The sequence below is a fragment of the Brevundimonas balnearis genome (assembly GCF_042434805.1).
Classification (GTDB): Bacteria; Pseudomonadota; Alphaproteobacteria; order Caulobacterales; family Caulobacteraceae; genus Brevundimonas; species Brevundimonas balnearis.
Window position 1 is genome coordinate 160778 of sequence record NZ_JBHLSW010000003.1, and the last position, 54023, is coordinate 214800.

The 54023-nt window shown below is 69.5% G+C and carries 58 protein-coding genes and 2 tRNA genes; 26 read left to right on the top strand and 34 right to left on the bottom strand.

What is annotated here, in order from left to right; genetic code table 11:
* Window positions 1–58: 58 nt before the first annotated feature.
* Window positions 59–1132 (bottom strand): glycerophosphodiester phosphodiesterase family protein, encoded by a 1074-nt coding sequence (locus ACFFGE_RS01840; protein WP_376833738.1) that lies wholly within the window; start codon window positions 1130–1132, stop codon window positions 59–61.
* 29 nt (window positions 1133–1161) lie between these two features.
* On the bottom strand, window positions 1162–3741 hold the full coding sequence (gene topA / locus ACFFGE_RS01845) for a type I DNA topoisomerase (RefSeq protein ID WP_376833740.1): 2580 nt from the start codon (window positions 3739–3741) through the stop codon (window positions 1162–1164).
* Between the two features lie 157 nt (window positions 3742–3898).
* On the opposite strand from topA, the gene ACFFGE_RS01850 reads away from it, so the two are divergent.
* Window positions 3899–4084, top strand: a complete 186-nt coding sequence (locus ACFFGE_RS01850; protein ID WP_376833742.1) for a hypothetical protein — start codon at window positions 3899–3901, stop codon at window positions 4082–4084.
* 4 nt (window positions 4085–4088) lie between these two features.
* Here the strand turns inward: ACFFGE_RS01850 and ACFFGE_RS01855 are convergent, their stop codons facing one another.
* From ACFFGE_RS01855 to crcB, 3 genes are read right to left on the bottom strand one after another with little or no spacing between them, the layout of a single operon-like run.
* Window positions 4089–4748 (bottom strand): HAD-IA family hydrolase, encoded by a 660-nt coding sequence (locus ACFFGE_RS01855; RefSeq protein ID WP_376833744.1) that lies wholly within the window; start codon window positions 4746–4748, stop codon window positions 4089–4091.
* A complete protein-coding gene (locus ACFFGE_RS01860) occupies window positions 4745–5737 on the bottom strand; it encodes an RluA family pseudouridine synthase (protein WP_376833746.1) in 993 nt (330 codons plus the stop codon). Before ACFFGE_RS01860 ends, ACFFGE_RS01855 begins: the two co-directional genes overlap by 4 nt.
* The gene (gene crcB / locus ACFFGE_RS01865) at window positions 5734–6126 is read right to left on the bottom strand and encodes a fluoride efflux transporter CrcB (RefSeq protein ID WP_376833748.1); all 393 of its coding nucleotides are present in this window, start codon (window positions 6124–6126) and stop codon (window positions 5734–5736) included. The genes ACFFGE_RS01860 and crcB overlap by 4 nt, the downstream gene beginning before the upstream one ends.
* A gap of 44 nt (window positions 6127–6170) precedes the next feature.
* On the opposite strand from crcB, the gene ACFFGE_RS01870 reads away from it, so the two are divergent.
* Both ACFFGE_RS01870 and ACFFGE_RS01875 read left to right on the top strand, forming a co-directional pair.
* Window positions 6171–6611: a DUF2214 family protein gene (locus ACFFGE_RS01870; protein ID WP_376833750.1), complete on the top strand. Its 441-nt coding sequence runs from the start codon at window positions 6171–6173 to the stop codon at window positions 6609–6611.
* A 114-nt stretch (window positions 6612–6725) separates the two neighbouring features.
* Window positions 6726–7886: a hypothetical protein gene (locus ACFFGE_RS01875; RefSeq protein ID WP_376833752.1), complete on the top strand. Its 1161-nt coding sequence runs from the start codon at window positions 6726–6728 to the stop codon at window positions 7884–7886.
* 46 nt (window positions 7887–7932) lie between these two features.
* Here ACFFGE_RS01875 and ACFFGE_RS01880 read toward each other — a convergent pair whose 3' ends face one another.
* Window positions 7933–8664 carry an energy transducer TonB family protein gene (locus tag ACFFGE_RS01880; protein ID WP_376833754.1) on the bottom strand — a complete coding sequence of 244 codons (732 nt, stop codon included), beginning with the start codon at window positions 8662–8664 and terminating at the stop codon, window positions 7933–7935.
* Window positions 8665–8800: 136 nt separating this feature from the next.
* On the opposite strand from ACFFGE_RS01880, the gene ACFFGE_RS01885 reads away from it, so the two are divergent.
* Window positions 8801–9586: a transglycosylase SLT domain-containing protein gene (locus ACFFGE_RS01885; RefSeq protein WP_376833756.1), complete on the top strand. Its 786-nt coding sequence runs from the start codon at window positions 8801–8803 to the stop codon at window positions 9584–9586.
* Between the two features lie 53 nt (window positions 9587–9639).
* Window positions 9640–10779, top strand: coding sequence for a SpbR family protein (spbR, locus tag ACFFGE_RS01890; RefSeq protein WP_376833758.1), 1140 nt, complete (start codon window positions 9640–9642; stop codon window positions 10777–10779).
* 32 nt (window positions 10780–10811) lie between these two features.
* On the opposite strand, the gene ACFFGE_RS01895 is transcribed toward spbR, so the two are convergent.
* From ACFFGE_RS01895 to ACFFGE_RS01905, 3 genes are all read right to left on the bottom strand, one after another.
* Window positions 10812–11276 carry an Hpt domain-containing protein gene (locus tag ACFFGE_RS01895; protein ID WP_376833760.1) on the bottom strand — a complete coding sequence of 155 codons (465 nt, stop codon included), beginning with the start codon at window positions 11274–11276 and terminating at the stop codon, window positions 10812–10814.
* A 64-nt stretch (window positions 11277–11340) separates the two neighbouring features.
* Window positions 11341–12120, bottom strand: a complete 780-nt coding sequence (locus ACFFGE_RS01900) for an NAD kinase (RefSeq protein WP_376833761.1) — start codon at window positions 12118–12120, stop codon at window positions 11341–11343.
* A 45-nt stretch (window positions 12121–12165) separates the two neighbouring features.
* Complete coding sequence (locus tag ACFFGE_RS01905) at window positions 12166–13281, bottom strand: DUF2336 domain-containing protein (RefSeq protein ID WP_376833763.1); 1116 nt, start codon at window positions 13279–13281, stop codon at window positions 12166–12168.
* Window positions 13282–13407: 126 nt separating this feature from the next.
* Between ACFFGE_RS01905 and ACFFGE_RS01910 the strand changes: the two genes are divergently transcribed.
* The 4 genes from ACFFGE_RS01910 to ACFFGE_RS01925 all read left to right on the top strand — a co-directional run bounded on the left by ACFFGE_RS01910 (window position 13408) and on the right by ACFFGE_RS01925 (window position 19398).
* On the top strand, window positions 13408–14172 hold the full coding sequence (locus tag ACFFGE_RS01910) for a class II aldolase/adducin family protein (protein WP_376833765.1): 765 nt from the start codon (window positions 13408–13410) through the stop codon (window positions 14170–14172).
* A complete protein-coding gene (locus tag ACFFGE_RS01915; protein WP_376833767.1) occupies window positions 14169–14948 on the top strand; it encodes a hypothetical protein in 780 nt (259 codons plus the stop codon). Before ACFFGE_RS01910 ends, ACFFGE_RS01915 begins: the two co-directional genes overlap by 4 nt.
* 113 nt (window positions 14949–15061) lie before the next feature.
* Window positions 15062–16168, top strand: coding sequence for an efflux RND transporter periplasmic adaptor subunit (locus ACFFGE_RS01920; RefSeq protein WP_376833769.1), 1107 nt, complete (start codon window positions 15062–15064; stop codon window positions 16166–16168).
* 2 nt (window positions 16169–16170) lie between these two features.
* On the top strand, window positions 16171–19398 hold the full coding sequence (locus tag ACFFGE_RS01925) for an efflux RND transporter permease subunit (RefSeq protein WP_376835184.1): 3228 nt from the start codon (window positions 16171–16173) through the stop codon (window positions 19396–19398).
* A gap of 5 nt (window positions 19399–19403) precedes the next feature.
* Here the strand turns inward: ACFFGE_RS01925 and ACFFGE_RS01930 are convergent, their stop codons facing one another.
* Window positions 19404–19910 carry a c-type cytochrome gene (locus ACFFGE_RS01930; RefSeq protein ID WP_376833772.1) on the bottom strand — a complete coding sequence of 169 codons (507 nt, stop codon included), beginning with the start codon at window positions 19908–19910 and terminating at the stop codon, window positions 19404–19406.
* Window positions 19911–19994: 84 nt separating this feature from the next.
* On the opposite strand from ACFFGE_RS01930, the gene ACFFGE_RS01935 reads away from it, so the two are divergent.
* Both ACFFGE_RS01935 and ACFFGE_RS01940 read left to right on the top strand, forming a co-directional pair.
* Window positions 19995–20429: an HIT family protein gene (locus ACFFGE_RS01935; RefSeq protein WP_376833775.1), complete on the top strand. Its 435-nt coding sequence runs from the start codon at window positions 19995–19997 to the stop codon at window positions 20427–20429.
* A gap of 46 nt (window positions 20430–20475) precedes the next feature.
* Window positions 20476–20551: transfer RNA gene (locus ACFFGE_RS01940), tRNA-Thr, on the top strand.
* Between the two features lie 88 nt (window positions 20552–20639).
* Here the strand turns inward: ACFFGE_RS01940 and ACFFGE_RS01945 are convergent.
* From ACFFGE_RS01945 to ACFFGE_RS01965, 5 genes are read right to left on the bottom strand one after another with little or no spacing between them, the layout of a single operon-like run.
* Window positions 20640–21437, bottom strand: a complete 798-nt coding sequence (locus ACFFGE_RS01945; RefSeq protein WP_376833777.1) for an MBL fold metallo-hydrolase — start codon at window positions 21435–21437, stop codon at window positions 20640–20642.
* Entirely contained in the window at window positions 21434–22213 is a 780-nt protein-coding gene (locus ACFFGE_RS01950) for a TatD family hydrolase (RefSeq protein WP_376833779.1), read from the bottom strand. Before ACFFGE_RS01950 ends, ACFFGE_RS01945 begins: the two co-directional genes overlap by 4 nt.
* The gene (locus ACFFGE_RS01955; RefSeq protein ID WP_376833781.1) at window positions 22207–23181 is read right to left on the bottom strand and encodes a DNA polymerase III subunit delta'; all 975 of its coding nucleotides are present in this window, start codon (window positions 23179–23181) and stop codon (window positions 22207–22209) included. The genes ACFFGE_RS01950 and ACFFGE_RS01955 overlap by 7 nt, the downstream gene beginning before the upstream one ends.
* A complete protein-coding gene (gene tmk, locus ACFFGE_RS01960) occupies window positions 23178–23804 on the bottom strand; it encodes a dTMP kinase (protein ID WP_376833783.1) in 627 nt (208 codons plus the stop codon). Before tmk ends, ACFFGE_RS01955 begins: the two co-directional genes overlap by 4 nt.
* 42 nt (window positions 23805–23846) lie before the next feature.
* A complete protein-coding gene (locus ACFFGE_RS01965; protein ID WP_376833785.1) occupies window positions 23847–24584 on the bottom strand; it encodes a septal ring lytic transglycosylase RlpA family protein in 738 nt (245 codons plus the stop codon).
* Between the two features lie 87 nt (window positions 24585–24671).
* On the opposite strand from ACFFGE_RS01965, the gene ACFFGE_RS01970 reads away from it, so the two are divergent.
* Window positions 24672–24761 (top strand) — tRNA-Ser (locus ACFFGE_RS01970).
* Window positions 24762–24765: 4 nt separating this feature from the next.
* Here ACFFGE_RS01970 and cysS read toward each other — a convergent pair.
* Window positions 24766–26160: a cysteine--tRNA ligase gene (gene cysS, locus ACFFGE_RS01975; RefSeq protein WP_376833787.1), complete on the bottom strand. Its 1395-nt coding sequence runs from the start codon at window positions 26158–26160 to the stop codon at window positions 24766–24768.
* 163 nt (window positions 26161–26323) lie between these two features.
* Between cysS and folE the strand changes: the two genes are divergently transcribed.
* From folE to ACFFGE_RS02005, 6 genes are all read left to right on the top strand, one after another.
* The gene (gene folE, locus ACFFGE_RS01980; RefSeq protein WP_376833789.1) at window positions 26324–26938 is read left to right on the top strand and encodes a GTP cyclohydrolase I FolE; all 615 of its coding nucleotides are present in this window, start codon (window positions 26324–26326) and stop codon (window positions 26936–26938) included.
* Between the two features lie 141 nt (window positions 26939–27079).
* Window positions 27080–27514 (top strand): biopolymer transporter ExbD, encoded by a 435-nt coding sequence (locus ACFFGE_RS01985; RefSeq protein ID WP_376833791.1) that lies wholly within the window; start codon window positions 27080–27082, stop codon window positions 27512–27514.
* Between the two features lie 120 nt (window positions 27515–27634).
* Entirely contained in the window at window positions 27635–28486 is an 852-nt protein-coding gene (locus ACFFGE_RS01990; RefSeq protein ID WP_376833793.1) for an alpha/beta hydrolase family protein, read from the top strand.
* Between the two features lie 49 nt (window positions 28487–28535).
* A complete protein-coding gene (locus tag ACFFGE_RS01995; RefSeq protein ID WP_376833795.1) occupies window positions 28536–29375 on the top strand; it encodes an aldo/keto reductase in 840 nt (279 codons plus the stop codon).
* Window positions 29372–29617, top strand: a complete 246-nt coding sequence (locus tag ACFFGE_RS02000; protein WP_376833797.1) for a helix-turn-helix domain-containing protein — start codon at window positions 29372–29374, stop codon at window positions 29615–29617. The genes ACFFGE_RS01995 and ACFFGE_RS02000 overlap by 4 nt, the downstream gene beginning before the upstream one ends.
* A 41-nt stretch (window positions 29618–29658) precedes the next feature.
* Window positions 29659–31188 carry a UbiD family decarboxylase gene (locus ACFFGE_RS02005; RefSeq protein ID WP_376833799.1) on the top strand — a complete coding sequence of 510 codons (1530 nt, stop codon included), beginning with the start codon at window positions 29659–29661 and terminating at the stop codon, window positions 31186–31188.
* 33 nt (window positions 31189–31221) lie between these two features.
* On the opposite strand, the gene ACFFGE_RS02010 is transcribed toward ACFFGE_RS02005, so the two are convergent.
* Window positions 31222–32007: a hypothetical protein gene (locus ACFFGE_RS02010; RefSeq protein WP_376833801.1), complete on the bottom strand. Its 786-nt coding sequence runs from the start codon at window positions 32005–32007 to the stop codon at window positions 31222–31224.
* 196 nt (window positions 32008–32203) lie between these two features.
* Here ACFFGE_RS02010 and ACFFGE_RS02015 point away from each other — a divergent pair, with 196 nt between their 5' ends.
* Genes ACFFGE_RS02015 through ACFFGE_RS02040 form a run of 6 tightly spaced genes read left to right on the top strand, consistent with a single transcriptional unit; the run spans window position 32204 to window position 36843 of the window.
* Window positions 32204–33976, top strand: coding sequence for a M14 family metallopeptidase (locus ACFFGE_RS02015; protein WP_376833803.1), 1773 nt, complete (start codon window positions 32204–32206; stop codon window positions 33974–33976).
* 39 nt (window positions 33977–34015) lie between these two features.
* Window positions 34016–35371 carry a TldD/PmbA family protein gene (locus tag ACFFGE_RS02020; RefSeq protein ID WP_376833805.1) on the top strand — a complete coding sequence of 452 codons (1356 nt, stop codon included), beginning with the start codon at window positions 34016–34018 and terminating at the stop codon, window positions 35369–35371.
* Entirely contained in the window at window positions 35368–36162 is a 795-nt protein-coding gene (locus tag ACFFGE_RS02025; protein ID WP_376833807.1) for a 3'(2'),5'-bisphosphate nucleotidase CysQ, read from the top strand. The genes ACFFGE_RS02020 and ACFFGE_RS02025 overlap by 4 nt, the downstream gene beginning before the upstream one ends.
* A gap of 28 nt (window positions 36163–36190) precedes the next feature.
* The gene (locus tag ACFFGE_RS02030) at window positions 36191–36427 is read left to right on the top strand and encodes a DUF4170 domain-containing protein (RefSeq protein ID WP_376833809.1); all 237 of its coding nucleotides are present in this window, start codon (window positions 36191–36193) and stop codon (window positions 36425–36427) included.
* A gap of 60 nt (window positions 36428–36487) precedes the next feature.
* Window positions 36488–36655, top strand: a complete 168-nt coding sequence (locus tag ACFFGE_RS02035) for a hypothetical protein (RefSeq protein WP_376833810.1) — start codon at window positions 36488–36490, stop codon at window positions 36653–36655.
* 2 nt (window positions 36656–36657) lie between these two features.
* Window positions 36658–36843 (top strand): hypothetical protein, encoded by a 186-nt coding sequence (locus ACFFGE_RS02040; protein WP_376833812.1) that lies wholly within the window; start codon window positions 36658–36660, stop codon window positions 36841–36843.
* Here ACFFGE_RS02040 and ACFFGE_RS02045 read toward each other — a convergent pair whose 3' ends face one another.
* From ACFFGE_RS02045 to mmsB, 5 genes are all read right to left on the bottom strand, one after another.
* Complete coding sequence (locus tag ACFFGE_RS02045) at window positions 36844–37509, bottom strand: protein tyrosine phosphatase family protein (RefSeq protein ID WP_376833814.1); 666 nt, start codon at window positions 37507–37509, stop codon at window positions 36844–36846.
* Window positions 37506–37694, bottom strand: coding sequence for a DUF6898 family protein (locus ACFFGE_RS02050; RefSeq protein ID WP_376833816.1), 189 nt, complete (start codon window positions 37692–37694; stop codon window positions 37506–37508). The genes ACFFGE_RS02045 and ACFFGE_RS02050 overlap by 4 nt, the downstream gene beginning before the upstream one ends.
* On the bottom strand, window positions 37691–38422 hold the full coding sequence (locus ACFFGE_RS02055; RefSeq protein ID WP_376833818.1) for a class I SAM-dependent methyltransferase: 732 nt from the start codon (window positions 38420–38422) through the stop codon (window positions 37691–37693). Before ACFFGE_RS02055 ends, ACFFGE_RS02050 begins: the two co-directional genes overlap by 4 nt.
* 38 nt (window positions 38423–38460) lie before the next feature.
* Complete coding sequence (gene hemA / locus ACFFGE_RS02060) at window positions 38461–39687, bottom strand: 5-aminolevulinate synthase (RefSeq protein WP_376833820.1); 1227 nt, start codon at window positions 39685–39687, stop codon at window positions 38461–38463.
* 176 nt (window positions 39688–39863) lie between these two features.
* Window positions 39864–40766, bottom strand: coding sequence for a 3-hydroxyisobutyrate dehydrogenase (gene mmsB, locus ACFFGE_RS02065; RefSeq protein WP_376833822.1), 903 nt, complete (start codon window positions 40764–40766; stop codon window positions 39864–39866).
* A gap of 112 nt (window positions 40767–40878) precedes the next feature.
* Between mmsB and ACFFGE_RS02070 the strand changes: the two genes are divergently transcribed.
* Together ACFFGE_RS02070 and ACFFGE_RS02075 are read left to right on the top strand one after the other, a co-directional pair.
* Window positions 40879–41337 carry a RidA family protein gene (locus ACFFGE_RS02070; protein WP_376833824.1) on the top strand — a complete coding sequence of 153 codons (459 nt, stop codon included), beginning with the start codon at window positions 40879–40881 and terminating at the stop codon, window positions 41335–41337.
* Window positions 41334–42476 carry a GNAT family N-acetyltransferase gene (locus tag ACFFGE_RS02075; protein ID WP_376833826.1) on the top strand — a complete coding sequence of 381 codons (1143 nt, stop codon included), beginning with the start codon at window positions 41334–41336 and terminating at the stop codon, window positions 42474–42476. Before ACFFGE_RS02070 ends, ACFFGE_RS02075 begins: the two co-directional genes overlap by 4 nt.
* A 4-nt stretch (window positions 42477–42480) precedes the next feature.
* Here the strand turns inward: ACFFGE_RS02075 and lpdA are convergent, their stop codons facing one another.
* From lpdA to tpiA, 12 genes are all read right to left on the bottom strand, one after another.
* A complete protein-coding gene (gene lpdA, locus ACFFGE_RS02080; RefSeq protein ID WP_376833828.1) occupies window positions 42481–43887 on the bottom strand; it encodes a dihydrolipoyl dehydrogenase in 1407 nt (468 codons plus the stop codon).
* A 10-nt stretch (window positions 43888–43897) separates the two neighbouring features.
* Complete coding sequence (locus ACFFGE_RS02085) at window positions 43898–45199, bottom strand: pyruvate dehydrogenase complex dihydrolipoamide acetyltransferase (protein WP_376833830.1); 1302 nt, start codon at window positions 45197–45199, stop codon at window positions 43898–43900.
* 12 nt (window positions 45200–45211) lie between these two features.
* Window positions 45212–46594: a pyruvate dehydrogenase complex E1 component subunit beta gene (locus tag ACFFGE_RS02090; protein WP_376833832.1), complete on the bottom strand. Its 1383-nt coding sequence runs from the start codon at window positions 46592–46594 to the stop codon at window positions 45212–45214.
* A gap of 2 nt (window positions 46595–46596) precedes the next feature.
* Entirely contained in the window at window positions 46597–47619 is a 1023-nt protein-coding gene (gene pdhA / locus ACFFGE_RS02095; protein WP_376833834.1) for a pyruvate dehydrogenase (acetyl-transferring) E1 component subunit alpha, read from the bottom strand.
* A 104-nt stretch (window positions 47620–47723) separates the two neighbouring features.
* Complete coding sequence (locus tag ACFFGE_RS02100; protein WP_376835186.1) at window positions 47724–48044, bottom strand: FtsB family cell division protein; 321 nt, start codon at window positions 48042–48044, stop codon at window positions 47724–47726.
* A 120-nt stretch (window positions 48045–48164) separates the two neighbouring features.
* Complete coding sequence (gene eno, locus ACFFGE_RS02105; protein WP_376833836.1) at window positions 48165–49445, bottom strand: phosphopyruvate hydratase; 1281 nt, start codon at window positions 49443–49445, stop codon at window positions 48165–48167.
* A gap of 65 nt (window positions 49446–49510) precedes the next feature.
* A complete protein-coding gene (locus ACFFGE_RS02110) occupies window positions 49511–50104 on the bottom strand; it encodes a hypothetical protein (protein ID WP_376833838.1) in 594 nt (197 codons plus the stop codon).
* Window positions 50105–50198: 94 nt separating this feature from the next.
* Window positions 50199–50381, bottom strand: coding sequence for a 50S ribosomal protein L32 (rpmF, locus tag ACFFGE_RS02115; protein ID WP_376833840.1), 183 nt, complete (start codon window positions 50379–50381; stop codon window positions 50199–50201).
* Between the two features lie 113 nt (window positions 50382–50494).
* Window positions 50495–51016, bottom strand: a complete 522-nt coding sequence (locus ACFFGE_RS02120; protein ID WP_376833842.1) for a GNAT family N-acetyltransferase — start codon at window positions 51014–51016, stop codon at window positions 50495–50497.
* Entirely contained in the window at window positions 51013–52665 is a 1653-nt protein-coding gene (gene pyrG / locus ACFFGE_RS02125; RefSeq protein WP_376833844.1) for a CTP synthase, read from the bottom strand. Before pyrG ends, ACFFGE_RS02120 begins: the two co-directional genes overlap by 4 nt.
* 86 nt (window positions 52666–52751) lie before the next feature.
* A complete protein-coding gene (gene secG, locus ACFFGE_RS02130) occupies window positions 52752–53183 on the bottom strand; it encodes a preprotein translocase subunit SecG (RefSeq protein ID WP_376833846.1) in 432 nt (143 codons plus the stop codon).
* Between the two features lie 80 nt (window positions 53184–53263).
* A complete protein-coding gene (gene tpiA, locus ACFFGE_RS02135; protein ID WP_376833848.1) occupies window positions 53264–54010 on the bottom strand; it encodes a triose-phosphate isomerase in 747 nt (248 codons plus the stop codon).
* Window positions 54011–54023 lie beyond the last annotated feature (13 nt).

Here is a 54023-nt window from a genome sequence, read left to right on the forward strand (position 1 = left end):
CCGGGGCCGTGGCGCTAGGCCAGAGTCGCTTGGGCCAGAGTCGCTTGGGCCAGAGTCGTCAGGGACGCGTCGCGACGACGGGCGGGATCAGGTCGGTGAACACGCCGTCCAGCCCCGCCGCCCAGGCCGCAGCGGCGTAGCCCGCCAGATCGCCGGGCGTCGAAGCGTAGGCCGGGCTCGCCGGATCGCCCCGGCGGAAGTCCTCGGGCAGGAACAGGGCCTCGGGCCGGAAGGTCCAGGCGATGACCTTCAGCCCGGCCGCATGCGCCCGGGCCACGAGGTCGGTCGGCGGGCGCAGCCGGTTGTCGGCGCCGCGCGGCAGGACCAGCGTCGCCTCCACGCCGATCGCGTCCGCGTAGCCCGCGACCCGCCGCAGACCTTCGTCCGTGATCATGTCGGCGTAGCTGAGCTCGGGCCGATCCGCCGGCCCGCCGACCGGAGAGATGAGCTGAAGCAGCCGGGTGTCGATGCTGTCGTCGAGGGTCTCCAGGGCGCCGACCTCGAAACACTGCACCAGGATCGGGGCCTCCGCCGAGGTTAGATCGTTGGCCCGGAGCACCTCTACAAGCGCCTGTTCCAGGGGCAGGCCCAGGGCCGCGAAATGGGCCGGATGCTTCAGCTCGGGCGCCACGCCGATCACCCGCCCCGTACGGCGCGTGGCGTCGGCGGCGAGATCGAGCACCTCCTGGAACGTCAGGATCGGCTCCTCCCCGCCAAAGACGGCGCTGGCGGGCCTGAGCGCCGGCAGCCGCTCCCGGGTCCTCAACGTCTTCAGTTCCGCGAGGGTGAAATCCTCGGTGAACCAGCCGGTTACGGCTCGACCTTCGATCGTCGCCGCACGCCGCCGGTCGGCGAACTCGGGGCGTTCGGCCACGTCGGTCGTTTCGGAGATCTCGTTCTCGTGGCGGACCACCAGAACCCCGTCGCGGGTGATCACCAGGTCGGGCTCGATGACGTCGGCGCCCTGCTCGATCGCCAGCAGATAGGCGGCGCGCGTGTGCTCCGGCCGCTCGGCCGAGGCGCCCCTGTGCGCGATGACGAGCCGGTCGGGCAGCGGCTCGGGCGAGGCGGTCTGGGCCACGGCGGGCGCTCCGGCGAGGACGAGCAGCAGGGTCAGGATGAGGCGGATCATTCGCCGACGCTACAGCGGGCGTGTGACGCTCAGCCCTCCTTCGCCGTCGCCTTCTTCTTCGCCGCGGGCTTCTTGGCGGGCGCCTTTTTCGCCGCCTTCTTCGGGGCGGCGCCGGCCTTGGCCGCGATCAGGGGCAGGGCGGCCTCCAGCGTCAGACCGTCCGGATCGACGCCCTTGGGCAGGGTCGCGTTGACCTTGCCCATCTTGACGTAGGGGCCGTAACGGCCGGCCATCACCTGGATCGCCTCGCCGGTCTCGGGGTGGGCGCCCAGCTCCTTCAGCGGCGCGGCGGCTGAACCGCGTCCGGGACGGCCGGCCCGCTTCTCCGCGAGCAGGGCCACCGCCCGGTTCAGCCCGACCTCGAACACCTCCTCGATGTCCGACAGGTTCGCATAGGTCCCCGCGTGCGCGACGAAGGGACCATAGCGGCCGAGACCGGCGGTGATCGGCTTGCCGTCCTCGGGGTGGGCCCCGACCTCGCGCGGCAGGGCCAGCAGGCGCAGCGCCCGCTCCAGGTCGATCGAGGCCGGCGACCATCCCTTGGGCAGTGAGGACCGCTTGGGCTTCTCCTCGCCGGGCGCGGCCATTTCGACGTAGGGCCCGAAGCGCCCGATCTTCAGGTGCACGGTCTCGCCGGACGCCGGATCGACGCCCAGCTCCCGGTCCCCGCCCTCGGCCGCGGCTCCTTCGGCGTCGGGCGCGGAGACGGCGCGAGTGTACTTGCACTCCGGATAGCGGGAACAGCCGATGAAGGCGCCGAAGCGGCTGGTCTTCAGGCTCAGCTGGCCCTGGTGGCACAGGGGGCACTCGCGCGGGTCGGTCCCGTCGCCCTTGTCGGGGAAGATGTGCGGACCAAGCGCCTCGTTCAGGTGATCGAGGATGGCCGTGGTGCGCAGCTCGCCCGCGGCCTGGGTCGCCGCATGGAAGTCGGTCCAGAACTCGCGCAGCAGAGCCTTCCAGTCCAGGTCGCCGGCCGACACCTCGTCCAGCCGCGTCTCCAGGGCGGCGGTGAAGTCGTACTCGACCCACTTCCTGAAGAACTGCTCCAGGAAGGCGGTGACCAGTCGGCCCTTGTCCTCCGGGATGAACCGGTTCTTGTCCATGCGGACATAGGCCCGGTCGCGCAGCGTCGTCAGGATGGAGGCGTAGGTGGAAGGCCGGCCGATGCCGAGCTCCTCCAGCTTCTTGACGAGGGTCGCCTCGGAATAGCGGGGCGGCGGCTCGGTGAAGTGCTGCTCGGTGCGGATCGCCTGAACCTTGGCGGTCGCCCCTTCCTTCAGCGTCGGCAGGCGGCCGTCGTCGTCCTCGTCGTCCTCGCCGCCCTTCGGGCGGTCGTCACGCCCTTCCTCATAGACCGCCATATAGCCGTCGAAGGCCACGACCTGGCCGGTGGCGCGCAGGCCTGTACGGCCGTCCGGGGTCTCGATGTCGACCGTGGTGCGGTCCAGCCGGGCCTGCTCCATCTGGCTGGCGACGGTGCGCTTCCAGATAAGTTCATACAGGCGTTGGAGATCGGTCTCGAGCCGCAGCGAGCCCGGATGCCGGGTCAGGTTGGTCGGCCGGATCGCCTCGTGCGCCTCCTGGGCGTTCTTGGCCTTGGCCTTGTAGTAGCGAGGCTGATCCGGGAGGTAGGCGGGCCCGAAGCGATCGCCGATGACATCGCGGGTCTGGGCCAGGCCCTCGGGACTGATCGCCACCCCGTCGGTCCGCATGTAGGTGATCAGGCCGCCGGTCTCGTCGACCCCCTCGTACAGCTTCTGGGCCGCCTGCATGGTGCGCTGGGCGGTGAAGCCGAGCTTCCTCGCCGCCTCCTGTTGCAGGGTGGAGGTGGTGAAGGGCGGTGGCGGGCTTTTCCTGACGGGCTTCTTCTCGATCGACCGGATCGTGAAGGCGCCGGACTGGATCGCGGCGCGGGCGGCCTGGGCGGTCGCTTCGTTCTGGATATCCAGACGCTGGACCCGCTTGCCCTCGTGCTTGACGAGGCGGGCCGTGAACGGCGGACTGTCGGCGATCAGGTCGGCTTCGACCGACCAGTACTCCTGGGGCCGGAACCGCTCGATCTCCATCTCGCGATCGACGACGATGCGCAGCGCCACCGACTGCACCCGTCCGGCCGAGCGCGCGCCCGGCAGCTTGCGCCAGAGCACCGGCGACAGGGTGAACCCCACCAGATAGTCGAGCGCGCGCCGCGCCAGATAGGCGTCGACCAGCTCCATGTCGATCTGGCGCGGATTGGCCATGGCCTCCAGCACCGCGCCCTTGGTGATGGCGTTGAAGGTGACGCGCTGGACCTCGGCGTCCTTCAGGGCGCGCTTCTTCTGAAGCACTTCGAGCACGTGCCAGCTGATCGCCTCGCCCTCACGATCGGGGTCGGTCGCGAGGATGACGCGGTCCGAGCCCTTGGCCGCCTCGGCGATCTCCGACAGTCGCTTGGAGGCCTTGGCGTCGACCTCCCAGTTCATGGCGAAGTCCTGGTCCGGCAGCACCGAGCCGTCCTTCGACGGCAGGTCGCGGACGTGGCCGTACGACGCCAGGACCTTGTAGTCCGGCCCCAGGTACTTGTTGATGGTCTTGGCCTTGGCGGGGCTCTCGACGATGACGAGGTTCATTTGGGCGGCGTGCGTCCGGGGCGGGTCGGGGAGGGGCGGGAACGTGGTTGGCGCGACGCCGGGTGTCAATCGCGGCGACTGGCCAGCCTCGCCCGAGGGTTGAAATTCGTTCTAAAGTTGTGTCATGGTTAAGTTCTTCAATCAGAAAGGGTCGCGCATGTCCGCATCGCACGCCTTTGATCTAAACGCCGAGGATACGCCCCCCCTGACCCCGGATGACCCCTTTCCCGTGCGCAGCTATATTGGAACCATGGCGTCGGAGCTCGCGCTGATGGCGCGATCCGTGGGCGAGGACGAACTCGCGGACACCCTGGCGCGGGCCGCGCGCCAGGCCGGCGGCTGAACGTCTAGGCGCCCAGCCGCTCCAGCGTCAGCGCCAGGTCGTCGAAGTCCGTCGCGACGTGCCGGGCCCCTTCGGTGAGCATCTCATCGACGGTGTGAAAGCCCCAGGCCACGCCCAGCCCCGTCGCGTCCGCCGCGCGCGCCATGCGCATGTCATGCCCGGTGTCGCCGATCATGACCGTGGTCAACGGGGTGGCGCCGCAGGCCTTCATGGCGGCGATGAGCATGGCCGGGTGCGGCTTTCCCGGCCCGTCCTCGGCGCAGTGGGCCGATATGAACATGTCGCTCCAGCCCGCGCGGGCGAGATTGCGTTCAAGACCCTTCCGGCTCTGCCCGGTGGCGAGGGCCAGGCGCCAGCCGTCGCGATGAAGGCGGCTCAGCAGCTCGGCGGAGCCCGCATAGAGCGGCTCCTCGTGTCCGGCGTCGTACATGCGGCGAAAGCTGGCCTGGAAAGCCGCGACGAAGTCGGCCAGCTCGGCGTCGGTCAGGTCGGGCTCGAGCATCCGCAGGGCCTCGTGAAGGCTCAGGCCCACGATCCGGCGCACCCTGTCGTAGGACGGTTCCGGCAGCCCCAGGGCCCGGGCGGCCTCGGTCGCCGCGCGATGGATCGAAGCGCGGCTGTCGACCAGCGTGCCGTCGATGTCGAAGACGGCGAGCGGTCTCATCGCCGCTTCAGCCCCGCGAACGGATCATCCGGCGCCTCGTCCTCGTGAAAGCCGAAGCGGTCGAAGCCGGTGCGCAGCTCGGGCGAGATCGGGGCCTCGACGATCAGGCGGCCGCCGCCCGGATGATCCAGCTCGATCCGACGCGCGTGCAGCTGCAGCTTCAGCGGGCCGGACAGCTCGGCGGACGTCTCCGAACCATATTTCAGATCGCCCAGGATCGGATGCCCGATGGCGCTCATGTGGGCGCGAAGCTGGTGGGTGCGTCCCGTGAAGGGCCTCAACGCCATCCAGGCCGCCCGGTGCGCGGCGCGGGAGACGGTGGCGTACCCGGTCTCGGCGGCCTCGGCGCCGATCTCCTTGGGATCGGCCGGCCGCATCATCTCGAAGTCGTTGCGGCCGCTTTTCTTCAGGGCCATGTCGATGAGGCCGGTCGTCGGCTTGGGCGCGCCCTCCACGATGGCCCAATAGGTCTTCTTCGCCTGGCGCCGGGCGAAGGCGCCCGCCAGCCGCTTCGCCGCTTCCGGCCCCTTGCCGAGCAACAGCACCCCTGAGGTGTCCCGGTCGAGGCGATGCACCAGGCGCGGCCGCTCCAGCCCCTCGCCCCAGGCCCCGAGCAGACGATCCAGATGGCGCGTCGTCTTCGTGCCGCCCTGCACGGCCAGTCCCGCCGGCTTGTTGAGCGCGATGACGAGCTCGTCCTCGTGCAGGACCAGCGATCTGACGAAGGCGACGTCGCGGTCGCTGAGATCGTCCTTGCGGCGCTCGTCCGGAGCGACCGCGTCCGGCAGCGGCGGCACGCGGATGGCGGCGCCGGCGGTCAGGCGCGCCTCGGGCTTGATGCGCGCCCCGTCGACGCGGATTTGGCCCGACCGGGCGAGCTTCTGGACCTGGATGTGGCTGAGGTGGGGCCAGCGTCGCTTGAACCAGCGGTCCAGCCGGATGCCGTCCTCCGCCTCGGCGACATAGAGGGTCTTCACCTCGCGACTCATGCCGCCGCTCCGAACAGCCGCCGGGCCATCACCAGTCCGGCGAGCAGGGCCGCGACGGACAGCAGGACGGAGGCGGCGACATACCCGGCCGCCATGGTCCAGTCGCGGCGCTCGACCATCGCGACGACCTCCAGGGAGAAGGCGGAGAAGGTGGTGAACCCGCCCAGCACGCCGACCGCCAGGAACAGTCTCAGGCCCTCGTCCCCCGCCGACCTCGCGGCCAGCCAGCCCACCAGGACTCCCATGAGCGCGCCGCCGAGGACGTTGACGGCGAAGGTCGCCCAGGGCCAGGCGGCGCCGGGGATCAGGCGGCCGGCCAGGACGGACGCGCCGTATCTCAGGCTCGCGCCCAGGGCGCCCCCGCTGGCGACGAGCAGAAGACGTGTCATGATCGGGCTTATACCCGCTTCGTCCCCGGTCGAAAGGCGCATCGATGCAGGATCTGGCCCTCGCCGTCGCCCACCATCTGCTGGTGTTCACGCTCGTGGCCACCCTGTTCGCGGAGCGGTCGCTCCTGAGAGCGCCCCGGCTGGACGTTCGAGGTCTCGCGAGGCTGGACGCCATGTACGGCGCGGTCTCGGTGCTGGTGCTGTTGGTCGGCGCCGCGCGCGTCGTCTGGGGCGGGAAGGGGTGGGCCTTCTACGAGGCCAACCCGTTCTTCTGGGCCAAGATCGGGACGTTCGTGCTGATCGGCCTCGCCTCCGTGCCCCCGACGCTCGCCTTCATGAAGTGGTCGCGCGCCGCCAGGACGGACGCCGCCTTCGTCCCCGACGCACGGGTGCTTTCAGGGGTGAAGCGATGGACCCTGGTCGAGCTGGCCCTGTTCGCGCCGCTTCTCGGGTTCGCCGCGGCCATGGCCCGCTGGCCGTTCTGACCGAAACTTCACTTGCCAGCCGTCGAGGTTAACGGCGATAGCTTCGCCTGTCGGGAGAACGCCGTGCGGCGTGGAGCCCGGCTGCCCTAAGCTGGAGTCTGGGAGCGGGTGAGCATGGCGCAGGAAGAGACCCCACAGGCGAACACCGATGCGGCGACCACGCCGGCGGCGCCCGTCGCGCCGCCGCCCGGCGCCGCCGACCTTCCCGACCGCGAGGCGCCGCCGGCCAGGCCCGAGCGCCCGGCCTCCGGGCTGCGCGGTCCCGACGGCATCCTGCGTCCGATCCAGGACAGCGAGTACTTCGCCCTTGACGATGCGTCCGAGGCGATGGTGTCGGCGCACATCGACGAGTACTTCAACCAGCCGCTGGACATCTTTCCCTTCTGGGAGACGGGGCGGAAGCCGGATCGCTTCCACGTCCTGTTCGCGCGTCAGATCGAGGAACGCTTCCCGATCGACAGGGACCTGCGCGCGAACATCCACGACTACGGACGGCGCGTGTTCAGGGCTCTGATGGTGCACATCGGGGTCAAGCGTCTCAATCAGGGGCTGGCGCTGATCGCCTTCGCCCTGCTCGCCACGCTGGGGCCCACCTGGTTCGCGACCTGGACCAACTCCGACCCGATGGGCCTGGGTCTGGCCGTCGTGGCCATGCTGCTCGTCTCCGGACTGTGGTTCGGGATCCAGGCCATCCTTTTCGTCCAGTACCGGTTCCGGCTGGAGAACGACTCCTATGAGCTCTCGCGCGAGATCGTGCAGCGAACCCGTGAGCTGCAGAACCTGTTCACCTCCGCCCGCGCCATGGCCGACCAGGCCGAGACCCAGTACCAGATGGACGGGAAGGGCTGGGGCAAGCGCGCGCTGTATCTGACGCGACTGACGATGTGGATCGGGGCCCGCATGGAGTATCTGGAGAAATACGTCCAGATGGAGCTCTGGCGTGTCCGCCGGGAACGCTACTGGAGCATCTGGCTGGCGCGGTTCCTGACGCCGCTGGTGTTCCTGATCTGGCTGGCCTTGTTCGCCATCGAGGCGCCGCCGGCGAACGAGCTGGCCTTCCGCGGCCTGCAGGCCCTGGCGGTCGTCCTCGGCCTCATCGTCAGCTGGCTGTCCTACGTGCGCTGGCGCACGCCGACGGAAGCGATCCAGGACAAACTGGGCGTCGAAGGCTGGGTCCGCTACGCCTCGCTGGACGTCGACAACGCGGTCGCCGATCAGGTCCGCCGCGACAAGGAACGGCTGGTCGAATACCGCGCCCTCACCCGCGGAAGATGATCTCGGGAAGCGACGCGGAGCCTGACCGACTCCGCGCCGTTGATCCTCACTCCGGGGCGTCGAACCTGAGCGGGATCGACACCTGGGCGCCCGCGACGGGCTGGCCGTCGACCGTCTGGGGGTTCATCACGAAGTAGCGCGACAGCCGCTCGGCCGCGCGACCGAACCCATACCCGGCGGGGGTCTCCTCCGTGACGCGGCACCCCGTCACGGACCCGCTGGCGGTCACCGCGCAGTTCAGGGTCGCCGATCCGCTGACGCCCCGGCTGAGGGCGCCCTCGGGAAAGGCGCGGGCCAGCTGGTCGCCGGTCGGGCGCCGCCGCCAGTCCGGACGGGCGATCACCGGCGCGGGGCGCGGCGTCGCCACCTCGATCGGCGTGCTGACGACCTCAGTACCCGCAGGTTCGGCGACGGCGACGAGGTTGATCGTCGGCCCGGGCGCGGGCGGCGCGTCCGTCGGGGCCGCGGCGATGGTCTCGGTGGGCAGGGTCGGCGGAGCCGGCCGATTGAGGGACGCCGTGGGAGCCGCCTCGGCCGCCGCCGGCTTGGGCGGTTCGACCAGGCGCTTGAGGACCACGACCGTGGGCGTCGGCTCGGGCGGCGCCGGGATCGGCTCGGCCAGTTCGAACCGCTGCGTGTAGAGCACCACGCCGAGGGCGGCGTGCGCCAGCACCGATCCCGAGATGGCGAGCACCATCCATCGCGGCATCGGCTTTCGTCGTTCGGCGTAATCGATCGGACTGACCAGACCGGGACCGCCGGCGGTACGGATCATCATCACGCGTCTCCTCCACAGGTCCGCCGTTGATCGGCGGTCCGGAAAGTGCGCGCTCCAGTTGCGGCAGGATTGCGGCGGTTAACGTCGCGTCAGGCTGGCAAGCATTTGTTAACCATGGTTACCGACCCTCGATCTCATGACGGTCGGTGCGATCAATGGATCCGGCGGCGTCGAGGCCGCCATTCGGCGCGCGGCCTCGACGACGGGCGTGGACTCCGACTTTCTGATTCGCACGGCGCGGCGCGAAAGCAGCCTGAACCCGAACGCCCGGGCGCGCACCTCCAGCGCCGCGGGGCTGTTCCAGTTCATCGAACAGACGTGGCTGGCGACGCTGAAGCAGCACGGCGCCAAGCACGGTTACGGCCAGTACGCCGACCTCATCCATCGGGGCGGCGACGGGCGCTGGCAGGTGCGGGGAGCGGCGCGCAACGTCATCCTCGACCTCCGCTTCGACCCCCAGGCCGCATCGGTGATGGCCGCCGAGTTCACGGCCCAGAACGCCGCCTATCTGCGTGGCCGCACGGGGCGCGAGCCCGGCGCGGGCGAGCTCTACGCCGCCCACTTTCTGGGACCGGCGGGGGCCGCGAGCCTGATGGAGGCGATGGCGACGCGGCCGGGGTCGAGCGCGGTCGCCCTGTTCCCCGACGCGGCCCGCGCCAACCGCTCGATCTTCTATCGTAACGGCCGGTCGGCGACGGTCAGCGAACTGGCGGCCAACCTGTCGCGCATGGCCGGGGACGGCGCGCCGGCCGCCGGGGCGGGGTCATCGCCGCCGCCGCAGGACGCCGAGGCGCTGAAGGCCCAGGCGCTCGCCGCGCGGATGGATCGCTTGCGTCAGGACCAGACTCTGCTGAGCCTGCTGGTCGAGCAGGATGACGGGGGCGCGTTCCGCAAGGCGTTCGGAACCGGCGACGCGGCGTAGTGAACACGTCGTTAAGCATGGCCGCGCCATCCTGAAGTCCAGGAGCATTCGCCATGACCGCCTACCGTTCCAAGCTGACCGACCTGGACATCCGCCGGCTCGTGAAGGCCACCGACGAGGACGAGCGCGCGTCCGCGGCCCATAAGCTCTGCCGGACCATGGAGCTCGCCGATCTTTCGACCGAGGAACGGGCGGCGGCCGAAAAGATTCTGCGCCTGCTCGCCGACGACGCCGCGGAGATGGTCAGACGGGCGATGGCCGTCACCCTTAAGGCGTCCAACCTCATTCCGCGCGACGTGGCGCGCAAGCTCGCCGCCGACGTCGACAGCGTGGCCCTGCCGATCATCGAGTTCTCGCCCGTGTTCAGCGACGCCGACCTGATCGAGATCGTTCGCGCGGGCTCGACCCTTCGGCAGACCGCCGTCGCCGCCCGCCCCAGGGTCTCGCGGGACGTGGCCGAGGCGATCGCGTTCGAGGCGGCCGAGCCGGCCGTGCGCATGCTGGCGTCCAACGACAACGCCGACCTCAGCCGCATCGCCATGGACGCGGCGCTGGATCGGTTCGGCGCCTCGCGCGACGTTTCGACGGCCCTGGCCTATCGCGCGGCGCTTCCGCTCGAAATCAGCGAGCGGCTCATCGGCCTGGTGAGCGACCAGGTCCGCGACCACCTGATCGCGCGTCATTCGGTGTCGCCGGAGACCGTCATCAGGCTGGCGACCGACGCCCGTGAGCGGGCGACGGTCGATCTTCTGGACCAGGCGCGCTCGGCGGAGGACATGCAGGCCTTCTGCGCCCGACTGCGCGCGCGCAACGCCCTGACGCCGTCCCTGCTGCTCCGCGCCCTGGCGACGGGCGCCATGACCTTCTTCGAGCACGGCGTGGCGGAGTTGGCGGGAACGCCGCACGCCAGGGCGTGGCTGATGGTCCATGACGCCGGGCCGCTGGGGCTGCGCGCCATCTATGATCGCGCGGGCCTGCCGCCACGTCTGTTCGCGGCCTTCCGGGCCGGGGTCGACACCTGGCGGGGCCTGCAGGCCGAGGGCGCGCCCCTCGACGCCGAGGCGTTCCAGGAGAAGATGCTGCAGCGTTTCCTCACCCAGCGACCGCAGGCGTCGCGAGACGACGTGTCGTACCTCATGGATCGGCTGGACAAGGTCTCGGCGGTCGATGTCCAGGATCGCACGGCGGCCTGAGCCGCCGAGCCGGCCGTCGGGCCGTCCCTGCCTCAGCCGAGCTGGCTGACGCGTTGCTCCAGCTCTTCGGCCAGGGCGCGCCCGACCGGATGCTCGTCGGACTGGATCTGGTCGCGCACAACCGCCTTGATGGCGTCCACATGGGCGTCGATGAGGGCCACCGGAGCCGACAGGCGTCGCGCGGGATCGTCCAGCATCTTGCACAGCGAGCCCGCCAGGCGCGTCACCAGCGGGTACTGGTAGGTGGTCCCCAGGCCCTTGAGATCATGAGCGCGGAAGTAGAGTTGCTCGGCCGTCTGGGCGTTGAAGCCCTGCGTGCGGATCGCCGTCTGCGCCGCGTCCAGCTTGGTGATCTCGTCCTGCAGCCACTGGCCGAACTGGGCCGACATGGCCTTGAGCGCCTCCTCGGCCTTGGCGATGGCGCTGGCGTCGATGCCCCCGCCGATCTTGGCGCGCAGGGGGTTCGGCGGACGGATCACCTGGGCGGACGAGCTCATGGCGGACTCCTTGGATTCAATGGGGCCACTGTGGCCCGATGCGCCCTAAGAAACCGTTTCGAGGTCAGCCTTCGAACTGTTCGGCCAGCACCCGCTCCTCGAAGGAGCGACCCGCGTCGAACAGCATGGTCAGGGCGATGTCGCGCCGTTCGCGGACCTCGACGACGCGCGCCCGGCGGACTTCGGTGCTGTCCGCCACGGCGCTGACCGGGCGCTTGTCGCCTTCGATGACGTCGAAACGCACCCGGGCGCGATGCGGCAGGAGCGCTCCCCGCCACCGCCTCGGGCGAAAGGCGCTGATCGGCGTCAGGGCCAGAACCTGCGCGTCCAGCGGGATGATCGGCCCGTGCGCCGAGAGGTTGTAGGCGGTCGAGCCGGCGGGCGTGGCGACCATGCAGCCGTCGCAGCTGAGCTCGTCCAGACGCACCCGGTCGTCGACGCTGATCCGTAGCTTGGCGCTCTGCCGGGTCTGGCGCAGCAGGGACACCTCGTTGATGGCGAGCGCCGTCTGGTGCTCTCCGGCCTCTGTCCAGACGTCCATCTGCAGGGGATGGATGATGGCGCGGCCGGCGTTGACGACGCGCTCGATGAGGCCGTCTTCCTGATAGTCGTTCATCAGGAAGCCGACCGAGCCGCGGTTCATCCCGAACACCGGCGCGGGATGGTCCAGCGTCTCGTGAAGCGTCTCGAGCATGAAGCCGTCGCCGCCCAGGGCGACGATGACGTCGGCGTCCTCGCGTGGATGAGACTCATACATGGCCGAAAGCCGGGCCAACGCCTCCTGGGCCTCGGGACGGTCGCTGGCCCTGAAGGCCAGACGGGGAGGGGAAGCGGCGGAGGTCACGCGAAGAACCAACCGCAGGGGCCGGTGCCTGTCAAACGATCAGGATCAGGTCGCGGCGGCGGCCGCGAATCTCGCCTTGAACTCGCGCCGCGCCTGCTCAGGCGACCTGGGGACGCGGGGAACGCGAGGGTCGCCGCCCGCCGGAAGCCCGCCGGTGAGCCGGCGCAGTTCATCGAGCAGCGCGGGAAGAACGGCGCGGTCCATCCCAGCCGCGTTGCACGCGAGCGCGAGCAGTTCGGGCGTGTCGGCCCGTACGGCGGTCCGCACGTGCTGCACCGGGAACCCGCCGAGCGCGGCCAGGGCGTGCTCGAACAGACAGACGTTCTGCTCGCGCAGCGCCCGGATCGCATAGCCGGCCCGGAGTTGCCCGCTCTGCATCAGTTTCGCCACCAGCCGCCGATCCATCTCGTCCCGCTGGGCGGCGGTGAGCTTCGGGGGCTCAGGCTCCGGGTGCGTCACGGCCTGCGTCGCCGCCCTGACGGCCGTGTCCAGTTTCTCCGCGTCGACGTTGAAGCGTTCGCCGATCGCCTGGCGCAGGGCGGCGCCCACCCATTCGTAGAGCTGGGAGGCGAGCTGATTCGACAGGCGGGGGTGGCGGACCAGCGGGGCCCGGAGCGCCGCGACCCGCTTGGAGTGCTCCACGAGCCGCGCCAGGCTGGCCTCGGTGACCTCCGCCGTGCCGTTAGAGGCCAGGGCGGTCAGCACCGCCGGTTCTCCGCGATCGATGATATGATCGACCAGCCGCCCGCTCAGGGCCGGACGACGGGCGACCTCGATCTGATGCTCGAGGGTCGCCTCGATCAGGATCTTCAGAAGCTGATCCTCGCCAAGGAGCGGGTTGGCGGCGATGATGGGGCGGGCGATCTCGATCTCGTCGAGGGCCAGCATGTTGATGAGCGCCACGGGGGCCCAGTCGGCCTCCGCCAGCTGTCTGGCGAGGCTTCTGCGGATATCGCGTTCCGCCTGGCGGACCAGGGTGACGAAGATGTCGGAAAGCAGGTTGGACTGACCGGCCGCCGCACCGGGGCTGGTCCGGCACAGGGTCGTCAGGGCCAGCAGCAGTCGCTCCCGGTCGCTGGGGTTCCGGCTCCGCGCCAGGGCCAGGAGATCGATCTGGCGCTCCGTCGGCTCGGCCGGCTTCAGCGGGACGACTGCGGACACGGGCGGCTCCGGCGCTTGATAACGGCCAAGGTATGATTCCGTTATGGTGAAGGGGTCGTTAAGGCCGCCGACGCTTGACGCGTGCGGACGGCGGCGAGACGTTGAGCCGGTCAAGGAGATGAAGAGATGGCCGACGGCGCCGCCCCCTCATTGAAGTCCCGCGTGTCCGAAGCGGAGTGGCGGACCCGGGTCGATCTCGCCGCGCTCTACCGGCTGGTCGCCCTGCAAGGATGGGACGACATGATCTTCACCCATATCTCCGCGCGGGTTCCGGGGCCGGAGACCCACTTCCTGATCAATCCGTACGGCTTCTACTTCGACGAGATCACCGCCTCGTCGCTGGTGAAGGTCGATCTGGACGGCAACGTGGTCCAGGAAACCACGAACTTCATCAATCCGGCGGGCTTCACCATCCATTCCGCGGTGCATGCCGCGCGCGAGGACGCGCATTTCGTGATCCACCTGCACACCGACGCCGGGGTGGGGGTGGCCGCGCAGAAAAACGGACTCCTGCCGATCAGCCAGAACGCCTGTCTGCTCCAGCACCAGGTCGCCTATCACGGCTACGAGGGCTTGGCCCTGAACCACGACGAGCGCGAACGTCTCGTGGCCGATCTTGGCGACAAGCCCCTGATGCTGCTGCGGAACCACGGCACCTTGGCCGTCGGACGCACGGCCGCCGAGGCCTGGATCGGGATCTACTTCCTCGAGAAGGCGTGCAAGCAGCAGGTCGCCGCCTTGTCCGCCGGGCCGGACCAGGTCCTGATCGCGCCGGACGCCGCCCAGGCGGAGACGAAGGAGCAGGGCAAGGCGATCGGTTTCGTGGCCGGCCTGGCCTGGCCCGGCGCCCTCCGGCAGCTCGACCGCCGCCTGCCCGGATACGACGTGTGAAGACCGTCGCGGCCGCGTTCCTGTTCGCGGCCGCCACGACGCCTTGCCTGGCCGGGGCCTGGACCCAGCCGGCGGGCGGCGGGCAGGTGATCATCAAGTATGAGGACGTGCGGGCTGACGACGGATTCGACCCGGACGGGGCTCGGGTTCCGCTGCCGGCGGAACGACGCGAACGGTTCGCCTCGGTCTTCGCCGAGTACGGCCTGTCCGACAGGGTGACGCTGCGCCTCAGGACCGACCTGCAGTCGGGAGAGGACGCCTTCGTGGACTACGAGGGGCGGGGCCCGCTGGAGGTCGGCGTCAACTGGCGGCTTCACCGTGGAGCCACGACCGCCGCCGCCCTCTACGTCGGCTTTTCCCAGGGCGGGGAGGGCCGCAACGCCGGCTACGCCGCGCCGGGCGAGGGGGATCGCGACGCCGAGGTTCGGCTCGCCGTGGGGCGCTCCTTCACCGCGCTCCCCGGCCCCCTGGCCCGCGCGTCCGCGTCAGGGGCGTTCGTGGAGGCCCAGGTCGCGCGGCGCGCCCGCGACGGTCTGCCGGACGAGGCGCGACTCGACCTGACCGTCGGGGTCAGACCCGATCCGGACTGGCTTCTGCTCACCCAGGTCTACGCCGGCGCCGCCGATCAGGACGGACCCCGGTGGGTCAACCTGGAGGCCAGCGCCGTGCGACAGTTCGGCCCCTGGCGTCTCCAGGCGGGATGGCGCACCTCGCTGGCCGGACGGGAGACGCCCGCGGCTCAAGGACCGGTCATCGGTCTCTGGCGCAATTTCTGAGTCTGCGACAGTTCCGCGCGACGGACGCGAGGGCGCGCCGCGTTGAAGATGTTTTGCGTTGTCATGCGCGGACCCGCGCATTAGCTCCGGCGGCCTCTCGGGAGTTCTGAACCTTGATCAAACGCCATTTCCTGCTCGCGGGCGCCGCTGTCCTGCTGGGCCTCATGGTCGTCGCCGTCGTCCTGCGGCTGGCGTTCGCCAGCGAGGGCGAGGGGGGCGGCCCCGGCGGTCCCGGCGGGCGCGGGGGCGGGCAGGTGGTTTCGGCGGTGGCCGCCGAGCCCCGCACCTTTTCCGACGAGATCCGCGTCATCGGCGTCGCGCGCGGCGACCGGTCCCTGAACATCACCTCGCCGACCAGTCAGCTGATCACCCGCGTCTATTTCGAGGACGGCCAGCGCGTGCGAGCGGGCCAGCCGCTGATCGAGCTGCAGGCTCGCGAGGAGGAGGCTCAGGTGCTGGAGGCGCAGGCCCGGGTGTCCCAGGCCGAAAGCCAGTACGAGAGGTATCGCGAGCTGGGCGAGCGCGGCTTCGCGCCGGCCCAGATGGTCGAACAGTACCGCACTGAACTGGAGACCGCCCGCGCGGCCCTGGCCGCGGCGCAGGCCCGTCGCGGCGACCGGATCATCCGCGCGCCCTTCCCGGGCGTCATGGGTTTGTCGACGGTGACGCCGGGGACCTATGTGGCGCCGGGCGCCGTCATCGCCACGCTCGACGACATCGACACCATCCGCGTCGATTTTCCCGTCCCCGCGCGCTACCTCGGCGTCCTGCGGGTCGGGGCGCCGCTGACCGCGACGGTGGACGCCTACGGCGACGCCCCGTTCACCGGCCGCATCGCCCTGATCGATACGCGGGTGAACGAGCAGACGCGCTCCGTCACCGCCCGCGCCGAAATCCCGAATCCCGGCGGACGCATCCGGCCCGGCATGGCGGTGCGGGTCGCGGTGGCCCAGGGCGAGCGCCAGGCTCCCGCGGTGCCCGAGGCGGCGGTCCAGTACGAAGGGGAGGGGGCGTTCGTCTATCGCATCGCGCCGGGTCAGAACGGATCGACCGCCCAGCGGGTCGAGGTCGAGACGGGTATGGTGTCCCAGGGCTTCGTGGAGATCGTGTCCGGCCTGAACGTCGGCGATCGCGTGGTCGGATCGGGCCTGAACCGCATCCAGCCCGGCGCGCCGATCCGCACGGCGGATCAGGCCGGCGCCCAGCGGAGCGCACGCTGATGATGCTCTCCGACGTTTCGGTCCGCAGGCCGGTCTTCGCCGCCGTGGCGGCGATCGTGCTGTGCGTGATCGGCGCGGCGGCCTTCCTGTTCCTTCCGGTGCGGGAGCTGCCCGACGTCGACCCGCCGATCGTGTCGGTGTCCACGAGCTACGCGGGCGCCTCCGCCGAGGTGATCGAAAGCCGGATCACAGAGCCGATCGAACAGCAGGTCGCCGGCATCCAGGGCATCGAGCGGATCAACTCCACGAGTCGTGACGGCCGCTCCAGCGTCAACATTGAATTCTCGCTGGACCGCAACATCGACGACGCCGCCAACGACGTGCGCGACCGCATCTCGCGCGTGCTCGGCAACCTTCCGGACCAGGCCGATCCGCCGGAGGTGGCCAAGGCGGACTCCGACGGTTCGCCGATCATGATCCTGTTCCTGCGCTCGTCGGAACTGAACCGGCTCGAACTGACCGACTACGCCGACCGCAACCTCGTGGACCGTTTGGCGACCGTGCCGGGCGTGGCCAACGTCAACATCTACGGGGAACAGCGCTACGCCATGCGGGTCTGGCTGGACCCCGACGAACTCGCGGCGAGGGGGCTGACCGTCACGGACGTGGAGACGGCGCTGCAGAGCCAGAACGTCGAGCTGCCCGCCGGCCAACTGGAGTCCGCCCAGAAGGACTACACCGTCCGGGTCGCCCGCCAGTACGCGACGGCCGAGCAGTTTCGGCAACTGCCCATCACCGCGCGTGGGGCGGCGCCCGCGACGATCGCCGTCGCCGGAAGCGGCGCCGCGATCCAGGCGCTGCCCAGCGGCCCCGGCGGAGCGCTGCTCAACAGCGCCGCCTATGTCACGCGCCTCGGCGACATCGCACGCGTCGAGGAGGCCCCCGAAGAAGACCGCCGCATCTTCCGCGGGAACGGTCTGGATCAGATCGGTCTCGCCATTCAGCGGCAGGCTCAGTCGAACGATCTGCAGATCTCCGAAGGCGTCCGCGATCTGATCGAAGAGCTTCGGCCCAGCCTCCCTGCGGGCACCGAGCTTGAAATCGGCACGGACAACTCGGTCTTCACCAAACACGCGATCGAGGAAGTCTGGATCACCATGGGCATTTCGCTGGCGCTGGTGGCGCTGGTGAACTTCCTGTTCCTCGGCACGCTGAGGGCCGCGCTGATCCCGTCGATCGTGGCCCCGATCTGCATCCTGTCGACCTTCATCATCCTGGCCCCGCTCGGGTTTTCGCTGAACCTGCTGACGCTGCTCGCCCTCGTGCTGGCGATCGGTCTTGTCGTCGACGACGCCATCGTGGTGACGGAGAACATCCAGCGTCGGATCGATCACGGCGAGCCCCCCCTCGTGGCGGCCGAGCGCGGCGCCCGCCAGGTGTTCTTCGCCGTGGTGGCGACGACGATCGTGCTCTTGTCGGTGTTCGCGCCACTGATGTTCCTGCCGGGCTACACCGGCCGGCTGTTCGTGGAGCTGGCGGTCGCCATCGCCGCTGCGATCGCCTTCTCGGCCTTCCTGGCGCTCAGCCTTTCGCCCATGCTGGCGTCCAAGATTCTCCGGCCGGCCTCTGGCGAGGGTTGGGTGAGCCGGCGCATCGACTACGCCATGGACCGGGTCCGCTCCAGCTACCAGGCGTCGCTGGAGATGCTGATCGGCAAGCGGGCCGCGGTGATCGGCGTCGCCGTCGTTATCATCGGCGTCCTGGCCGGCGCCGCGGCCATGTTCATGGCCCTGCCCAGCACCCTGGTGCCGGATGAGGATCGCGGGCGCGTGATCATTCGCGTCCAGGGCCCCGAGGGCGCCGGATTCAACTACACGCGCGACATCATGCTGGGCCTGGAGCCCATCCTGGCGGAGTACCGCGAGGCCGGCGAGGCGGACAACTTCCTGATCTCGGCGCCCGGCTGGGGCGGCAGCGGGTTCAACTCCGGCAACGCCATCCTCAACCTGGCGGACTGGAGCGACCGCGATCGGGACGCGGCGTCGATCGCCCAGGAGATCAACGGGGCCCTGCGCGCTCAGCCTGACGCGCAGGTCAACGCCTCGACGCCGGGCGCCTTCCAGCGCGGCGGCGGCGGCGGCTCGAACTCCGTCGAGATGATCGTTACCGGGGCGGAGTACGAGGACATCTATTCTTGGGTGCAGCCGGTTCTGGCGGCGGCCCTCGCCAATCCGGGCTTCTCGCGACCGCGCTTGAACTACGAGCCGAACGCCCCGCGGCTGCTCGTCGACGTCGATCCCGAAACGGCGGCGGCGCTTGGCGTATCGGCCCAGTCGGTCGGCCGCACGCTGGAGACGCTCTACGGCTCCCGGCGCGCCACGACCTACATCAAGGGCGGCCAGGAGTATGACGTCATCCTGCAGACCGAGCGCGACGACCGCCGCAATGTGGCGGACCTTGAGGCCCTGTATGTGAACACCGGGGCAGGGGGGCTGGTGCCGCTCTCGGCCGTCGTGAACACCCAGACCAGCGGAGACACGCCGGACCGGCGGCGTCTGGACCGGCAGCGCGCGATCACCCTCACCGCCGACCTGAATCCCGGCACCACCATCACCGACGCCGTCGCCTTCCTGGAGGAGGTCGCCGCCCAGCAGCCCCAGGGCGTCGTGAACCTTCAATGGGGCGGGACCGCGCGTGACCAGCGCGAGGCCGGCGGGGCGGTCGCCGCCGCCTTCGGCCTGGCGCTGCTGCTGGTGTTCCTTGTTCTGGCGGCGCAGTTCGAGAGCTGGATCACGCCGGCGGTCATCATGCTGACGGTGCCGCTCGCGGCGGCCGGCGGCCTGTTCGGCCTGGTGATGGCGGGCTCGAGCCTGAACATCTACTCTCAGATCGGGCTGATCATCCTCATCGGCGTGGCCGCCAAGAACGGCATCCTGATCGTGGAGTTCGCCAACCAGTTGCGCGACCAGGGCCGCTCGATCCGCGAGGCGATCATCGAGGCCTCGACGCTCCGGCTGCGGCCGATCATCATGACCTCCATCGCCACCGCCTTCGGCGCCCTTCCGCTGGTGCTGTGGCAGGGGGCGGGCGCCGGCAGCCGCCAGACCATCGGCGTGGTGATCTTCTCGGGCGCCATCTTCGCGACCCTGCTGACGCTGTTCGTCGTCCCGGTGATCTACGGCCTTCTGGCCCGTTTCACCCGGTCGCCGGAGTACACCGCCCGCAAGATCGAGGAGTGGGAGGCCGAGGAGCTGGCCGCCAACGATCCCCGTCCCATGGCCGCGGAGTAGGGGGCTCAGCCCTCCGGCGCGTAGCCGGTCTCGGTCTTGAGATAGGCGATGACGTCGCGGCGGTCGGTCTCGTCCGGGATCCCGGCGAAGCTCATCTTGTTGCCCGGCAGGAAGGTGCGCGGGTTTGCCAGCCACTCGTTCAGCCGCTCGGCGTCCCATGCGAACCCCGCGGACTTGAGCGCGGTCGAGTAGTTGTAGTCCGGATGCGTCCCGGCGGTGCGGCCGAAAACGCCCCAGAGGTTCGGGCCGGTCATGTTCGGCGCGCCCTCGGGCAGGGTGTGGCACGAGCGACAGCGGGCGAAGACCCGGCGGCCGTTCTCCAGATCCGCCTCGCTGTAGGGCGCCGGCAGCGAAGCCAGCAGGGCCAGCTTCTCCGCCTCGGTCGGGGCGGATCGCGCGGGCGCGGGGGGCGAGCCGGTCGCGTCGGCGCCGTCCTGTTCGTTCTGGCCGCAGCCCGCCACGGCGAGCGCCGCAAGACAGGCGAGGGCGGCGAGGCGAGCCGACAGGCGCATGGGATCCGTCTCCGTGAAGGGCTTCGTCTGTCTGGCGTCTGAACGCATCACAGGCAATATGGCAGATGATCCTCGGAGCCCGACATGAGCCTTCACGACGCCTACGACCCCGACAACGTCTTCGCCCGGATCCTTAGGGGCGAGCTGCCGTCGGTGCGGGTCTGGGAAGACGACGAGGTGCTGGTGTTCCTCGACGTCTTTCCGCAGTCGGAAGGCCACATGCTGGTGATCTCCAAGACCAGCCGGGCGCGCAACATCCTCGATATCGAGCCCGATGTGCTGGCGCGGTTGAGCCATGCGGCCCAACGCGCGGCCAAGGCGGCGGTCAAGGCGCTGGGGTGCGACGGCGTCACCCTGATGCAGTTCAACGGCGCGACCGCCGGCCAGACGGTGTTCCACCTGCATTTCCACGTCATCCCGCGTTGGGCGGATCGGGATCTGAAGGGCCACGGCCAGGCGCCCATGGCTGACGCGGCCGCGCTTGAACCGGTCGCCGAGGTTTTGAGGGCGGCGTTCTGAGGCTTGCGCCTTGGGCCGCCGGCGACGATAAGCGGCGCTCCGAATCGCCGGTTTAGCTCAGCTGGTAGAGCAGCGGTTTTGTAAACCGAAGGTCGCGGGTTCGATCCCTGCAACCGGCACCAATCCTACTCAGAATCGACGGCGTGGGGGCCGAGGGCGGCGGACAGGAGTTTATCGCCTAAGATATATTATGCGAAATCGTGTGTTGTCCTATCGCGCGAACTTCCTGCTCCAACCATCGAACGCGACATCGACATTCTCGGGAAGAACTGCCCGCAGCGTCGCGTAATCCATGTCCAGGTGCAGGTTGGTGAGAACCGAACGCGGCACGCCGACGCGCGCGATCCAGTCGAGGGTCCGATCCAGATGCGCATGCGTCGGGTGCGGCGTGTAGCGAAGCGCATCGACGATCCAGAGCTCGGCCTTCGCCACCTCCTCCAGCGCACGCTCGTCCAGATCCGACACGTCGCTGGAGTATGCGACGGGCCCGACGCGGTAGCCGACCGAGCGGATCGGCCCGTGCGCCTGGTCGAAGGTGACGACCTCCAGCGCGCCGCCGGGGCCCGCGACCTCGAACGGCTGCCCGAACGGCGGCAGGTCGCGGGCCTCGAGGATCGCCGGGTACCCTTCGACGCTTTCGAAGATGTAGCGGAATCGTTCCTTGAGCGCCGTGCCGGTGGCGAGGTCCATCCAGGCGTCGATCCGTTTTCGGCGTCGCATCGCGAAGACGCGCAGGTCGTCGATGCCGTGGGTCTGGTCAGCGTGATCGTGGGTGTAGAGCACCGCGTCCACGCTGCGAAGGCTGGCCGCCAGGGCCTGGGCCCGGAGATCCGGGGATGTGTCGATCAGAACGTTCGTCTCGCCGTCCGCCCCGGCCTTGCGAAGCAGCAGCGAACACCGGGTGCGCCGGTTCTTCGCTTCGGCCGGATCGCACGCCCCCCAGTCGCCGTCGCCGCGCGGAACGCCGCCGGACGAGCCGCAGCCCAGGATCACCACCTCGAGCGTCATGGGCGCGGAATGCGGTCGAACAGGTTGAAGAAGGCGTCCTCCGTCCGTCGCTCCGCCTGCTCGCGCGACCAGCCGCGAAGCTCGGCGAGCTTGTCCAGCACGAGGCCGATGTAGGCCGGCTCGTTACGACGCCCGCGATGCGGCGCCGGGGCCAGATAGGGGCAGTCGGTCTCGACGATGATCCGGTCCTCCGGAAAGTTCCGGACCAGCTCGCGCACCTCTTCCGCGGCCTTGAAGGTGGCGATGCCCGAGACCGAGAACCACGCGCCCATTTCCGCCGCGAGTTCAGCCAATTCCCCCCCGCTTGTGTAGCAGTGCATCAGGAACTTGAATGGACCCTTGGCATGCTCGTCACGCAGGATGCCGGACATCACCGCGTCGGCTTCCCGGGTGTGAACCACCAGCGGCAGGCCGGTTTCCCGCGCGGCCGCGCAATGGGCGCGGAATACCTTCGCCTGCACGTCGCGGGGGCTGAGATCATAGTGGAAGTCGAGACCGCACTCCCCTATCCCAACGACCTTTTCTCGCTGCGACAGCTCGATCAGCCGGTCCGCCGACAGGTCGGGATCCTCCTTGGCTTCGTGAGGATGCGTGCCAACGGTGCACCACAGGTCCGGATGGGCCATCGCCAGGGCGTGCGTGGTTTCGAAGCTGGAGACCCGGTCGGAAATCTCCACCATCAGGCCCACGCCGGCGTCGCGGGCGCGCTGAATCACCGCGTCGCGATCATCGTCGAACTGGGGCGCGTGCAGGTTGACGTGGCTGTCGATCAGCATGCGGCGCGGGTCCGGTTCAGGTCGGCGACGGCGGTGGCCAACGCATCGGCCTTGTCGAGGTTCAGGCCGAGCGCCTGTTCGCGCAGCGCCTCGAGCCGGCTCCATAGCTCGCCCCAGCGGGCGGCGGCCTGCGGCGCGCTGTCGCCTGCCCGGCGTCGGGCCGCTGCGGCGAGCCGCTCCATCAGGGCTTCGAAGCGCGCCGCCCCCTCCCCGCCCCGGAAGCTGTCGGCCGCGGCCACCTGCTCCGCAGGCGCCAGACCCTCGCGCACCCAGCGATCGGCCAGGGCGTCCAGTTCGAGCATGGGTCCGGAGGCGAGCGCCAGCGCCTGCCCCGGCGACCCCGACGCCATCGCGGCGATCCGCCGCGCGGCCTGCTCGTCCACTCCCGCGCGCCCGGCGACGAGTTCGGCGAGCGCCGCCTCGCTCCAGCGTGGGAAGGCCAGGCGCCGGCAGCGGGAGCGGATGGTGGCCAGAAGCCGACCGGGGGCATGGCTGACCAGGAGCAGCACGCCACGCTCCGGCGGCTCCTCAAGAACCTTGAGCAAAGCATTGGCGGCGTTGAGGTTCAGATCATCGGCCGCGTCGACGATGGCGACGCGCCACTGCGCCCGTGAGGGGCTCTTGGAGAAGAACTCCGGCAGGGTTCGGGCCTGGTCGACCGAGATGGTGCGCTTGACGCGTCCGCCCTCCTCCTCCCGCTCCAGCACGAGCAGGTCCGGGTGCGCGCGGCCGGCGACCAGACGGCTGACCGGGTCATGCGGCGAGGCGCCCAGGGGCCCGCGCGTGGCGTCGGCCTCGGCGCCCAGCAAGCGACGCGCGGCGCGGTAGGCGAAGCTCGCCTTGCCGATCCCCTCGACGCCGGTCAGCAGCCAGCCATGATGAAGTCGGCCCCGGTTCCAGGCGTCCAGGAACGCGGCCTCCGCGCCGACATCGGCGATCAGCTCGAAGCGCTCGCGCGGATGACTCATCCCAACCGCGCCTCGACAGCCGCCATGACCCGCGCGGAGACGGCGTCGGGATCGCCCGAGGCGTCGATCAGGACGCAGCGCCCGGGGAAGCGGCGCGGCAGATCGCGAAAGCCCTCCGCCAGCCGGGCGTGAAACGCCGCGCCCTTGCCCTCGAAGCGATCTTCATCGCCGGCGCGGGTCCCGGCGCGCGCGAGTCCAGTCTCCACCGGCAGGTCGAAGATCAGGGTCAGGTCCGGCTGATCCGGCCCGACCACCGCCTCGTCCAGCGCCTCGATGAAGTCCGGGTCCAGACCGCCGGCGACGCCCTGGTACACCCGGCTGGAGTCGGCGAAGCGATCGCAGATCACCCATTCGCCCCGCTCGAGCGCCGGGCGAATGGTGCGTTCCAGATGGTCGGAGCGCGCGGCGAACATCAACAGCGCCTCCGTGCGGGCGGACCAGCGCTCCGCGTCGCCGCGCACCACGAGCCCTCGAATGTCCTCGGCCCCCTTGGACCCGCCGGGCTCGCGGGTGCGGATCACGCGGCGACCCTGGCGTTCCAGCGCTTCGACCAAACGCGCGGCCTGGGTCGATTTGCCGGCGCCTTCGCCGCCTTCCAGGGTGATGAACCGTCCGCGAGTCATGGATCGCACAATGGCGGCCCGGGCGCGTCAGGCAAGGCCTGATCAGGGGGCCGTGAACAGGCGCGCGTCGGAGACGCCACGCTCGACCGCCGCCTGGCGCGCGCGCTCGGCCGCGTTGGCGTCGGCATAGGGGCCCAGCGTCAGCCGGAACAGTTCGCCGTCGCGCGCGACGCGGGCCGCGCCCGAGAAGTCCCGCGCCAGCCGGTCGGCGTTGTCGCGGTCGAGGAAGGCGCCGGCGCTGACCCAATAGCTCGTTCGAGGCGCGGGCGGCGGGGCGGCGTCCGCCCGCCGCAGAGGCTGGCCGCCGCCGAGGCGCGGCGCCCGGCCGAGGTAGCGCACGCGCACCCGCCCGACCCCCCTGTTCAGCAGACCCAGGGTCTCGGCCGCCCCCCGCGACAGGTCGATGATCCGCCCGTCCACGAACGGGCCGCGATCGTTCACCCGCAGCACCGCGCGCTGACCGGTTTCAAGGTTCGTCACCTCGACCAGCCCCGGCAGCGGCAGCGTCTTGTGGGCGGCGGTCAGTCCATGCATGTCGAACCGCTCGCCGGTCGCGGTCGGGCGGCCATGGAAGGCGTCCCCGTACCAGGACGCCAGACCGACCTCGTCATAGCCGGGCTGCTCCTCCGGCCGGTACCAGCGGCCCCGGATCTGGTATGGCCGCATCGTTCCGGAGACGATCGGCGCCGGATCGGTCACGGGGGCGTAGGCGCCCGGAGGCGGCCGCTCGCCGACGCTGGCGCAGCCCGAGGCCGCCAGCGCCACGAGAAGGATCGCCAAGAGCCGCCATCTGGACATGCCCCCAGCATGCCCGGCGATTTTTCCCCTTTGGTTAACGCGGCCCCGCCCTGCTAGAGCACCGCCGACGGACAGGTGGCCGAGTGGTTTAAGGCAGCGGTCTTGAAAACCGCCGTAGGTGTGAGCCTACCGTGGGTTCGAATCCCACCCTGTCCGCCAAGCTTCAGCCCTTTACCCGCCAGGTCGCGCCGTCCGGGCCGTCCATGACCACAACGTTCAGCGCGTTCAGCCGGTCGCGGATGCGGTCGGCGGCGGGCCAGTCCTTGGCGGCGCGGGCGGCGTGGCGCTCGGCCAGCAGACGCTCGACTTCGGTCTTGAGGTCCTCGTCGGCCCCGCCGAACCACTGCTCGGGCGAGCTCTGGAGGACGCCGAGCAGGACCGCGGCGGCGACCAGCTCGCCCTTCGCGCGCGCCACCACGCCGTGATCGCCCGCCGTCATCGCGCGCTCGATCTCGCTGGACAGGCCGAACAGCACCGCCATGGCGCCCGGCGTGTTCAGGTCATCGTTCAGCGCTTTCAGGAACTCCGCCGGGGGCTCGTCGGTGGAGGCCTCGACCGTGGCCGCGCGATGGAGCGCGCCGTAGAGGCGGTCCAGGTTCTTGCGGCTCTGGTCCAGCAGGCCCTGGTTCCAGTCGAGGGGCTGGCGGTAGTGGGCGCTCAGCAGCGCCCAGCGCACCACCTCCCCCGGCATCGCCTGCACCAGGTCGTGGAGCAGCAGGACGTTGCCGATCGACTTGGACATCTTCTCGGCGTCGACGGTCAGGAAGCCGTTGTGCATCCAGTATCGGGCGTAGGCGTCGGGCGTCGCATGACCGTGGGCGCAGACGCCCTGGGCGATCTCGTTTTCGTGGTGCGGAAACACCAGGTCGATGCCGCCGCCGTGGATGTCGATGGGCAGGCCCAGCTGCGCCTCGATCATGGCCGAGCATTCGATGTGCCAGCCGGGACGCCCCGCGCCCCAGGGGCTGTCCCAGGCCGGCTCGTCCGCCTTGGACGGTTTCCACAGGACGAAGTCGTGCGGATTCTTTTTGTACGGCGCGACCTCGACCCGGGCGCCGGCGATCATGTCGTCCAGGTTCCTGCCCGACAGGGCGCCATAGGCCGCGTAGGCCGAGACGTCGAACAGGACATGGCCCTCAGCCTCATAGGCGGCCCCGGCGTCGAGGATCGCCCGGATCTGCGACACGATGGCCGGGATGTGATCGGTGACGTGCGGCGCGATGTCCGGCGGCGCCACGTTCAGCCGCGCCATGTCCTCCAGATAGGCCGCCTCGTACCGCGCCGTGACCTCGCCGATCGGCACGCCCTCCCGCGCGGCCTTGGCGTTGATCTTGTCGTCCACATCCGTGACGTTGCGGGCATAGATGACGCTGTCTTTTCCGTAGCTTCGCCGAAGCAGTCGAACCAGGACGTCGAACACCACCGGCGGACGCGCATTGCCGATATGGGCGTAGTCGTAGACCGTGGGCCCGCAGACGTAGAGCGTCACCCGGGACGGATCGCGGGGCTCGAAGGCGCGCTTCTCGCGGCGCAGGGTGTCGTGCAGAAACAGCGTCATTTCGCGGCAGGGGCCAGGGGCTTGTTGCGGGAAGGGAGGTCGGGCCCATATAGCCGTGTCGTCGCCCCGGCCCAACCGTCCGCGGTCCGACATTGAAAGGGAGCGCGGCGCGCGTCCATCCGGGGCCTTCGTCCCGGCGCTACTTCGCCGCGGACGTCATGACATGGATGCTCAGGTGAGCAAGCCCACCCTGGTCGCCGCGCGCGACGAACAACGCCCGTCCCGCGAGGAAGCCCTCGCCGCCGTGCGGACCCTGATCGCCTGGGCCGGCGACGATCCGGATCGCGAAGGTCTGAAGGACACGCCCAAGCGCGTGGTCGACGCCTACGGCGAATGGTTCGAAGGCTATCAGGCCGATCCGGGGAAGGAGCTGTCGCGCATCTTCGAGGACGTCCAGGGCTACGACGACATCGTGCTCCTGCGCGACATCGAGGTGGAAAGCCACTGCGAGCATCACATGGCGCCGTTCCTGGGCAAGGCCTATGTCGCCTATCTGCCGAAGGACAAGGTGGTCGGCATCTCCAAGATCGCCCGCGTCGTGGAGATCTTCTCCCGCCGGCTGCAGACGCAGGAGACCCTGACCCAGGAGATCGTCAACGCCATCGAGGAGCACCTCGACCCGCGCGGGGTCGCCGTGATGATCGACGCGGAGCACCAATGCATGACGACCCGCGGGGTGCACCATCGCCATGTTTCCACCATCACGACGCGGTTCACTGGAGCCTTCAAGGACGATCCGGCGTTGGTGGAGCGGTTCGTGAAGCTGGCGAAGGGCTGATCCCCTCGCCTCCCGGGCGAAATCCGCACGGGGCTGACCGATCAGGGCCTGTCGGCGCTTTACAAGCGTCGCCGGGCCCGCCAAGAGACGTCGTGAACGAAATCGCCCGGATGCGTTCGGGCCGAGCGGAGACACCTGCGTATGGGCGCCAAGCTTTCGGGACCGTCGGGCCAGGGCGGCAAGACGATCGAGCAGAACTCGGACATCAACGTGACGCCGTTCGTGGACGTCATGCTGGTGCTTCTGATCATCTTCATGGTGGCCGCGCCGCTGGCGACCGTGTCGATCCGTCTGGACCTGCCGCCGCCCGTGCCGAGCGACAACCAGGAGCAGGAAGAGCCGGTCTATATCACCATCCAGGAATCGGGCTCCCTGTTCATCGCCGATCAGCAGACCACCATCGAGACCCTGCCGGCGGACGTCTGCGCGGCCCTCGGCGGCGGCGCCTGCCAGGAGGAGCGCGTGTTCGTCCGCGCCCAGCCGGAAGTCCGCTACAACGAGTTCATGGAAGTGATGAACACGCTGCAGGAGAACGGCTTCCTGAAGGTCGGTCTGCTGAACGAAGACATCACCTGAGCCGCCGCTTAGTCGGAGAGATCGAGGGCCGTCCCGCCGGGACGGCCCTTTTCCTTTTGGGGACTTGACCGCCGGCCGCGTCTTGGTGTCCGTTGCGAAACGCAACGCTTGGAGCACGCCATGGCCGCCGTTCGGGACGTGAGGTTCGCCGCGCTTGACGGCTATGATCTCGGCGGTCGCGTCTATGGGGGCGAAGCGCCGACCATCGCCGTGCTCGTCACCTCGGGCACCGGATTTCCGCAGGGCTTCTACGAGCGGTTCGCCCGCAATGTCGCGGCGAGGGGCGCGGTCGTCCTGACCTACGACTTTCGCGGCATCGGCGCGTCGCGGCCGGAAGATCTCGCGGCGATGGCGATGGACTATCCCGACTGGGGACGGCTGGACATGCCCGCCGCCCTGAACACGCTCGCGGCACATGCGCCCGGTCTGCCGATCGTCCATGTCGGACACAGCGTCGGCGGCCACTTCGCGGGCTTCATGCCCAATCACGACCGCATTGAGCGCCACGCCTTCATCTCCGTGGGCTCCGGCTACTGGGGACGCCACCACCGCAGCTACAACCCGATCGAGCTGTTCTTCTGGTTCGGCTACGGGCCCTGGAGCCTTCGTCGCCATGGCTATGTGAAGGGCGGCTCCCTGTGGCGCGGCGCCGACCTGCCCCGCGGCGTCTACATGACCTGGCGACGCTGGTGCCTGAAGCCGGATTACTTCGCCGACGAGCTCGCCCGGCGACTGCGTCCTCACGCCTTCGACGACGTCCGCAGCCCCATCCGGTCCTGGATCTTTCCGGACGACCCCATCGCCACCCCGCGAACCGGCGCGGACATGTTGAAGGTCTATCCCAACGCGCCGTCGGAGATCGTCGTGCGCGGCCCCGCCGACTTCGGCGTGGCGCGGATCGGGCACGAGGGGGCTTTCCGTCGAGGGCTCGAGCCGCTGTGGGACGAGATCTGGGACTGGCTGAAAGGTTGAGCGCGGTCGGCCCGAGACCATATAGGGACCTCGTCCCAAGGAGCCGTCCATGCCGAACCCGACCGTCACCGCCGAAGCCGCCGGAGTCGCCATCCCTGTCCTGGGTTTCGGGACCTGGATGCTGGAGCCCGACGACGCCCGGCGCATGGTCCGGTCCGCGCTCGAGATGGGCTATCGCCACATCGACACGGCGTGGATCTACAAGAACGAGAAGGCCGTCGGCGAAGGCATTCGCGACTCCGGCGTCCCCCGCGACGAGATCTTTCTGACGACCAAGATCTGGGTCGCCCATTTCGCGGACGGCGATCTGCAGCGCCAGGCCGAGGAGTCGGCCGAGAGCCTGGGGACCACCCCGGACCTGCTGCTGCTGCACTGGCCCAAGCGGAAGCCGGCGATGGACGAAACGGTGCGGGCGCTCAACGACGCGAAGGCTCGCGGTCTGACCCGGCACATCGGCCTGTCGAACTTCCCGTCGGCGGTGTTCCGCGAGGCGCAGGGCTACTCCGACGCGCCCCTCATAACCAACCAGGTCGAGCACCACCCCTACCTGTCCAACCAGCCGCTGATCGCCGCCGCGAAGGAGCTCGGCTCGACGCTGACGGCCTGGTCGCCCTTGGCCCAGGGCAAGGTCGCCGAGGACGCGACCCTGGTCGAGATCGGCCGCGCCCACGGCAAGACGCCGGGTCAGGTCACGCTGCGCTGGCTGGTGCAGCAGGGGATCATCGCCATTCCGCGCACCCAGAAGGAGAGCCGGGCGCGGGAGAACTTCGACATCTGGGACTTCCAGCTGACGGGCGAAGAGATGCAGCGCATCTCGGCCCTGGCGCGGCCGGACGGTCGTCTGGGCGACTGGATCGACCCCGACTTCGTCTGGGACGACGCCGCTTGAAGATCCTGGGGTTTCCGGCGTCGGATCCGGAGGCGGCGCGCGTCGGGGCTCGCTTGAAGACCTGGCGGACCCGTCGCGAACTGTCCCTTGACGACCTGGCGAAGGGGACCGGCCTGACCATCGAACAGCTGCGGCGCGCCGAGGCCGGTCGGGAACGCCTGAGCGCCGAGGCCTTGACCGCCGTCAGCCGCAAGCTGGGCCTGCCGCGCTGGGCGCTGATGTCGGACACTTCCGCGACCTGAGGGGCAGGTGACAGGCCGGGTCGGCCCGCCTAAGCACGGGCATGGCCTACACGTCCCTGCGCGACTTCATCGATCTGCTGGAAGCGGAGGGCGAGCTGGTCCGCGTGCGCGAGCCGGTGTCCACCCATCTGGAGATGACCGAGATCCAGACCCGGCTGCTGAGGAACGGCGGCCCGGCGGTGATCTTCGAGAGGCCGGTGATGCCGGACGGCTCGATCAGCCCGATCCCGTGTCTCGCCAACCTGTTCGGGACGGTGAAGCGCGTGGCCATGGGCGTCACGCTGGAGAAGAAGCGACGCACGACGCCGCAGGAGCTGCGTGAGGTCGGCGAACTGCTGGCCTTCCTGCGTAATCCGACGCCTCCGCGCGGCTTGGGCGATGCGCTCGAGATGCTGCCGCTGGCGCAGACCGTAATGGCCATGCGGCCCAAGGTCGTGAAGCGCGCGCCGGTTCAGGAGGTGGTGCTGACGGGCGACCGGATCGACCTGACCGCCCTGCCCATCCAGGGCTGCTGGCCGGGTGAGCCGGCGCCGCTGATCACCTGGGGTCTCGTGGTGACCAAGGGCCCGTCCGACGCGCGCGAGGACGACTTCAACCTCGGCATCTACCGCATGCAGGTTCTGGGCAAGGACAGGACCATCATGCGCTGGCTGGCCCATCGCGGCGGTGCCCAGCACTACGCCCGGCACAAGAAGGCGGGCAAGCGCGAGCCCCTGCCCTGCGCCGTCGTGCTGGGCGCCGACCCGGGCACGATCCTGGCGGCCGTCACGCCGGTGCCGGATACCCTGAGCGAATACCAGTTCGCCGGCCTGATGCGCGGGGCCAAGGCCGAGCTGGTTCCCTGCAAGACCGTGCCGCTGATGGTCCCGGCGCAGGCGGAGATCGTGCTGGAGGGCCACGTCCTGCTGGACGAGCATGCGCCCGAGGGCCCCTACGGCGACCACACGGGCTACTACAATTCGGTCGAGACCTTCCCGGTGTTCCAGGTCGGCGTGATCACGATGCGGAAGGACCCGATCTACCTGACCACCTTCACCGGGAGGCCGCCGGACGAGCCCAGCGTGCTCGGTGAGGCGCTGAACGAGGTCTTCATCCCGCTGCTGCGCCAGCAGTTCCCCGAGATCGTCGACTTCTGGCTGCCGCCCGAAGGGTGCAGCTACCGCATCGCCGTGGTGTCGATGAAGAAGGCCTACCCCGGCCACGCCAAGCGGGTGATGCTGGGCGTCTGGAGCTATCTGCGACAGTTCATGTACACCAAGTGGGTCATCGTCGTGGACCACGACGTCGACGCCCGGGACTGGAAGGACGTCATGTGGGCCATCTCCACCAAGATGGACCCTGCCCGCGACATCACCGTCATCGAGAACACCCCCATCGACTATCTGGACTTCGCCAGCCCCGAGAGCGGTCTGGGGTCCAAGATCGGCCTGGACGCCACCGACAAATGGGCGCCCGAGACGAAGCGCGAATGGGGCGAGGTCATCCGCATGGACCCGGAGGTGGTCGAGCGGGTCAGTGAGATGTGGGCGCGCCTCGGCCTGCCGGGTGACGGCGCGCCGATCTGGAAATGAGACGGTGGGAGGCGCGCTCCCACCGTCCTTTGGTCAGAAGGTGAACTTGGCCCGAACCGTCAGCGGCACATAGGTCCGTTCGCCCACGTCGTTGATGGAGGCCAGGCCCAGACCGCCGATCGCGCTGTCGTCGCCGTCCAGCTCGCCGACGTAGCGATAGCCGGTTTCGGCCTGCAGCGAGACCGTGTCGCTGACCTGCCAGGACACGCCCAGGTCGATGCCCGCCGAAATGCTGGTCGTGCTGTCGTAGAAGGGTGCGTTGGCGATCAGGATGTCGGCGTCCGGGATCTCGAAGGTCGCCTCGACCGAGTCGGTGAAGGCGGCGCCCAGACGACCCGCCACATAGGGCCGGATCGCGCCGGACCCGAAGTATTGCCGATAACCGGCCTCGACGATCCAGCTTTCAACATCGCCGAAGGTGCCGAACACCGGAAGGGTGGTGTTCAGGGCCGGGACGAAGGCGCCGCCGACCTGCACCGTGCCCTCGTCCGATTTGACGTAGCGCACCGAACCGAACGCCTCGGCGCTGTCGCTGACGCCATAGGCCGCTTCGAAGCCCAGGTTGAAGGCCTCGCCATAGATGTCGTCATAGCTGCGGGGCTCGATGCGCAACTCCGCGTCCACCCCGGCCAGCGCGGGGTTCAACGGACCGAGGTCGGGAACCGGGGCGATGGCGCCCTCATGGACCTCTCCGTCGGTGGGAAACTCCGCTCCGGCCTCGAACCCGAAGGTCCACTGGCCGGGGGCGGTCTGGGCCTGGGCGGCGCCGGCGGCGGCCACCAAAGCCAGTGCGGAGGCGACGGCGATGGTCTTGGACATGATCCTCACTCCTTCTGAACACTATGTCGGCGACAGGACAGAACCCTCGCTGCGAGCGCAGATGGGGAAGCTGTGCCACTGTGATGATGTGGCGGAACGCCGCGCGGGTGGTTGATCGGCTGACCACATTGGTGAAGGAAGGCGCATGCGCGCCCTTGTCCCGCTCCTGTTGTGCCTCTTTTCCGCGAGCCCCGTCATGTCTCAGTCCGGTTCCGACTCCGCGCCCTGGGACCAGTCCTTTCTGCCGCCCGCACCCGCCTGGGACGGCGCCAGCCGCGCGCTGCTGAGGCCCGCGTCCGATCCGTGGGCGACGGACTTCGAGCGTGATCCCGAGCTCGACTTCAGCCCCGACTATGTCGAGACGCGCGCCTGGTTCGACCGGCTGGACGCCTCGTCCGACCTGATCCGCATCGAAGAGTTCGGCGTCTCGCCCGAGGGGCGGTCGATCTATGCGGTGATCGCGTCGAAGGATGGTCGGGCGTTCGATCCGGCCAAGCCGGTGCTGCTTGTCCAGGCGGGCATCCACCCGGGCGAGATCGACGGCAAGGACGCCGGCATGATGCTGCTGCGCGACATCGCGCACTATGGACGTGATGACCTGCTGGACCGGGTGAACCTGATCCTGATCCCGATCCTGTCGGTGGACGGGCATGAGCGGGCTTCGGGCTACTCACGTCCCAACCAGCGCGGCCCCCGCATCCAGGGCTGGCGCAACACGGCCACGAACCAGAACCTCAACCGCGACTACATGAAGCTGGATCAGGTCGAGATGCGCGCGGTGCGCGGCCTGATCCTGAGGTACCGGCCGGACCTGTACGTCGACGTGCACGTCACCGACGGCATGGATTACCAGTACGACTTCACCTATGGCTACAACGGCGAGAACGGCGTCTGGTCGCGCAGTCCCGACACGGCCCGCTGGCTGGACGATCGGTTCAAGCCGGACATGAACGCCGCTCTGGAAGCGCAGGGGCATATCCCGGGCGAGCTCGTCTTCGGCATCGATGATTCGAACCCGCGCGCGGGCCTGTCGGACGGCGGGCTGGGCGAGCGGTTCTCCAACGGCTGGGGCTCGGCGGCGCACGTGCCGACCATCTTGATCGAGAACCACAGCCTGAAGCCGTTCGAGCAGCGGGTGCTGGGCACATATGTCTTCGTCGCGACGGCGATGCGGCTGCTGGCGGAGCGGGGCGGGGAGCTCCGGCGGGCGATCGCGGACGATTCCGCCCTGCGCCCCGCGGAGATCCCGGCGAACTTCGTTCCCGATCCGGAGCCCGCCTACCAGCGCGCCTTCAAGGGCATTCGCTACGAGACCTACCTCAGCCCCGCGTCGGGACGCGAGGAGATCCGCTGGCTGGGCGAGCCGGACCCCGAGATCTGGTCCCTGCCCTTCTACGGCTCGCGTCCGACGCTGACGCTGGCGCGCCCCGAGGCCTATTGGGTGCCGGCGCACCGTGCGGACATCATCGAGCGCCTGCGGGTGCACGGAATCGCGATGGAGACCCTGACGGAGCCGCGCGCGGTTCAGGTCGAGATGCTGCGCCTGGTCGATCCTCAGGTGTCGCCGCGCACGAACGAGGGCCACGTGCCGGTCACGGTGCGCACGGTCGAGCCCGAGCGTCGCGACTGGACCTTCCCGACCGGCTCTGTCCGGGTGTCCACGGACCAGCCGCTCGGGGACGTCGTCGTTCTGCTGCTCGAGCCGCAGTCCAGCGAGAGCTTCTTCGCCTGGGGCATGTTCCACGAGGTGCTGAACCGTGTGGAATACATCGAGGGGTACGCGATCGCGCCGCTGGCCGAGGCCATGCTGGCCGCCGACCCGGCGCTGAAGGCCGAGTTCGAGGCGAAGCTGGCGGCCGACGCCGCCTTCGCCGCCGACGGGGACGCCCGGCTGCAGTGGTTCTATGAGCGTACGCCGTTCCACGACGACCGTTTCCGGCTTTATCCGATCGCGCGCGAGGTGCGCTGACGCGTTGCGGCGGAGGACGGGGTCGGCCATATCCGGCGCATGTCCTCTCCTGAGCCCGCCACGCCCGCCGACGACATCCTGCCGTCGCTCATCGAACACGCGCTCAAGGCGGGGGCGGACGCGGCGGAGGCCATTCTCTCGGAACGCGAGGCCCTGTCCGTCGGGGTGCGCAACAGCGCGCTGGAGGAGGTCGAGCGGGAGGAAAGCCGCGATCTGTCGCTGCGCGTGTTCGTCGGGCGCCGACAGGCGGTGGTGTCCAGCTCCAGCCTCTCGGCGGACGCCCGGCGTCGCCTGGTCGAACGGGCGGTCGCCATGGCGGCGCTGGCGCCCGAAGATCCTTTCGGCGGCTTGGCGGACGCCTCTGACCTCGCGGTCGGCCCCTTTCCAGACCTCGACCTCCATGACGCGACCGAGCGCTCGCCCGAAGCTCTGGAGGCCACGGCCCGAGCGACCGAGGCCGCGGCGCTGGCCATCGCGGGCGTCAGCCGGTCCGAGGGCGCGGACGCCGCCTGGTCGCGCGGTCGCTGGCGACTGGTGACGTCCGAAGGCTTCGACGCCGCCCGACAGCACAGCCGCTTCTCGCTCAGCGCCAGCGTCATCGCCGAGAAGGACGGGGTCATGGAGCGCGCCGGCGAGGGACGCGCCGTGCGGCATTTGTCCGATCTCATCGGCCCGGGAGACCTTGGGCGGCGGGTCGGCGAGCGCGCCGCCGCCAAGATCGGAGCCCGCAAGATCGGCTCCACGACCGCGCCCGTGATCTTCGAGAACCGCATCGCCGCCGCCCTGTTGTCGCCGCTCCTCGGCGCCGTCTCCGGCCCCTCGGTGGCGCGCGGGACGTCCTTCCTCAAGGACCGGCTGGGACAGCGCGTGCTTCCGGAGGGCGTCAGCCTGCTGGACGACCCGTTCCGCCCTCGCGGGCTCGGCTCGACGCCCTTCGACGACGAGGGCGTGCGGGTCGCCGCTCGGGCGATCGTGGAAGACGGCGTGATCGCCACCTGGCTGTTGAACACCGCCTCCGCGCGCCAGCTCGGCCTGCGCTCCACCGGGCACGGCGCCAGGGGATCGGCCGGACCGGCCGGAGTCTCGGTCCACAATGCGCATCTGACACCGGGTCGGAACGACCTCGCCGGGCTGATGGCCCAGGCGGATCGGGGGCTCCTGGTCACCGGCATGTTCGGCCCGTCGCTCAACGCCAACACCGGCGACTGGTCCGCCGGCGTGAACGGCTTCTGGTTCGAGGGTGGGGACATCGTCCACCCCGTCAGCGAGGTGACCGTCGCCGGCAACCTGACCGACCTCTATGCGCGCCTCGTGCCCGGCGCGGACCTGGAGTTTCACGACGCGCTGAACAGCCCTTCGCTGCTCTTCGATGCGGTCGCGATCGCGGGCAAATGACGACGCTCGCCGAAGACCTCGACATGATCCGGGACGCGGCGGTCGCGGCCGGCGCCCTCGCGCTGGAGCACCGGCGTCGGGGCTTGAAGATCTGGTCCAAGTCCGGCGGCTCCCCGGTCACGGACGCGGATATGGCCGTCGATGCGCTGCTCAAGGACCGGCTTCTGCGGGCGCGGCCGGACTACGGCTGGCTGTCCGAGGAGACCGCCGACAGTCCCGAGCGGCTGGGTCGCCGCCGCGTCTTCGTGGTCGATCCGATCGACGGCACGGTCGCCTTCATGAAGGACAAGCCCTGGTGGTGCGTGCCGATCGCGGTCGTCGCCGACGGACTGCCCGTGGCCGCGGTGATCCATGCGCCCGTGCTGGACGAGACCTTCGTGGCCGTCGCGGGGGGCGGGGCCAGCCTGAACGGACGGGCCATTTCGGCGTCCGACGTCGATGATCTCGAGGACGCCGAGGTCCTGGCGGACGCCCGCCTGCTGGAAGGTCGCGACTGGCCCGAGCCCTGGCCCGCCATGCGCTTCTCCAAGCGGAACGCCCTGGCCTATCGCATGGCCTTGGTCGCCGCCGGCGCCTTCGACGCGGCGCTCGCATTGACGCCGAAGTGGGACTGGGACGTCTGCGCCGGCGCGCTGATCGCCCAGGAGGCCGGAGCCAGGGTCAGCGATCACCACGGGCGACCCTGGGCCTTCAACCGCCCGGACCCCCGTCAGGCGAGCCTGGTCTGCGCCGCGCCCGCGCTGCACCCGTTGATCGTCAGGCGCTCGGCGTCTATCCCGCTCGCCATCTGATCCCCTCCCCCAGAACCCACGGTGCGCCATGGCCGAGACCGAAACCCCGCAGCTGCTCCACCTCGTCATCGGCGGCGAGCTGCGTCATTTGGACCAGCCGGTGTTCCGCGATCTCTCTAAAGTCGAGTTCGTCGGCGCCTTCCCGAACTACGCGGAGGCCCGCAAGGCCTGGAAAGCCCGCGCCCAGGCGACCGTCGATAACGCCCACATGCGCTACTTCATCCTGCATGCTCACCGCCTGATCGACCCCCGCGGCCACGCGTGATCACGGAACGCGGGGGCGGCCTCGCGCGCTTCTCAAGCGTGACCAAACGAGGAGCCACGGATGATTCCCACCCTGATCGCGGTTATTCTGGCGTTGATCGCGGTGGCGGCGCTGGCGCTGCACGCGCGACGCCACAAGCCGACGCCGCTGGAGACGGCCGAGAAGGACACCGCCTGGAGCGACCCCATCACGCGCGCGGCGCCTGAGGAGACCGAGCGAAGGCCATGAACATGCTTGGGGCCGATATGGACGGACAGACGGTGTTCGCCGCGCTCGCGAGCGTCACCATGCTCGCGTACATGCTGGTCGTCCTGAACCGTCACCTGGCCGAACGTCGCCGCGACCGGCAGGCTCGCGAACGGCGGGTCGCGCCGCCCCCGCCCGCGCCGCGTGATCCCCAGCGGCCCTGGGGTTGATCACTCCCGGCGCAGCAGGCGTTCCGTCAGCAGCGTGCCCCACCAGCTGGCCTTGAACTGGGCCCGGATCGCCTTCGGATCATACTCCGGCCGCTCCACCCACTGCAGGAAATCCAAGCCGGCGGGCTCGCCCTCCTCGATGTAGCGCTCGAGCGTGTAGTCCAGCACGCCGGTCAGCCCCTCCCGATGGTGCAGGGTTCGCTTGCCCAGCTCGGATATCGCCTTTGAGACCGGCTCGCCCAGATGGAAATGCCGATAGAGCACGGCCATAAGCCCGGCGCGATCCGCGCCCGACTTGCAATGGATGAGCGCGGGATAGGCGATGGTTTGGAACAGGTCCCGGGCCCGCCGCACCCGCGACGCCTCCGGGGGGTCGCGCGAGTCGAGCGGAGCGTCGATCAGCGTCAGACCCAGATGGCTGCAGGCGTCCGCCTCGAGCAGATAGTAGCTCTCGTCGCGCGCGCCGCGCAGGTTTATCACGGTGCGGACGCCGCGCCGCTTCCAGTAGGCGAGCTGGGCGGGCGAAGGTTGGTTGGTCCGCACCAGATCCGGCCCCAGCCAGTGGGCGTTGCCGAATCCCAGCCGCAGGAAGGCGTGATCCTTCAGCAGGTAGTCGATCCAGGTCCTCAAACGGCCCAGCGGTGTCGAAAGGTCGAAGCGGCTCATCGGGACCTGGACTGTTCCAGCGCGCGCGTCAGCTTCGCGATCGCGACGCGCTCGACGCCGTGCGGCTCATGCACCGGACCGACGGCCGAGACCTCGAGACCGGTGGCCACATGGATCGCCGAGACCTTCAGGAAGGCGCCGTTGCGCACCTTCTCGATGATGACCTCGCCCAGCTCGGGATTCATGAGCGCCACGCCGGCGGCGCGACCCTGAGGGCGCCCAGCGCCTCACGGGGCGGCAGGGCCGCTTCCTCCCGGGCGAATACGAACCAGTGCAGTTCCGGATGCGGCCACGGGCACGCGCGCATCACGAGCCCCGCCTCGGCGGCCAGCGCCTGTAGCCGATCCGGCATATAGGCCACGCATTCCGGATAGACCCAGTCCGTGGTCTCCGGCGAGGGGCCGAACCCCTCCGGACCTAGCAGGAAGTTGGCGACGACCAGCCCACCCGGCTCCAGGACCTGAGCGAAGGACGCCAGCGCGCGTCGAACCCAGGCTACGCCCGTGTGGGAGAACACCGACTGGGCGATGATGAAGTCGAAGGTCGTATCGAATCCGTCGGCCCGAAAGTCGCTCGTATGCAGAAACCGCGGCCGGCGCAGCGTAAGGGCGTCGCGACCGAGCTCGTGGTCCAGCCCGGCGTCCACCAGGGCCCGGTCCGGCTCGATGCCGAAATAGCCGCCGGCCTTGAGATAGGGAATCACGAGCCGCCCGAGGCGGAGGGAGCCGCAGCCGAAATCCAGCAGGCGGTGGTGCTCGCGAAGGCCCAGAAGGAACAGGAGCGCGAACTGCGACCCGCCGGCCAGGTCGTAGCGCTGGGGCTGCCCGACGAAGGCGCGATGTTCGGGATAGTCCGACAGGCGCGTGAACGGATCGGCGGGCCTCATGGACCCATGGTAAGCGAGCGGCGGCACGTCTGTCATCCGGCTGCCGAACGACCCGGCGCGATCGATCAGGCGGCGGCGGGTCGACGGGCCACGTTGCAGTGGGTCCAGAGCTTGTCCATGGCCCGGACCAGCTCGTCCATCATGCCGTCGTCATGGTCCGGCGACGGGGTGAAGCGCAGGCGCTCGGTGCCCTTGGGCACGGTCGGATAGTTGATCGGCTGGACATAGATCCCGTGCTCGTCCAGCAGCATGTCGGAGATCATCTTGGCGTGCACCGGGTCGCCGACGAACACCGGCACGATGTGGCTTTCGCTGGGCATCACGGGAATGCCGGCGGCGGCGAAGCGGGCCTTCAGCGTCCGGGCGCGCTCCTGGTGACGGTCACGCAGCTCCGGGTGAGCCTTCAGGTGGCGCACCGAGGCCAGGGCCCCGGCGGTCAGAGCCGGCGGCAGGCTGGTGGTGAAGATGAAGCCGGAGGCCCAGCTGCGAATGGCGTCGACGATCACCGCGTCGGCGGCGATGTAGCCGCCCATGACGCCGATGGCCTTGCCGAGGGTGCACTCGATGATGTCGATCTGGTCCAGCACCCCGTCGCGCTCGGCGACGCCCGCGCCGCGCGGGCCGTAGAGACCGACCGCATGGACCTCGTCCAAGTAGGTCATGGCGCCGTACTTGTGCGCCAGCGCGATCGTGCCCTTCAGGTCGGCGATGTCGCCGTCCATCGAATAGACGCTCTCGAAGGCGATCAGCTTGGGGGCCCCGGCGGGCGCCGCCGCGAGCAGGCCTTCAAGGTGCTCGAGATCGTTGTGTCGGAACACGTGCCGCTCGCATCCGCCATGGCGAATGCCCGCGATCATCGAGGCGTGGTTCAGCGCGTCCGAGAAGATGATCAGGCCCGGCAGGATCTTCTGCAGGGTCGCCAGCGTCGCCTCATTGGCCACATAGCCGGAGGTGAAGAGAAGCGCCGCCTCCTTCTGATGCCAGTCCGCGAGCTCGGCCTCCAGGTCGACCGCCGAGCGTGTCGTGCCGGAGATGTTGCGCGTGCCGCCGGCGCCCGCGCCCGCCGCCTCGATCTCGGCCTGCATCGCCTCGGTCACGACCGGGTGCTGGCCCATGCCGAGATAGTCGTTCGAGCACCAGACGACCACGTCCTGTTCCGTGCCGTCCTCGCGCCGCCGCACGGCGCGCGGAAAGCGGCCGCGCACCCGCTTCAGGTCGGCGAAGACCCGATAACGGCCCTCGACCCTCACCTGCTCGATCGAGCGTTCAAAGGCGGACTTATAGTCAAACAAGAACGGCGGTCTTTCGGTTATCGCCCCAGCAGGGGGTGTTTGCTCCCGCCGCTCGCGAAAGTCCAGAAACGGACCCGCGCAAATGGCCGCAACCCCTTAATCGATAACGGTTCTCAAATACGCTCGGGGCCATGTCCGAGGCTGGCCCGATCCCCTTTCCGAATCCTTGATCCCGATCAATTCAGCTCGTCCAGTCGCCCGCGCAGCATTTGGATCATGGCCGAGAAGTCCTTGCCGCCATGGCCGAGCCGATCGAAGAGCGCGTAGAGCGCCTCCGCCTGGGCCCCCATCGGTGTCGTCGCGCCCGCCTTCGCCGCCGCGTCCTGCGCCAGCTTGAGATCCTTCAGCATCATCGCCGTGGCGAACCCTCCCGCATAGCCGCGATTCGACGGCGCGGCGGGCACCGGCCCCGGCCACGGATAGTAGCTGGTCACGCTCCAGCACTGGCCCGAGGACTTGGACGCGATCTCGAAGAACCGCTCCGGATCCAGCCCCAGACGCTCGGCGAGGGCCACGGCCTCGCAGACCCCGATCATGCTGACGCCCAGAAGCATGTTGTTGCAGATCTTCGCCGCCTGCCCCGCCCCGTGGTCGCCGGCGCGGATGGTGATTCGGCTCATGGGCTCGAGCGCCTGCTCCACTCCTGGAAAGGCCGCCTCGTCGCAGCCGACCATGAAGGCCAGCGTGCCGGCGTCCGCCGCCGCCGTGCCGCCCGACACCGGCGCGTCGGCGAAGACATAGCCCTGCTCCGAAGCCAGTCCGGCCACCGTGCGCGCCGTCTCCACGTCGATGGTCGAGCAGTCCAGAAGCAGGGCCGACTTCGGCGCGTGGCCGAGCACCTGTTCCGCATAGACCGACAGCACATGCGGGCCGGCGGGCAGCATGGTGATGACCGCGTCGGCTTCGGACACGGCGTCGGCGATCGACGTCGCCCGGCGGCACCCGGCCGCCTCGGCGCGCGCCAGCGCGGCGTCGCTGAGGTCGAACGCCCTCACCTCGCGGCCCGCCTTGGCCTGGTTCGCGGCCATGCCGCCGCCCATGTTCCCAAGGCCGATGAAGGCGATCTTCTCGAAGGCCATGGCGTCTCTCCCGTGTCTGTTTGTTGGCCGGATGACTAGCGGCGAAGCGCCCCGGTGGCCAGCGTCGCCGAGGATCGCTACATCGGCGGAAACGTTCACCGGAGAGCCCTTCATGAGCATCGACGCGCGCCTGGCCGAACTCGGCATCGAGCTGCCCGAACCCGCCGCCGCGGTGGCCAACTACGTGCCGTCGGTGCGGTCCGGCGAGCTGCTGCACATCTCCGGCCAACTGTCGAACGACGCCTCCGGCGGCATCAAGGGCACGGTCGGGGTCGACGTGTCTCTGGAGCAGGCCCAGGCCGGGGCGCGTCTGTGCGGGATCAATCTGCTGGCCCAGATGAAGGCGGCGCTGGGCGGAGACCTGAACCGCGTCGCGCGCGTCGTGAAGCTCGGCGGCTTCGTGCAGGCGGGCCCGGAGTTCACCGACATTCCGAAGGTCATCAACGGCTGCTCGGACCTGATGGTCGAGGTGTTTGGCGACGCCGGCCGCCACGCGCGTTCGGCCGTCGGGGTCTATCGCCTCCCGCTCGGCTTCGCGGTCGAGGTCGATGCGATCGTCGAGGTGAAGTGAGCCTCACGCTTCAGGCCCATATCGGCATCGACCAGATCGACGCCGCCGCCTGGGACGGGTTGGCCGCGCCGACCGGCGATCCTTTCGTCAGCCACGCCTTTCTGCACGCCTGCGAGGCGTCCGGCTCGGCGGTGAGGCGCGCCGGATGGGCGGCCCAGCATCTGACGCTGTCGGACGCCGAGGGCCGGTTGCTGGGCGCGATGCCCCTCTATCTGAAGGGACACAGCCAGGGCGAATACGTCTTCGACCACGCCTGGGCCGACGCCTACGAGCGCGCTGGCGGGCGCTACTATCCGAAACTACTGTCCGCCGTGCCCTTCACCCCGGTGACCGGCCCCAGACTGCTGATCGCGCCCGAGGCGGACGCTGACAGCACCCGCGCGGCCCTGATCCAGGGGGCGGTCCAGTTCGCCCAGCAGGTCGGCGTGTCCTCGCTTCACGTGACCTTTCCGCTGGAAGCGGAGTGGCGGGTCATGGGCGAACACGGTCTGCTGCTCCGCCAGGACCAGCAGTTCCATTGGCAGAACCGGGGCTATTCGACCTTCGACGACTTCCTGGGGTCCCTGTCGTCGAACCGGCGCAAGACGATCCGGCGCGAACGGCGCGAAGCGCAGGCGGGTCTCGACATCCGCATCCTCACCGGCTCCGACCTGACCGAGGACGCCTGGGACGCCTTCTTCGCCTTCTACATGGACACCGGAGGCCGGAAGTGGGGCCGCCCGTATCTGACGAGGATGTTCTTCAGCCTGATCGGCGAAACCCTGGCGGACCGGATCGCCCTGGTGATGGCCTATCGCGACGGCCGCCCCATCGCCGGCGCGCTCAACCTGATCGGGCGCGACGCCCTGTATGGCCGGCAATGGGGCTGTCTGGAGGACGTCGCCTTCCTCCACTTCGAGCTCTGCTACTATCAGGCCATCGAGTTCGCCATCGCGCGCGGCCTCAAGCGCGTGGAAGCCGGGGCGCAGGGCGAGCACAAGGTCGCGCGCGGCTATCTGCCGACGCGGGTGCGCTCGGCGCACTGGATCGCCGACCCGGCCCTGCGGGAGCCCGTGGCGCGCTATCTGGAGAACGAGCGTCCGGCCGTCGAGGCCGAGATGGCGGCGCTGACGGCGGAGTTCTCGCCCTACAAGGCGTGACGTCTCAGATGTGCAGAACCCGCCCGAAGGCGTCCAGCGACGCCTCGTGCATGGCCTCGGACATGGTCGGGTGCGGATAGACGATGCCGTGCATCTCCTCCTCCGTCGCCTCCATGGTGATGGCGGTGACATAACCCTGGATCATTTCGGTGACTTCCGCGCCGATCATGTGGGCGCCGATCAGCGCGCCGGTCTTGGCGTCGAAGATGGTCTTCACGAAGCCCTCGGTCTCGCCCGAGGCGATGGCCTTGCCGTTCACCCGGAAGGGGAAGCGGCCGACCTTGATCTCGCGGCCTTCAGACTTTGCGCCCTGCTCGGTCAGGCCGACGGAAGCGACCTGCGGCTGGGCGTAGGTGCAGCCGGCGATCGGGCTGTTCAGCGTCGGGCCCTTCAGGCCGGCGATATGCTCCACCGCATGGATGCCTTCGTGGCTGGCCTTGTGCGCCAGCCAGGGCGCGCCGGCGCAGTCGCCGATGGCGTAGAGGCCCTTCACATTGGTCTCGCCGTGCGCCCCGGTCTTGACGTGGCCCCGGTCCAGCTCGACGCCCAGCGCGTCCAGGCCGATGCCGTCGGTGTTGGCCGTGATGCCCACCGCCGAGATGCAGACCTCCGCCGACAGGGTTTCGGCCTTGCCGCCCGCCTCGATGGCCACCTCGACGCCGGTCTTGCCCTTGCTGACCTTCGTCACCTTCGCGCCGGTGCGGAACTTCATCCCGCGCTTCTCGAAGGCCTTCTGCGCGGCCTTGGAGATCTCCTCGTCCTCGACCGGCATGATGCGGTCCACGGCCTCGACGACCGTCACCTCGGCCCCCAGCGCGCGGTAGAAGCTGCCGAATTCGATCCCGATGGCCCCCGAGCCGATCACCACGATCGTCTTCGGCAGGAACTTCGGGACCATCGCCTCGCGATAGGCCCAGATGCGCTCGCCGTCCGCCTCCAGGCCGATCTGCGGCAGGGCCCGGGCGCGGGCGCCGACAGCCAGCATCACCGACTTCGCCTCGACCGTCCGCTCGCCGCCCTTGTTGAGCGCGATCACGACCTTGGGCGCGTCCTTGCCCTTCTCGAGGCGGGCCGAGCCCTCGATAACCTCGATCTTGTGCTTCTTCATCAGGAAGCCGACGCCCTGGTTCAGCTGCTTGGCCACGCCGCGCGAGCGCTGGATGATGGCGTCGAAGTCGAAGCCGATCTTCTCGGCGGACAGGCCGTAGTCCTTCAGGTGGCTGAGGGACTCGTACTTCTCGCCCGACTTCAGCAGCGCCTTGGTGGGGATGCACCCCCAGTTGAGGCAGATGCCGCCCAGGCTCTCGCGCTCCACGATCGCGGTCTTCAGGCCCAGCTGGCTGGCGCGGATCGCGGCGACATAGCCGCCCGGACCCGAGCCGATGACGATGAGGTCGAATTCGGCGGCCATGGCGTCCTCGTCAGGCGAGCATCGTGATGGGGTCTTCGATGAGCGGCTTGAACGCCTGCAGGAACTTCGCCCCCGTCGCGCCGTCCACCACGCGGTGATCACAGGTCAGGGTGACGCTCATCACCGTGGCGACCGTCAGCTGCCCGTTCTTCACCACGGGGCGCTGTTCGCCGGCGCCGACCGACATGATCGCGCCCTGCGGCTCGTTGATGATCGAGGCGAAGCTCTTGATGCCGAACATGCCCAGGTTCGAGACGCTGAAGGTGCCGCCCTGGAACTCCTCGGGTTTCAGCTTGCGGTCCCGCGCACGCTTGGCCAGGTCCTTGGCCTCGGTCGCGATCTCCGCGAGGGTCTTCAGCTCGGCCTTCCTGATGATCGGCGTGATCAGCCCGCCCTCGATGGCCACGGCCATGGCGATGTCGGCGTTGTGGTGCATCGCCAGACCCTCGGGCGTGTAGGAGGCGTTCGCCTCCGGCACCGCCTTGAGGGCCAGGGCGCAGGCCTTGATGACCATGTCGTTGACCGAGATCTTGACGCCCTTGCTTTCCAGCATGGCGTTGATCCTGGCCCGCGCGGCCAACAGCGCGTCCAGCTCGCAGTCGATGGTCAGCGGGAAGTGCGGGACGTCGCGGAAGCTCTCGGTCATGCGCCGCGCGATGGCCTTCCTCATGCCGTCCAGCGGCACGAGGTCGTAGCTGCCGGCCGGGATGCCCATCTGCTCCAGCGACTGAACCTTGCGGGGCTCGGCGGCCGGGGTGGAGGCCGCGGCCTTGGCGGGCGCGCCGCCGCCCTTGCCGGCGGCTTCGACGTCGGCCTTCACGATACGGCCGCGCGGCCCGGTGCCCTTCACCGACCTCAGGTCCAGCCCGGCGTCCTTCGCCAGCCGCCGCGCCAGGGGCGAGGCGAAGATGCGCTGGCCGCCGTCGTTCGAAGCGGGCGCGCTCTTCGGCGGCAGCGTCGCCTCGGCCGACTTCACGCCCCCGGGCGTCGCGACGGCCTCTCCGCTCTCGTGACCCGCCGGCTTCGGCGCATCCGCGGGCTTGTCGGCCTTGGGCGCGGGCGCGGGCGCGCCGCCTTCCCCCTTCAGACGCGCGATCACGGCGTTGACCTTCACGCCTTCGGTCCCTTCGGGAACGAGGATCTCCAGCACCTCGCCCTCGTCGACGGCCTCGACCTCCATGGTCGCCTTGTCGGTCTCGATCTCGGCGATCACGTCGCCGGCCGAGACGGTGTCGCCGACCTTGACGTGCCATTTGGCCAGCACGCCCTCCTCCATCGTGGGCGACAGGGCGGGCATCAGGATGTCGGTCATGCCGGTTTCCCTTTAGGCCTTGTTGAGGACGGTCTTCACCGCCTTCACGATCTTGTCCGTGCCCGGCAGCGACAGAGCCTCCAGGTTGGCGGCGTAGGGCAGCGGCACGTCCTCCTGGTGGACGCGCAGCGGCTGGGCGTCCAGCCAGTCGAAGGCGTGCTCGATCACCTGGGCCACCACCTCGGCGCCCACGCCCATCGGGCCCCAGCCCTCCTCGGCGGAGACCAGGCGGTTGGTCTTCTTGACGCTGTCGATGATGGTCGCGGTGTCCAGCGGGCGCAGGGTCCTGAGGTCGATCACCTCCGCCTCGACGCCTTCCTTGGCCAGTTCCTCGGCGGCCTGGAGGGCGAAGCCGACCATACGGCTGTGGGCGGTGATGGTGACGTCCGTCCCCTCGCGCCGGACCTTGGCCTTGCCGATCGGCAGGACGTAGTCCTCGACCTCGGGCACGTCGAACTCCAGCCCGTACATCATCTCGTGCTCGAGGAAGACGACGGGGTTCGGGTCACGGATCGCGGCCTTCAGCAGGCCCTTGGCGTCCGCCGCGTCATAGGGCGCGATGACCTTCAGGCCCGGCACATGGGCGTACCAGGACGAGTAGTCCTGGCTGTGCTGGGCGGCCACGCGGCTGGCGGCGCCGTTCGGGCCGCGGAACACGATCGGCGCGCGGATCTGACCGCCCGACATGTAGAGCGTCTTGGCGGCCGAGTTGATGATGTGGTCGATCGCCTGCATGGCGAAGTTGAAGGTCATGAACTCGACGATGGGCTTCAGGCCCGCCATCGCCGCGCCGACGCCCAGGCCGGCGAAGCCGTACTCGGTGATCGGGGTGTCGACCACGCGCCGGTCGCCGAACTCCTGCAGGAGCTCGCGGCTGACCTTGTAGGCGCCCTGGTACTGCGCGACCTCCTCGCCCATCAGGAAGACGGTCTCATCGCGCCGCATCTCCTCGGCCATGGCGTCGCGCAGCGCATCGCGGACGGTCGTCTTGACCAGCTTGGCGTCGGCCGGAATCTCGGGGTCCTTGAGCTCGACCTTGGGGGTCGAGGTTTGGGGCGGGGCCTTCTCAGGCTCGCCGGAGGCGGCTTCGGCGGCGTCCGGCTTGGCCACGGGAGCGTCGGCCGAGGCGGCGTTCTGGGCCGGGGTGGCCACCCCGCCCTCGCCCTTCAGGCGCGCGATCACGGCATTCACCTTCACGCCTTCGGAGCCCTCGGCCACCAGGATCTCGGCGATCTCGCCCTCGTCGACGGCCTCGACCTCCATGGTCGCCTTGTCGGTCTCGATCTCGGCGATCACGTCGCCGGCCGAGACGGTGTCGCCGACCTTCACGTGCCACTTGGACAGCGTGCCCTCTTCCATCGTGGGCGACAGCGCCGGCATCAGGATGTCGGTCACGATCAGGCCTCCACGTAGACGTCGGTATAGAGCTCGGACGGCTCCGGCTCGGGGCTTTCCTGGGCGAACTGCACGGCCTCGGCGACGATCGCCTTGATCTCGCCGTCGATCGCCTTGATCTCGTCCTCGGCCGCGCCGGCGTCGGCCAGCAGCGCCTTGACGTGATCGATCGGGTCGCGGGTCTTCTTGACCTCGTCGACCTCCTCCTTGGTGCGGTACTTGGCCGGATCGCTCATGGAATGGCCGCGATAGCGATAGGTCTTCACCTCCAGGATGAAGGGACCGCCGCCCTCACGGGCCCGCTTCACGGCGCGCTCGGTGGCGTCCTTGACCGCCAGCACGTCCATGCCGTCCACCTGCTCGCCGGGGATGCCGAAGCTGGCGCCGCGCTGGCTGAGGTCCGTCGTCGAGGACGACCGCTCGATCGAGGTCCCCATGGCGTACTGGTTGTTCTCGATGATGTAGATGGCCGGCAGCTTCCACAGCTGGGCCATGTTGAAGCTCTCGTAGACCTGGCCCTGGTTGGCCGCGCCGTCGCCGAAATAGATGAAGGCGACCGAGCCGTCATCGCGGTACTTCGAGGCGAAGGCCAGACCCGTGCCCAGCGCCACCTGGGCCCCGACGATGCCGTGACCGCCGTAGAAGCCGGTCGGCACGTCGAACATGTGCATCGACCCGCCCTTGCCGCGCGACGAGCCGCCGGAACGTCCCGTCAGCTCGGCCATGACGGCCTTGGGGTCCATGCCGGCGGCCAGCATGTGGCCGTGGTCGCGGTAACCCGTAATGACGCTGTCGCCCTTCTGCTGGCTGGCCTGCACGCCCACCGCCACGGCCTCCTGGCCGATGTACAGGTGGCAGAAGCCGCCGATCAGGCCCATCCCGTAGAGCTGGCCCGCCCGCTCCTCGAAGCGGCGGATCAGCACCATCTCCCGATAGTAGCGCAGCAGCTCGTCCTTGGACGCCGTGCGGTTGGGCAGCTTCTTGTCAGACGACTTCGAGGTCTTCTGGGCGGCGGCTCTCGCCATCCGGCATCTCCCGGCTGAGCCCCGAAAGGCGGGGCCTCTTATCGTTACGGAAAGCGGCTTTAGCAGCCTTCGTTCCGATAAGGCAAAGGAGGCCGCTTCGCCTGTTACGAAAGTTCAGGGCGACGCGGCGTCGCGGGCGCGGAGGCGGAGACGCGGACGATCACATCCCGGGGATCGACCACGCCCAGCACCGCGCGGGCGCGCTCCTCCAGCAGGTCGCGGGAGAGATGGTCGGACCGCAGATATCGCACCCGGGTCTCCAGCTCGGACCGGGCCGAGGTGAGCTGCGCGAGCTGGGCCTCGCGCTGGGCCAGCAGACGATCGCGCTCGGGCCCGCTCAGCAGGCCGCGCTCGCCGGTCAGGGCCTGAACGCCGAGATAGAGGATCAGGAACGCCAGGAACGCTGACGGAAGGTACGGCTTCATCCGTTCGGACACGCTGTCGCTCCTTCTGAGCGCGAACACAGTTGCCGGAGTCTCAGCGAAAATGCCTAACGAACCGTAGCTTGGCCTTAAATCCCGAGGCGTGGCGCCACGCCCGGAGCCTTAGCGGCTGAGCAGCATGCCGTCGCCGTAGTAGGCCCCCTGCTCGCCCAGCATCTCCTCGATGCGCAGCAGCTGGTTGTACTTGGCTGTCCGGTCCGACCGCGCCAGAGAGCCGGTCTTGATCTGCCCGCAGTTGGTGGCCACCGCCAGGTCCGCGATGGTCGCGTCCTCGGTCTCGCCCGAGCGATGGCTCATGACGGCGGTGTAGCCGGCGCGATGGGCCATATCGACCGCATCCAGGGTCTCCGAAAGCGTGCCGATCTGATTGACCTTGATCAGGATCGAGTTCGCCAGCCCCTCGCCGATCCCGGCCGCCAGGCGCGCCGGGTTGGTCACGAACAGGTCGTCGCCCACCAGCTGCACCCGGTCGCCCAGGCGCTCCGTCAGAGCCTTCCAGCCGTCGAAGTCGTCCTCGGCGCAGCCGTCCTCGATCGACACGATCGGGAAGCGTTCACACAGGTCGGCCAGATAGGCGACCATGCCCTCGTGATCCAGCGTCTTGCCCTCGCCGGCCAGGCGGTACTTGCCGTCCTTGAAGAACTCGGTCGAGGCCACGTCGAGACCCAGGTGGAAGTCCTCGCCCGCCAGATAGCCCGCCGCCTGCCCGGCCTTGGTGATGAAGCTCAGCGCCTCCTCGGCCGAGGCCAGGTTCGGCGCGAAGCCGCCCTCGTCGCCGACATTGGTGTTGTGACCCGCGTCCTTCAGCGCCTTCTTCAGGGCGTGAAAGATCTCCGCGCCCATCCGCAAGGCCTCGGAGAAGGTCTCCGCGCCAGTCGGCAGGATCATGAACTCCTGGATGTCGATCGGATTGTCGGCGTGCGCGCCGCCGTTGATGATGTTCATCATCGGCGTGGGCAGGATGCGGGCCGAGACGCCGCCGACGTAGCGGTGGAGCGGCAGGTTGGCGCTGACCGCGCTGGCCTTGGCGCAGGCCAGGCTGACGCCAAGGATGGCGTTCGCGCCCAGCCGGGCCTTGTTGTCCGTACCGTCCAGAGCGATCAGCACCTCGTCGATGTGGCGCTGGTCCTCGGCGTCGAGGCCGGACAGGGCGTCGAAGATCTCGGTGTTGACCGCATCGACGGCCTTCTGAACGCCCTTGCCGCCCCACAGCGAGGCGTCGCCGTCGCGCAGCTCCACCGCCTCATGCGCGCCGGTCGAGGCGCCCGAGGGCACCGCCGCGCGACCGACCGAGCCGTCCTCCAGCACGACGTCCACCTCGACCGTGGGATTGCCCCGGCTGTCCAGGATCTGGCGGGCGACGATGTCGGCGATGTCGGTCATGGCGGGGCTCCTCGTTCGCCTCGGGCTTTAGACCGGCGGCGCGCGTCCGCCAACCGCCGTCGAACTCAGGCGCAGCCTTCGACGTACTGGATCGAGGGCCCGCCGACCCGCACCGCCGTCACCGTTCCCTCGGCGCCCACCTCGTAGACGACGCCCCGGGCGTTCGGATCCTGCACATAGGGCTCCGTCCGCGGCTCGGCCCAGGCGAAGACGTACTCGGCCGGAGCCTCCACGTACTTGTGCGGCTCGGCCCGCGCGCGATCGCCCAGCGCCGCCTTCACCTCGGTCGCCGTCGCGCCCACGCCGAATCCGTCGGCGGTCTCAAGATCCGGCTCGGTGACGGAGATGCGGGTCAGCACGCCGTTCTCGATCATGACCAGCATGCCGGCGGGCGCGCGTTCCGGCCGGAACTCGTCGCAGGACTGGGGATCGGGGCCGCCGACGGCGTCGGGATTGGCGTCGGGCCCCAGGGCGGCCTCGACCTCCGTGCGGGTCATACCGATTCGCAGCGGACCCCAGCCCTCGGGCCTGAGGGCGTTCGCATCGACCGGCGCGGGGGCCTCGGGCGCGGCCGGCGCCTCGGGCTGAGCCGGCGGCTCGGCCTGCCCGCAGGCGGCCGCCAGCGCGGCGACGGAAAGGATGAGCAGCGGTCTGATCATGGCGGGCTCCGGATGTCCGCCCGCCACCAAGCACGAAAACGGCGCGCGATTAAGCTCGCGCGCCGTCAAATCTCGTCACCGCCCCTGGAGGAACTCAGTCTTCCTTGGGCGTCAGCACCTGGCGACCGCGGTACATGCCGGTCTTCAGGTCGATGTGGTGAGGACGGCGCAGCTCGCCGGTGTCCTTGTCCTCGGTGTAGGTGTTGGCGCCCAGGGCGTCGTGGGCGCGACGCATGTTGCGGCGGGAGGGCGATACTTTTCGCTTCGGAACGGCCATGTCCGTCTCAATCTCTGGTCGGGGCCCGCCCGGGCGGACGCGCCATAAACGATAGCGGCGGCCGCTCGGGCCGCCTCGGGAGCGGCGGCTTATGCCGGAACTCGCGGCGGAGTTCAAGGGTCGGCGCGAGAGGTCCAGGTCCGCCGATCGAGCGCCAGATCGACGCTGTCGGCCCAGCCGTCGTCCAGCCTGTAGGTGCGCGCCCTGTACCCCGTGCGCCGGAATCCCAGCCCCTCGAGCAGGCGCAGCGACCGCGTGTTGCGCGGATCGACGTCGGCGATGACCGTCGGCAGGTCACGGGTGGCCAAGACGTGGTCGATCAGCGCGACGAGCGCCTCGCGCGCCAGTCCCCGCCCCCAGGCGCTCGGATGCAGGATGAAGCCGATCTCCGGCAGGCGGAAAAAGCCCGCCTTGCCCACCGCCCGCCCCTCGAGCTCGACGACGAACTCCACGCCCTCGTCCGCCGGCGTCGCGATCATGGCCTCGACCCAGGCGCGGCTCTGTTCCAGCGTCCGGTGCGGCGGCGTCGACCAATAGCGCGTCGCCTCGACGTTCGAGAGCACGGCGTGAAAGGCGTTCACATCGTCGATCGTGGCCGGTCGCAGCCTCAGCCGCTCGGTGACCAGGATCGTCACACCAACCGGCTCTGGACCACGGCCGCGCCGATGAAGCTGGCGAACAGGGGGTGCGGCGCGAACGGGCGGCTCTTCAGCTCGGGGTGATACTGCACGCCGATGAACCAGGGGTGGTCGGTGCGTTCGACCGTTTCCGGCAACACCCCGTCCGGCGACAGGCCCGCGAACACCAGCCCGCCCTTGGTTTCGATCGCCTCGCGATAGTTGATGTTGACCTCGTAGCGGTGGCGGTGCCGCTCGCTGATGGCGGTCGCCCCGTAGATCTCGGCGATGCGCGATCCAGGCGTCAGCGTCGAATCATACGCCCCCAGCCGCATCGTGCCGCCCAGGTCGCCGCCCAGCTGCCGCTGGATCCGCTGGTTCCCCTGGATCCACTCGGTCATCAGGCCCACGACCGGCTCCTCGGTCGGCCCGAACTCGGTGGAGGACGCCTTGGGCAGCCCCGCCAGGTTCCGCGCGGCCTCGAGCACCGCCATCTGCATGCCGAAGCAGATGCCGAAGTACGGGATGTTGTTCTCCCGCGCGAACCGGGCCGCCTCGATCTTGCCTTCCGCGCCGCGCTCGCCGAAGCCGCCGGGCACGAGGATCGCGTGGGCGCCCTGCAGGCGCGCGTTGCAGGCGTCCCGGTCGCCTTCGAAGGTCTCGGCCTCGACCCAGTCGATGTTGACCCGCACGTTGTTGGCCACGCCGCCGTGATGCAGCGCCTCGATCAGGGACTTGTAGGCGTCCTTCAGCACCGTGTACTTGCCGACCACCGCGACGGTCACCTCGCCGTCGGGGTTGGTGCGACGCCGCACGATCTCCTCCCATCCGGACAGGTCCGGCTCGGGCGCGTCGGTGATGCCGAAGTGGGCCAGGACCTCGCGATCCAGCCCCTCGCGGTGATAGTCCAGCGGCACGGCGTAGATGTCGGCGGAGTCCATCGCCTGGATCACGCCGCTTTCGCGGACATTGCAGAACAGGCCGATCTTGCGCTTCTCGTCGGCCGGGATCGGCTGCTCGCAGCGGCACAGCAGGATATCGGGCTGGATGCCGATGGAGCGGAGCTCCTTGACCGAATGCTGCGTCGGCTTGGTCTTCATCTCCCCGGCGGTCTTGATGAAGGGCAGCAGCGTCAGGTGCACGAAGCACGACTGGCCGCGCGGCAGGTCCTGTCCGAGCTGACGGATCGCCTCGAAGAACGGCAGGCCCTCGATATCGCCGACCGTGCCGCCGATCTCCACCAGCACGAAATCCACCTCCTCGCCGTCGTCCGTGACGGCGGGCGAGATCGCGAAGCGTTTGATCTCGTCGGTGACGTGCGGAATGACCTGGACGGTGGCGCCCAGATAGTCGCCGCGCCGTTCCTTCTCCAGGATCGTGGAGTAGATGCGGCCGGTGGTGATGTTGTCCGACTTCGCCGCCGAGACGCCGGTGAAGCGCTCATAGTGGCCGAGGTCGAGGTCGGTCTCGGCCCCGTCGTCGGTCACGAAGACCTCGCCGTGCTGATACGGGCTCATCGTGCCCGGATCGACGTTCAGATAGGGGTCGAGCTTCCTCAGGCGGACCTTGTAGCCCCGCGCCTGCAGGAGCGCGCCGAGCGCGGCGGAAGCGAGGCCTTTTCCCAATGAGGAAACCACGCCGCCGGTGATGAACACGTAGCGAGCCATGGGCGATCACCTTACCGCCGATTCGGGCGGCTTACGCTGGAGACTTTGAGGGTGCGGCGGGGCGACGGAGGGGCCGCCCGCCACGGTTACTCCGCCGGGGCGGGTTGGGCCGCGGGCGCCGGCGCGACCGAAGCGGCCGGCAGGCTCGCCTCGAGGTCGTCCAGCGACGGCGCGGCCTGGCCGGCGGCGGGGGCGTCGGGCTGCGGGGCCGCGGCGGCGGGCGCTTCGGCGGACGGGGCGTCGAGGGCGATGGCGCCCACGGCGTCCGCGTCGATGATCGAGCCGCTGCGACGTTCCAGGTTGCCCACGATGGTCAGGGCGATCGCGCAGACGAAGAACAGGGCGCCAAGGATCCACGTCACCTGGGTCAGCAGGTTGCCGGCCCCCCGCGCCGTCATGAAGCCCGACGGGCCTCCCCCCATGCCCAGCGCCCCGCCCTCGGACCGCTGCAGCAGGATCACGCCGGTCATGGCCAGCGAGATGAGGATCATGACGACGAGAAGAATGGTCTGGAGCATGGTCGCAATCAGATGTGGCGGAACGCCCCGCCGATCAAGCGGCGGCGTCTATCACCGAACCCCGATGGGAGCAATCGAGCCTAGACTGCGCGGATGATGGCCAGAAAGTCCTCGGCTTTCAGCGAGGCGCCGCCGACCAGCGCCCCGTCGACTCCCGGCGTCGCCAGGATGTCGGGCGCGTTCGTCGGGTTCACCGACCCGCCGTAAAGGATTCGCGCTACGGCGGCCTCGCCCAGACGCGCCGCCACCGCGTCCGCGATGACGGCGTGCATGCGGGCGATCTCCTCCGTCGTCGGCGTCCGGCCCGAGCCGATCGCCCAGACCGGCTCATAGGCCAGGGTGAAGTCCCGCCCGCTGAGCGCCTCGGGCAGGGACGCCGTCACCTGGGCGGCCACCACCGCCTCGGCCTGTCCGGCGTCTCGCTGCTCCAGCGTCTCGCCGACGCACACGATCGGGTGCAGCCCCGCCCGCAGCGCGCCTTCGACCTTGGCGGCGACCACCGCGTCGGTCTCGCGCAGGCCGTGGCGACGCTCGGAATGTCCCAGGATCACCCAGCGCGCGCCGGCGTCGTGCAGGATTTCGGCCGAGACGCACCCCGTGAACGCGCCGGACGCCTCGGCGCGACAGTCCTGAGCCCCGACCCCGATGGGCGCGGTCCCGACGGCCCGGGAGACCCGATCGATCAGCGGCGCCGGCGGAAACACCACCACCTCGGCCTGCCATGGCGACATCGCGGCGTCGGCCTTCATCGCCTCGATCTCGGCCAGGCTCGCGGCCGAGCCGTTCATCTTCCAGTTTCCGGCGATCAGCTTCACGGATTGTTTCATGCCGGCTTCTTAG

Bases quoted from the DNA above. Each gene is read 5' to 3' on its own strand.
- ACFFGE_RS01840 (WP_376833738.1), bottom strand. From the start codon at position 1,132: ATGATCCGCCTCATCCTGACCCTGCTGCTCGTCCTCGCCGGAGCGCCC.
- topA (WP_376833740.1), bottom strand. From the start codon at position 3,741: ATGAACCTCGTCATCGTCGAGAGCCCCGCCAAGGCCAAGACCATCAAC.
- ACFFGE_RS01850 (WP_376833742.1), top strand. From the start codon at position 3,899: ATGTCCGCATCGCACGCCTTTGATCTAAACGCCGAGGATACGCCCCCC.
- ACFFGE_RS01855 (WP_376833744.1), bottom strand. From the start codon at position 4,748: ATGAGACCGCTCGCCGTCTTCGACATCGACGGCACGCTGGTCGACAGC.
- ACFFGE_RS01860 (WP_376833746.1), bottom strand. From the start codon at position 5,737: ATGAGTCGCGAGGTGAAGACCCTCTATGTCGCCGAGGCGGAGGACGGC.
- crcB (WP_376833748.1), bottom strand. From the start codon at position 6,126: ATGACACGTCTTCTGCTCGTCGCCAGCGGGGGCGCCCTGGGCGCGAGC.
- ACFFGE_RS01870 (WP_376833750.1), top strand. From the start codon at position 6,171: ATGCAGGATCTGGCCCTCGCCGTCGCCCACCATCTGCTGGTGTTCACG.
- ACFFGE_RS01875 (WP_376833752.1), top strand. From the start codon at position 6,726: ATGGCGCAGGAAGAGACCCCACAGGCGAACACCGATGCGGCGACCACG.
- ACFFGE_RS01880 (WP_376833754.1), bottom strand. From the start codon at position 8,664: ATGATGATCCGTACCGCCGGCGGTCCCGGTCTGGTCAGTCCGATCGAT.
- ACFFGE_RS01885 (WP_376833756.1), top strand. From the start codon at position 8,801: ATGACGGTCGGTGCGATCAATGGATCCGGCGGCGTCGAGGCCGCCATT.
- spbR (WP_376833758.1), top strand. From the start codon at position 9,640: ATGACCGCCTACCGTTCCAAGCTGACCGACCTGGACATCCGCCGGCTC.
- ACFFGE_RS01895 (WP_376833760.1), bottom strand. From the start codon at position 11,276: ATGAGCTCGTCCGCCCAGGTGATCCGTCCGCCGAACCCCCTGCGCGCC.
- ACFFGE_RS01910 (WP_376833765.1), top strand. From the start codon at position 13,408: ATGGCCGACGGCGCCGCCCCCTCATTGAAGTCCCGCGTGTCCGAAGCG.
- ACFFGE_RS01925 (WP_376835184.1), top strand. From the start codon at position 16,171: ATGCTCTCCGACGTTTCGGTCCGCAGGCCGGTCTTCGCCGCCGTGGCG.
- ACFFGE_RS01930 (WP_376833772.1), bottom strand. From the start codon at position 19,910: ATGCGCCTGTCGGCTCGCCTCGCCGCCCTCGCCTGTCTTGCGGCGCTC.
- ACFFGE_RS01935 (WP_376833775.1), top strand. From the start codon at position 19,995: ATGAGCCTTCACGACGCCTACGACCCCGACAACGTCTTCGCCCGGATC.
- ACFFGE_RS01945 (WP_376833777.1), bottom strand. From the start codon at position 21,437: ATGACGCTCGAGGTGGTGATCCTGGGCTGCGGCTCGTCCGGCGGCGTT.
- ACFFGE_RS01950 (WP_376833779.1), bottom strand. From the start codon at position 22,213: ATGCTGATCGACAGCCACGTCAACCTGCACGCGCCCCAGTTCGACGAT.
- ACFFGE_RS01955 (WP_376833781.1), bottom strand. From the start codon at position 23,181: ATGAGTCATCCGCGCGAGCGCTTCGAGCTGATCGCCGATGTCGGCGCG.
- tmk (WP_376833783.1), bottom strand. From the start codon at position 23,804: ATGACTCGCGGACGGTTCATCACCCTGGAAGGCGGCGAAGGCGCCGGC.
- cysS (WP_376833787.1), bottom strand. From the start codon at position 26,160: ATGACGCTGTTTCTGCACGACACCCTGCGCCGCGAGAAGCGCGCCTTC.
- folE (WP_376833789.1), top strand. From the start codon at position 26,324: ATGGATGCTCAGGTGAGCAAGCCCACCCTGGTCGCCGCGCGCGACGAA.
- ACFFGE_RS01985 (WP_376833791.1), top strand. From the start codon at position 27,080: ATGGGCGCCAAGCTTTCGGGACCGTCGGGCCAGGGCGGCAAGACGATC.
- ACFFGE_RS01990 (WP_376833793.1), top strand. From the start codon at position 27,635: ATGGCCGCCGTTCGGGACGTGAGGTTCGCCGCGCTTGACGGCTATGAT.
- ACFFGE_RS01995 (WP_376833795.1), top strand. From the start codon at position 28,536: ATGCCGAACCCGACCGTCACCGCCGAAGCCGCCGGAGTCGCCATCCCT.
- ACFFGE_RS02005 (WP_376833799.1), top strand. From the start codon at position 29,659: ATGGCCTACACGTCCCTGCGCGACTTCATCGATCTGCTGGAAGCGGAG.
- ACFFGE_RS02010 (WP_376833801.1), bottom strand. From the start codon at position 32,007: ATGTCCAAGACCATCGCCGTCGCCTCCGCACTGGCTTTGGTGGCCGCC.
- ACFFGE_RS02015 (WP_376833803.1), top strand. From the start codon at position 32,204: ATGTCTCAGTCCGGTTCCGACTCCGCGCCCTGGGACCAGTCCTTTCTG.
- ACFFGE_RS02020 (WP_376833805.1), top strand. From the start codon at position 34,016: ATGTCCTCTCCTGAGCCCGCCACGCCCGCCGACGACATCCTGCCGTCG.
- ACFFGE_RS02025 (WP_376833807.1), top strand. From the start codon at position 35,368: ATGACGACGCTCGCCGAAGACCTCGACATGATCCGGGACGCGGCGGTC.
- ACFFGE_RS02030 (WP_376833809.1), top strand. From the start codon at position 36,191: ATGGCCGAGACCGAAACCCCGCAGCTGCTCCACCTCGTCATCGGCGGC.
- ACFFGE_RS02035 (WP_376833810.1), top strand. From the start codon at position 36,488: ATGATTCCCACCCTGATCGCGGTTATTCTGGCGTTGATCGCGGTGGCG.
- ACFFGE_RS02040 (WP_376833812.1), top strand. From the start codon at position 36,658: ATGCTTGGGGCCGATATGGACGGACAGACGGTGTTCGCCGCGCTCGCG.
- ACFFGE_RS02045 (WP_376833814.1), bottom strand. From the start codon at position 37,509: ATGAGCCGCTTCGACCTTTCGACACCGCTGGGCCGTTTGAGGACCTGG.
- ACFFGE_RS02050 (WP_376833816.1), bottom strand. From the start codon at position 37,694: ATGAATCCCGAGCTGGGCGAGGTCATCATCGAGAAGGTGCGCAACGGC.
- mmsB (WP_376833822.1), bottom strand. From the start codon at position 40,766: ATGGCCTTCGAGAAGATCGCCTTCATCGGCCTTGGGAACATGGGCGGC.
- ACFFGE_RS02070 (WP_376833824.1), top strand. From the start codon at position 40,879: ATGAGCATCGACGCGCGCCTGGCCGAACTCGGCATCGAGCTGCCCGAA.
- lpdA (WP_376833828.1), bottom strand. From the start codon at position 43,887: ATGGCCGCCGAATTCGACCTCATCGTCATCGGCTCGGGTCCGGGCGGC.
- ACFFGE_RS02085 (WP_376833830.1), bottom strand. From the start codon at position 45,199: ATGACCGACATCCTGATGCCCGCCCTGTCGCCCACGATGGAGGAGGGC.
- pdhA (WP_376833834.1), bottom strand. From the start codon at position 47,619: ATGGCGAGAGCCGCCGCCCAGAAGACCTCGAAGTCGTCTGACAAGAAG.
- ACFFGE_RS02100 (WP_376835186.1), bottom strand. From the start codon at position 48,044: ATGAAGCCGTACCTTCCGTCAGCGTTCCTGGCGTTCCTGATCCTCTAT.
- eno (WP_376833836.1), bottom strand. From the start codon at position 49,445: ATGACCGACATCGCCGACATCGTCGCCCGCCAGATCCTGGACAGCCGG.
- ACFFGE_RS02110 (WP_376833838.1), bottom strand. From the start codon at position 50,104: ATGATCAGACCGCTGCTCATCCTTTCCGTCGCCGCGCTGGCGGCCGCC.
- rpmF (WP_376833840.1), bottom strand. From the start codon at position 50,381: ATGGCCGTTCCGAAGCGAAAAGTATCGCCCTCCCGCCGCAACATGCGT.
- pyrG (WP_376833844.1), bottom strand. From the start codon at position 52,665: ATGGCTCGCTACGTGTTCATCACCGGCGGCGTGGTTTCCTCATTGGGA.
- secG (WP_376833846.1), bottom strand. From the start codon at position 53,183: ATGCTCCAGACCATTCTTCTCGTCGTCATGATCCTCATCTCGCTGGCC.
- tpiA (WP_376833848.1), bottom strand. From the start codon at position 54,010: ATGAAACAATCCGTGAAGCTGATCGCCGGAAACTGGAAGATGAACGGC.